This window comes from Actinosynnema sp. ALI-1.44 (genome assembly GCF_001984155.1).
Taxonomy (GTDB): Bacteria; Actinomycetota; Actinomycetes; order Mycobacteriales; family Pseudonocardiaceae; genus Kibdelosporangium.
The window spans coordinates 56,664-113,844 of record NZ_MTQO01000033.1 but is presented as its reverse complement, the minus strand read 5'-3'; the positions used below and the strand labels follow the sequence as shown (position 1 = coordinate 113,844).

General features: G+C 65.4%; 53 protein-coding genes and 4 pseudogenes (2 of these 57 only partly in view). 23 read left to right on the top strand and 34 right to left on the bottom strand.

The annotated features are described in order from the left end of the window. Positions 1-735 carry the 5' portion of a hypothetical protein gene (locus tag ALI144C_RS55345; protein WP_076986241.1) on the bottom strand. The gene continues 495 nt to the left of window position 1, outside the view, so 735 of the gene's 1,230 nt are visible here — the first part of the coding sequence; it begins with the start codon at positions 733-735; the stop codon falls past the left edge of the window. Positions 736-1,201: 466 nt separating this feature from the next. Here ALI144C_RS55345 and ALI144C_RS07310 point away from each other — a divergent pair, with 466 nt between their 5' ends. Then, on the top strand, positions 1,202-1,609 hold the full coding sequence (locus tag ALI144C_RS07310; protein WP_076986240.1) for a response regulator transcription factor: 408 nt from the start codon (positions 1,202-1,204) through the stop codon (positions 1,607-1,609). Between the two features lie 88 nt (positions 1,610-1,697). On the opposite strand, the gene ALI144C_RS07305 is transcribed toward ALI144C_RS07310, so the two are convergent. From ALI144C_RS07305 to ALI144C_RS07280, 7 genes are all read right to left on the bottom strand, one after another. Continuing rightward, on the bottom strand, positions 1,698-2,552 hold the full coding sequence (locus ALI144C_RS07305; RefSeq protein WP_269086656.1) for an AfsR/SARP family transcriptional regulator: 855 nt from the start codon (positions 2,550-2,552) through the stop codon (positions 1,698-1,700). A gap of 177 nt (positions 2,553-2,729) precedes the next feature. Then, positions 2,730-3,758, bottom strand: a complete 1,029-nt coding sequence (locus ALI144C_RS07300; RefSeq protein WP_083752813.1) for a radical SAM protein — start codon at positions 3,756-3,758, stop codon at positions 2,730-2,732. Beyond that, on the bottom strand, positions 3,755-5,668 hold the full coding sequence (locus ALI144C_RS07295) for a glycosyltransferase (protein WP_076986238.1): 1,914 nt from the start codon (positions 5,666-5,668) through the stop codon (positions 3,755-3,757). Before ALI144C_RS07295 ends, ALI144C_RS07300 begins: the two co-directional genes overlap by 4 nt. Further along, positions 5,669-6,412: a hypothetical protein gene (locus ALI144C_RS07290; RefSeq protein ID WP_076986237.1), complete on the bottom strand. Its 744-nt coding sequence runs from the start codon at positions 6,410-6,412 to the stop codon at positions 5,669-5,671. Further along, positions 6,409-7,245 carry a DUF692 domain-containing protein gene (locus tag ALI144C_RS07285; RefSeq protein WP_202818876.1) on the bottom strand — a complete coding sequence of 279 codons (837 nt, stop codon included), beginning with the start codon at positions 7,243-7,245 and terminating at the stop codon, positions 6,409-6,411. The genes ALI144C_RS07290 and ALI144C_RS07285 overlap by 4 nt, the downstream gene beginning before the upstream one ends. Next, on the bottom strand, positions 7,242-7,391 hold the full coding sequence (locus ALI144C_RS55340) for a hypothetical protein (protein WP_168211202.1): 150 nt from the start codon (positions 7,389-7,391) through the stop codon (positions 7,242-7,244). Before ALI144C_RS55340 ends, ALI144C_RS07285 begins: the two co-directional genes overlap by 4 nt. 561 nt (positions 7,392-7,952) lie before the next feature. Then, entirely contained in the window at positions 7,953-8,426 is a 474-nt protein-coding gene (locus ALI144C_RS07280) for a MarR family transcriptional regulator (protein ID WP_076986236.1), read from the bottom strand. Positions 8,427-8,568: 142 nt separating this feature from the next. Here ALI144C_RS07280 and ALI144C_RS07275 point away from each other — a divergent pair, with 142 nt between their 5' ends. Then, positions 8,569-9,171 carry an NAD(P)-dependent oxidoreductase gene (locus ALI144C_RS07275; protein WP_076986235.1) on the top strand — a complete coding sequence of 201 codons (603 nt, stop codon included), beginning with the start codon at positions 8,569-8,571 and terminating at the stop codon, positions 9,169-9,171. Between the two features lie 72 nt (positions 9,172-9,243). Next, positions 9,244-9,948, top strand: coding sequence for a VOC family protein (locus tag ALI144C_RS07270; RefSeq protein WP_076986234.1), 705 nt, complete (start codon positions 9,244-9,246; stop codon positions 9,946-9,948). Positions 9,949-10,282: 334 nt separating this feature from the next. On the opposite strand, the pseudogene ALI144C_RS58950 reads toward ALI144C_RS07270, so the two are convergent. Then, a pseudogene (locus tag ALI144C_RS58950) lies at positions 10,283-10,411 on the bottom strand (IS701 family transposase); the annotation flags it as partial. A 130-nt stretch (positions 10,412-10,541) separates the two neighbouring features. Then, entirely contained in the window at positions 10,542-14,339 is a 3,798-nt protein-coding gene (locus ALI144C_RS07260) for a S8 family peptidase (RefSeq protein ID WP_076986233.1), read from the bottom strand. Positions 14,340-14,443: 104 nt separating this feature from the next. Between ALI144C_RS07260 and ALI144C_RS07255 the strand changes: the two genes are divergently transcribed. Then, entirely contained in the window at positions 14,444-15,415 is a 972-nt protein-coding gene (locus tag ALI144C_RS07255) for a hypothetical protein (RefSeq protein WP_076986232.1), read from the top strand. Between the two features lie 422 nt (positions 15,416-15,837). Here ALI144C_RS07255 and ALI144C_RS58945 read toward each other — a convergent pair whose 3' ends face one another. Next, positions 15,838-16,260 carry a DUF2690 domain-containing protein gene (locus tag ALI144C_RS58945; RefSeq protein WP_441297541.1) on the bottom strand — a complete coding sequence of 141 codons (423 nt, stop codon included), beginning with the start codon at positions 16,258-16,260 and terminating at the stop codon, positions 15,838-15,840. A gap of 98 nt (positions 16,261-16,358) precedes the next feature. After that, positions 16,359-16,937, bottom strand: coding sequence for a hypothetical protein (locus tag ALI144C_RS07245; RefSeq protein WP_143230476.1), 579 nt, complete (start codon positions 16,935-16,937; stop codon positions 16,359-16,361). Positions 16,938-17,225: 288 nt separating this feature from the next. Here ALI144C_RS07245 and ALI144C_RS07240 point away from each other — a divergent pair, with 288 nt between their 5' ends. Further along, entirely contained in the window at positions 17,226-18,041 is an 816-nt protein-coding gene (locus tag ALI144C_RS07240; protein ID WP_237774024.1) for a hypothetical protein, read from the top strand. A gap of 356 nt (positions 18,042-18,397) precedes the next feature. Here the strand turns inward: ALI144C_RS07240 and ALI144C_RS07235 are convergent, their stop codons facing one another. Then, a complete protein-coding gene (locus tag ALI144C_RS07235) occupies positions 18,398-19,012 on the bottom strand; it encodes a TetR/AcrR family transcriptional regulator (RefSeq protein ID WP_076986229.1) in 615 nt (204 codons plus the stop codon). Positions 19,013-19,059: 47 nt separating this feature from the next. On the opposite strand from ALI144C_RS07235, the gene ALI144C_RS07230 reads away from it, so the two are divergent. Both ALI144C_RS07230 and ALI144C_RS57305 read left to right on the top strand, forming a co-directional pair. Next, positions 19,060-20,283, top strand: a complete 1,224-nt coding sequence (locus ALI144C_RS07230; RefSeq protein ID WP_168211201.1) for an amidohydrolase family protein — start codon at positions 19,060-19,062, stop codon at positions 20,281-20,283. Between the two features lie 47 nt (positions 20,284-20,330). Beyond that, a pseudogene (locus ALI144C_RS57305) lies at positions 20,331-20,447 on the top strand (23S rRNA (adenine(2503)-C(2))-methyltransferase RlmN); the annotation flags it as partial. A 20-nt stretch (positions 20,448-20,467) separates the two neighbouring features. Here the strand turns inward: ALI144C_RS57305 and ALI144C_RS56620 are convergent. The 4 genes and pseudogenes from ALI144C_RS56620 to ALI144C_RS07210 form a co-directional block, all read right to left on the bottom strand. Then, positions 20,468-21,316, bottom strand: a pseudogene (locus tag ALI144C_RS56620) (carotenoid oxygenase family protein); the annotation flags it as partial. 106 nt (positions 21,317-21,422) lie between these two features. Further along, on the bottom strand, positions 21,423-21,938 hold the full coding sequence (locus ALI144C_RS07220) for an SRPBCC family protein (RefSeq protein WP_076986226.1): 516 nt from the start codon (positions 21,936-21,938) through the stop codon (positions 21,423-21,425). 128 nt (positions 21,939-22,066) lie between these two features. Next, positions 22,067-22,984, bottom strand: a complete 918-nt coding sequence (locus tag ALI144C_RS07215) for a VOC family protein (RefSeq protein ID WP_237774023.1) — start codon at positions 22,982-22,984, stop codon at positions 22,067-22,069. Positions 22,985-22,991: 7 nt separating this feature from the next. Beyond that, a complete protein-coding gene (locus tag ALI144C_RS07210) occupies positions 22,992-23,849 on the bottom strand; it encodes a fumarylacetoacetate hydrolase family protein (RefSeq protein ID WP_076986224.1) in 858 nt (285 codons plus the stop codon). A gap of 241 nt (positions 23,850-24,090) precedes the next feature. Here ALI144C_RS07210 and ALI144C_RS07205 point away from each other — a divergent pair, with 241 nt between their 5' ends. Continuing rightward, the gene (locus ALI144C_RS07205; protein ID WP_076986223.1) at positions 24,091-24,780 is read left to right on the top strand and encodes a GntR family transcriptional regulator; all 690 of its coding nucleotides are present in this window, start codon (positions 24,091-24,093) and stop codon (positions 24,778-24,780) included. A gap of 815 nt (positions 24,781-25,595) precedes the next feature. Here ALI144C_RS07205 and ALI144C_RS58940 read toward each other — a convergent pair. From ALI144C_RS58940 to ALI144C_RS07190, 3 genes are all read right to left on the bottom strand, one after another. Beyond that, entirely contained in the window at positions 25,596-26,042 is a 447-nt protein-coding gene (locus ALI144C_RS58940; protein WP_076986222.1) for a DUF2690 domain-containing protein, read from the bottom strand. Between the two features lie 75 nt (positions 26,043-26,117). Then, positions 26,118-28,889, bottom strand: a complete 2,772-nt coding sequence (locus ALI144C_RS07195) for a hypothetical protein (RefSeq protein WP_083752810.1) — start codon at positions 28,887-28,889, stop codon at positions 26,118-26,120. A 17-nt stretch (positions 28,890-28,906) separates the two neighbouring features. Continuing rightward, positions 28,907-29,425, bottom strand: a complete 519-nt coding sequence (locus ALI144C_RS07190; RefSeq protein WP_083752809.1) for a DUF2690 domain-containing protein — start codon at positions 29,423-29,425, stop codon at positions 28,907-28,909. Positions 29,426-29,935: 510 nt separating this feature from the next. Between ALI144C_RS07190 and ALI144C_RS07185 the strand changes: the two genes are divergently transcribed. From ALI144C_RS07185 to ALI144C_RS53030, 4 genes are all read left to right on the top strand, one after another. Beyond that, positions 29,936-30,892 carry an AAA family ATPase gene (locus ALI144C_RS07185; RefSeq protein WP_237774022.1) on the top strand — a complete coding sequence of 319 codons (957 nt, stop codon included), beginning with the start codon at positions 29,936-29,938 and terminating at the stop codon, positions 30,890-30,892. A 6-nt stretch (positions 30,893-30,898) separates the two neighbouring features. Continuing rightward, positions 30,899-32,062 carry a DUF58 domain-containing protein gene (locus tag ALI144C_RS07180; RefSeq protein ID WP_143230475.1) on the top strand — a complete coding sequence of 388 codons (1,164 nt, stop codon included), beginning with the start codon at positions 30,899-30,901 and terminating at the stop codon, positions 32,060-32,062. A 26-nt stretch (positions 32,063-32,088) separates the two neighbouring features. Further along, on the top strand, positions 32,089-34,344 hold the full coding sequence (locus ALI144C_RS07175) for a transglutaminase TgpA family protein (RefSeq protein WP_168211200.1): 2,256 nt from the start codon (positions 32,089-32,091) through the stop codon (positions 34,342-34,344). Between the two features lie 179 nt (positions 34,345-34,523). Next, the gene (locus tag ALI144C_RS53030) at positions 34,524-36,995 is read left to right on the top strand and encodes an RCC1 domain-containing protein (RefSeq protein ID WP_083752824.1); all 2,472 of its coding nucleotides are present in this window, start codon (positions 34,524-34,526) and stop codon (positions 36,993-36,995) included. Positions 36,996-37,007: 12 nt separating this feature from the next. Here the strand turns inward: ALI144C_RS53030 and ALI144C_RS07165 are convergent, their stop codons facing one another. Together ALI144C_RS07165 and ALI144C_RS07160 are read right to left on the bottom strand one after the other, a co-directional pair. After that, complete coding sequence (locus tag ALI144C_RS07165; protein WP_168211199.1) at positions 37,008-38,459, bottom strand: toll/interleukin-1 receptor domain-containing protein; 1,452 nt, start codon at positions 38,457-38,459, stop codon at positions 37,008-37,010. Positions 38,460-38,647: 188 nt separating this feature from the next. Then, positions 38,648-38,945, bottom strand: a pseudogene (locus ALI144C_RS07160) (amidohydrolase family protein); the annotation flags it as partial. Between ALI144C_RS07160 and ALI144C_RS58935 the strand changes: the two are divergent. After that, a complete protein-coding gene (locus ALI144C_RS58935) occupies positions 38,880-39,218 on the top strand; it encodes a phage terminase small subunit (protein WP_441297539.1) in 339 nt (112 codons plus the stop codon). The pseudogene ALI144C_RS07160 and the gene ALI144C_RS58935 overlap by 66 nt on opposite strands. Then, positions 39,106-39,450, top strand: coding sequence for a hypothetical protein (locus ALI144C_RS07150; RefSeq protein ID WP_168211198.1), 345 nt, complete (start codon positions 39,106-39,108; stop codon positions 39,448-39,450). Before ALI144C_RS58935 ends, ALI144C_RS07150 begins: the two co-directional genes overlap by 113 nt. Before the next feature lie 10 nt (positions 39,451-39,460). Here the strand turns inward: ALI144C_RS07150 and ALI144C_RS07145 are convergent, their stop codons facing one another. Further along, positions 39,461-40,108, bottom strand: coding sequence for a TetR/AcrR family transcriptional regulator (locus tag ALI144C_RS07145; protein WP_076986213.1), 648 nt, complete (start codon positions 40,106-40,108; stop codon positions 39,461-39,463). Between the two features lie 163 nt (positions 40,109-40,271). Here ALI144C_RS07145 and ALI144C_RS07140 point away from each other — a divergent pair, with 163 nt between their 5' ends. Both ALI144C_RS07140 and ALI144C_RS07135 read left to right on the top strand, forming a co-directional pair. Beyond that, on the top strand, positions 40,272-40,670 hold the full coding sequence (locus tag ALI144C_RS07140; protein WP_076986212.1) for a RidA family protein: 399 nt from the start codon (positions 40,272-40,274) through the stop codon (positions 40,668-40,670). Further along, a complete protein-coding gene (locus ALI144C_RS07135; RefSeq protein ID WP_076986211.1) occupies positions 40,670-41,344 on the top strand; it encodes an alpha/beta hydrolase in 675 nt (224 codons plus the stop codon). Before ALI144C_RS07140 ends, ALI144C_RS07135 begins: the two co-directional genes overlap by 1 nt. Positions 41,345-41,894: 550 nt before the next feature. On the opposite strand, the gene ALI144C_RS07125 is transcribed toward ALI144C_RS07135, so the two are convergent. The 8 genes from ALI144C_RS07125 to ALI144C_RS07085 all read right to left on the bottom strand — a co-directional run bounded on the left by ALI144C_RS07125 (position 41,895) and on the right by ALI144C_RS07085 (position 48,586). Beyond that, the gene (locus tag ALI144C_RS07125; RefSeq protein ID WP_076986209.1) at positions 41,895-42,155 is read right to left on the bottom strand and encodes a hypothetical protein; all 261 of its coding nucleotides are present in this window, start codon (positions 42,153-42,155) and stop codon (positions 41,895-41,897) included. A 9-nt stretch (positions 42,156-42,164) separates the two neighbouring features. Then, on the bottom strand, positions 42,165-43,181 hold the full coding sequence (locus tag ALI144C_RS07120) for an LLM class flavin-dependent oxidoreductase (RefSeq protein WP_083752807.1): 1,017 nt from the start codon (positions 43,179-43,181) through the stop codon (positions 42,165-42,167). Continuing rightward, on the bottom strand, positions 43,121-43,333 hold the full coding sequence (locus ALI144C_RS07115; RefSeq protein WP_076986207.1) for a PAS domain S-box protein: 213 nt from the start codon (positions 43,331-43,333) through the stop codon (positions 43,121-43,123). The genes ALI144C_RS07120 and ALI144C_RS07115 overlap by 61 nt, the downstream gene beginning before the upstream one ends. Before the next feature lie 520 nt (positions 43,334-43,853). Beyond that, on the bottom strand, positions 43,854-45,611 hold the full coding sequence (gene aspS / locus ALI144C_RS07110; RefSeq protein WP_076986206.1) for an aspartate--tRNA ligase: 1,758 nt from the start codon (positions 45,609-45,611) through the stop codon (positions 43,854-43,856). 208 nt (positions 45,612-45,819) lie between these two features. Further along, complete coding sequence (locus tag ALI144C_RS53025; protein WP_168211197.1) at positions 45,820-46,149, bottom strand: 2OG-Fe(II) oxygenase; 330 nt, start codon at positions 46,147-46,149, stop codon at positions 45,820-45,822. A 287-nt stretch (positions 46,150-46,436) separates the two neighbouring features. Beyond that, entirely contained in the window at positions 46,437-47,126 is a 690-nt protein-coding gene (locus tag ALI144C_RS07100) for a hypothetical protein (protein WP_076986204.1), read from the bottom strand. Further along, positions 47,116-47,763, bottom strand: a complete 648-nt coding sequence (locus tag ALI144C_RS07095) for a hypothetical protein (RefSeq protein ID WP_076986203.1) — start codon at positions 47,761-47,763, stop codon at positions 47,116-47,118. The genes ALI144C_RS07100 and ALI144C_RS07095 overlap by 11 nt, the downstream gene beginning before the upstream one ends. Positions 47,764-48,256: 493 nt before the next feature. Next, entirely contained in the window at positions 48,257-48,586 is a 330-nt protein-coding gene (locus ALI144C_RS07085) for a hypothetical protein (RefSeq protein ID WP_076986201.1), read from the bottom strand. A gap of 281 nt (positions 48,587-48,867) precedes the next feature. On the opposite strand from ALI144C_RS07085, the gene ALI144C_RS53020 reads away from it, so the two are divergent. Then, positions 48,868-49,581 (top strand): acyl carrier protein, encoded by a 714-nt coding sequence (locus ALI144C_RS53020; protein WP_083752805.1) that lies wholly within the window; start codon positions 48,868-48,870, stop codon positions 49,579-49,581. A gap of 253 nt (positions 49,582-49,834) precedes the next feature. On the opposite strand, the gene ALI144C_RS07075 is transcribed toward ALI144C_RS53020, so the two are convergent. From ALI144C_RS07075 to ALI144C_RS07065, 3 genes are read right to left on the bottom strand one after another with little or no spacing between them, the layout of a single operon-like run. Continuing rightward, positions 49,835-50,107 (bottom strand): hypothetical protein, encoded by a 273-nt coding sequence (locus ALI144C_RS07075; protein ID WP_076986199.1) that lies wholly within the window; start codon positions 50,105-50,107, stop codon positions 49,835-49,837. Positions 50,108-50,114: 7 nt separating this feature from the next. After that, on the bottom strand, positions 50,115-51,182 hold the full coding sequence (locus tag ALI144C_RS07070) for a hypothetical protein (RefSeq protein ID WP_076986198.1): 1,068 nt from the start codon (positions 51,180-51,182) through the stop codon (positions 50,115-50,117). A 4-nt stretch (positions 51,183-51,186) separates the two neighbouring features. Continuing rightward, positions 51,187-51,555, bottom strand: coding sequence for a hypothetical protein (locus ALI144C_RS07065; RefSeq protein ID WP_076986197.1), 369 nt, complete (start codon positions 51,553-51,555; stop codon positions 51,187-51,189). 160 nt (positions 51,556-51,715) lie between these two features. Here ALI144C_RS07065 and ALI144C_RS58345 point away from each other — a divergent pair, with 160 nt between their 5' ends. The 6 genes from ALI144C_RS58345 to ALI144C_RS07040 all read left to right on the top strand — a co-directional run. Then, entirely contained in the window at positions 51,716-51,850 is a 135-nt protein-coding gene (locus ALI144C_RS58345) for a hypothetical protein (RefSeq protein WP_269086655.1), read from the top strand. Between the two features lie 757 nt (positions 51,851-52,607). Next, on the top strand, positions 52,608-52,961 hold the full coding sequence (locus ALI144C_RS07060) for a hypothetical protein (protein ID WP_076986196.1): 354 nt from the start codon (positions 52,608-52,610) through the stop codon (positions 52,959-52,961). 463 nt (positions 52,962-53,424) lie between these two features. Then, on the top strand, positions 53,425-54,051 hold the full coding sequence (locus tag ALI144C_RS07055) for a TetR/AcrR family transcriptional regulator (RefSeq protein ID WP_076986195.1): 627 nt from the start codon (positions 53,425-53,427) through the stop codon (positions 54,049-54,051). Positions 54,052-54,413: 362 nt separating this feature from the next. Continuing rightward, the gene (locus ALI144C_RS07050; protein WP_076986297.1) at positions 54,414-55,226 is read left to right on the top strand and encodes an alpha/beta fold hydrolase; all 813 of its coding nucleotides are present in this window, start codon (positions 54,414-54,416) and stop codon (positions 55,224-55,226) included. A 157-nt stretch (positions 55,227-55,383) separates the two neighbouring features. Further along, the gene (locus tag ALI144C_RS07045) at positions 55,384-57,045 is read left to right on the top strand and encodes an ABC transporter ATP-binding protein (RefSeq protein ID WP_168211195.1); all 1,662 of its coding nucleotides are present in this window, start codon (positions 55,384-55,386) and stop codon (positions 57,043-57,045) included. Next, positions 57,042-57,181 carry the 5' end (the start) of an ABC transporter ATP-binding protein gene (locus ALI144C_RS07040; protein ID WP_083752801.1) on the top strand. 1,666 nt of this gene lie beyond the right edge of the window, so the window shows 140 of its 1,806 coding nt (coding positions 1-140); the start codon lies at positions 57,042-57,044; its stop codon lies beyond the right edge, outside the window. Before ALI144C_RS07045 ends, ALI144C_RS07040 begins: the two co-directional genes overlap by 4 nt.

Sequence of the window (57,181 nt, the reverse complement as noted above, 5' to 3'; positions counted from 1 at the left end):
CGCCAGTCGTCCGGACCAGGGCAGCACCTGCGAGGGATCGTGCAGGAGCGCGGCGATCAGGGTGAGAGCGCAGAACAACACGCCGTCGGCCAGCATGCCTGCGAGGAAGGGCAGATAACGCTTCCTGCGAGGAACGCCGAGCAGACCCTGCAGGGTCGTCTCGAAGACGACGAAGTACAGGCGGGCCCCGATGCTGAGCCTGCTCGGCATGCCGAGCCGCCGACCGGCAAGTACATGGAACCCTTCGTGAATGCCCATTCCGACAGTCCCGCCGATCAGCAGGATCACCTCGATCACCAGCAGTGAGTCGGTGAAGAACAGGTTCAAGGGTTGTGGACGGACCTGCGGAACCGTGATGAGGACCCAGGCACAGCACACTGCGAGAGCGACGTAGCACGCCATTGCCGCTGGGGCGAAGAGTGCCCTGCCGAGCCAGACGAGACGTACCGGTGTGGCAGCCGGGGCCGGTTGCTCGGTGTTGTCCGGGCTGTCCCGCAGGAAGCCGAGTTCCGTGAGGGTGTCGACGAAGTCGTCCATGTCGACCGGTTCTCCCTCACGGGCCTCGTACCAGTCGGCCGCCTCGGAGATGCTCATGCCGTCACAGAGTTTGACGAGCAGTTCGCCGGCTGACTGGGGAAAGACCGCGTACGAGTCGGTGTCCGGCCGTCCGATCACGACCTCGTCGCCCTCGTCCACAACGGTGAGCCGGTGGAAGGAAAGGTGTGTCCGGGACATGGCTGCTCCACTGCTGTCTCTCCGGGAACGGCGGCACCCGTGGCGAGATCCACGGGTGCCGCCGACTTCCTTTGTGCCGGCTTGGGAAACCGATCAGAAAGCGAGCGCTCCGTAGGTATTGCACGGGCTGGTCAGGCGGACGGAGCCGGTCTTGCGAACGACGACCTTCTTCATCTTCTTCATTGCCATCCCCTTCTCGTTACCACAGGATCACCGGCGGCGCCGGGTCCGCGGGTTTCCTGGACCCGCCTGACCAATTCTCCACCTGCTGCCGACAACCGAACCAGGTCCAAGAAAACCCATTTCGCGGTTGTCTTCGGTGGTTCTCGAGCGAGCGGCCGAGGTTCCAGCGCTCGTTCCAGCGCTTGTTCCAGCCCCAACTCCAGCTCCGCTGCGACTATGAGTGGGGTCCCCGTAGCGCACGGTGTCGCGGTATCTACGGATCAACGTTCGTCGGGAGGAAGACATGTTCGACAGAGTTCTCGGTTCGGTGGAAGTCGACGCGTGCCAGCGGGTTCGACGGCAGGTGCTCGAACTGGTGCAGTCGGACGATTCCCCGCCGCCTGCCGACACTCGCGCCCCTGCGCTCACCCGGCGGGAACGGGAAGTGCTGACCTGCGTCGGGAGGGCGTACGACAACCGGGAGATCGCCGAGGAACTGGGAATCACCGTGCGCACGGTGAACCGTCACCTCGAGAACATCCGCGGCAAGCTCGGCTGTCGGCGACGGTCGGAACTCGTGCGAAAAGCTCGGCAGGTCGATCCCGAGTGGAGTCAACGTCCGGAGCCCGCACGGGACCGATCCGCCGTCGGTGACACGGGCCTGCCGACCTGGCCCATCACCGACCTGGTCCGATCAGCGCGAGCAAGGTAGACGACGATGCCTTCGAACGTGCATGTGCCCGCCTGCCCAGGATGTCTGAGGTCGTGGATGCGGCGTAGGCGGGGCACCGGACAGTAGGTCAGTCGATCCACTTCGTGTCGCCACCGGGAACACGCGGGTAGCGGGGCAGTGGCGTTCGAGGAACCGATGACGCGACGAGGTCCGCGTCGGAACTGAGGATCTGTTGGTACAGGTGATGGAGCCTGGTGCCCGGCGCAATACCCAGCTCGTCGCGCAGGTACCGGTGAGCTTCGTGGAACTCGGCCAGAGCCTCGGCTTGGCGCTCCGATCTGTACAGCGCGATCATGAGTGACCCGCGCAGCCGTTCGCGCAACGGATGCGCGGCGACCAAGGCGCGTAGCTCGGCGACCACCTCACTGCCCGCCCCGAAAGCCAGATCGATCTCGATCCGATCCTCGAGCAGACTGATCCGTCGTTCGGCGAGGAGCTCCCGGTGCGCCGCGAGAAACGGATTGGTCAGGCCGTCGCAGAAAGGCCCGCGCCACAACGACAACGCGCCGCGAATCGCCCTCGCCGCCGTTTCGAGGTCGCCGGTGGCCCTGGCTGCAGCGGCCCGCTCCACGCCACTGTCGAATTCCGCCAGGTCCAGGCTGGCGGAACGCGTGGACAGCAAGTAGCCGGCGTCGGTCCAGGTCAGCAGGCTCGGCCCGGCAGGACCGGATCGGTCCGGCTCCAGGCTCCGGCGGATCCCGGACACGTACTTCTGAACCAGGTTCACCGCGTAGGAAGGCGCCGCCGAACCCCATACCGCCTCGATGATCTGTTCCCGGCTGAGCGGTCGGCCGGCATGCATCAGAAGCACTCCCAGCACGACACGTTGCTGCGGAGGACCTATGTTGAAGTGGACGCCGTCACGTGAGGCCCGCAGGACACCAAGGAGCTCAAAGCGCAGTTTTCCGTTTGCCGGAAACAATTTTCACCCACCCCCAAACCTGAGCAGCCCATGCCATTCGAGGCTATCGGCCGACGCGGCAGGTGGTGTGGACACACCGATCGAATGCCCAGTTCGGGTCCCGAAGAGGCAGCGCGCTCGGGCGATCGGGAAACTGCCGCCAGCACGAAGAGCACGAGCGCGAGCCACCGCGAGGACTCAGTGGGGCAGATAGGCAGGCCTGCGGTCGATACGGGCACGGTCCTCGTCCGTGCCGAAGCGGTAGTCGATCCGGCGGGCGGCCGCGGCCCACGATTCCATGGTGCCTGCCGCCGACAGCGTGCGCACCACGAACGGATCGCTCCACCGTTCGACGCATCGATTCCAGAGTTCCGCGGGGTCGTCGGTGAGCAGATTGCCAATGGTTCCTTCGTAGATGGCCATGGCGCGCACCGCACCGTCCGGCTCCACCTGCATCATCGGGACTGTCCCGGCAGCCAGGGACGCGGGATCGTTGCGCAGGAAGCGGTTGTCCGTGACGGCCACCCGTACTCCCGGTGGCGCGCAGGCACGGAGACGGTCGGCGAACTCCGGACTGACCAGTTCCTCGAAATGCTCGTTCGTCAGCAGTTCGTGCTCGACGAAACCGGTGCGGCTGGCAAGTCCGGTCGGTATGGCCGCACTCATGGCAACAGACCGCAGGTTGGGAATCCCGCGCGCGAGCGTCCCGCAGATCTCCCCGAGTTGGAGGAAGTTGCTGCGCACGACGGTGACCTCGATGCCTAACCTGGCCAACGCCATGTCCAGGCCGCGTAACTCACGATAGGTGGTGTCCAGTGTGGCGAGTGCGTCCATCGCCCGGTCGAAAGCGCCCGCGCGGCCGCGGATACGATCATTGACTTCGGCTGTCGCACCGTCGATGCTGACGTTGACGCGCGTACACGTGGTGAGCAGATCGACGGCGGCAGTCCGATCGAGCAACCACCCTCCAGTGTAGACGGTTACGCCCATGCCCGCGGCCCGGAACCTGCGGACGACATCGGGCAGCGTTCGGATCAGCAGGGGTTCGCCGCCCGTGATCGCCACCGCTTTCGGCCCGAGGGAGATGAGCGCGTCGGCGACTTCGATCATCTCGCCGGGCGTCAGTTGCCGGGCCGGGCGCCGTCCGGACTCCGAATAGCAGTGGGTGCATCGAAGCGGGCACGCGTACGTGACGTCCCACACGATGCCTGTGGGGCCGCTGATCACTCTGGCTCCCCTCGTCGGCGACCGTTGGTGGTGAGCGGGCTGATGACACCGGTGGCGGCCAGCGTGTGCAGTTGGTCCCGGACCTTGGCGACCGGAAGGTTGTTCCGTCGGCCAACGACATCGCAGATCTCGGCAACTGTGCGAATCCCGTCGCACAGGTCGATGAGTTCGTGCGTGTGCCGGTTGATCCGATAGGCCCGGCCTTTGAGACTCCGGCGTTTGTGGAACATCAGCAGCACGGGCTGGTCTGGTTGCGGCGGCAACGGCAGGGTGTTGGTGATCGCGTGCTGGGCGCGCACCACATCGACTGCGAACTCTTCGAATCTCAGCCAGTTGCTCCGGACAGGCCGTGACGACGCGGTTGCGGCCTCGCCATCGACCGCGTGGTGCTGATGGGGAAACACTGGCCGACCTTCCGGTTCGGCATCGACAGCGAGCCACAGTCGGTGTTGCTCGAACCGAACGACCTCGCGCAACGTGACCGTTTCCCACGCGTCGACGCGATCGAGCACAGCCGAAGCGACCGCGATTGCCGCCTTCCCGGCCAGTCGTTGACCGCGGGCGCTCTCGGTGATCGCCAGTTCCACCTGCGCGGGTAGCTGCTGCACGGTCACCGGCATGTGGCGCCGCACCAGATCGCGCAATCTGTCGACGCTGAGGCCCGATTCGGTTCGTGTGGGGGCCGTGCGTGCCGTATCGAACAAGGCCTCGTAGGTAGCGCTGAACTCAGCGGGATCAGGACGTGGCAGCACGTCGGCGCCGCGACTCCCCAACGCAGCGGCCCTGGCCGGATCGCTGATGACGTCGTCGAGCACTGCGGCCAAGGCGTCGATGTCACGAGGATCGTCAACCACACGGGCGACGGATGCCCACGGAAGAGCAGGTTGGGTACGTGCCACAGCAGCCGACACCACGGCACACGTCCCACAGGCAAGGACCTCGTAGGGCAGTGACGGTCGATGGATCTCCACCGGGAAATCCCGTTCCAGCACGCACACAGCTGTGCAGGCCCGCAGGATCTCGGGCACTCTCCAGTGCGGCACGAACGGCAACGTCCACGTCACATCGGTCAGGCCTGCCTGATCCACCGCCCGCAGGAACGAGCCTCGCTCCCCGCCGCCGGCCACAGCGAGGAAGTTGAAGCGCACGCCACGGCGCCGTAGCCGGGCCAACGCGGCCACCAGGTCATAGGTTCCCTTTGCGGCGCCGAGTTTGCCGTAGATGCCGATGGTGGCGTTGCCAGGATCGAACGACGCCGGGGCTCGAACGAACGGCGAGCCCGACCACGCGGCGGTCATCGCGTCGAGATCGGCCACCGGACCGTTGGGGGTGAACTCGGCAGGCAGGTACACGGGTGGGAACTCGGCGATGCGTTCAGTGTCGACGCCCAGCCCGGCCAGGTCCGGGTCACCGATGACCAAGCGCGCCGCGCGCACCACCTCGCGGTACACCAACCCGAGTTCCGGGTGGTCCATCAGACGAACACGGTCACTGCCCGCGTGCTTCGTGACGTGCGGTACGCCCGTCCAGGTCGAGGCCAGGTGGGCACTGATCCCGTAGGGCTCGAAGTAGTTGGAGAACAGGACATCGGCGTCGTGGGCACGGACCGTCTCCATCGCCAACCCGGCCAGTTTCGTGACGTACGAGTCGCTGGCGGGCACCGCCGCACGAGACCCTTCGAACCTGCCGGAGGTGATCACCCGCACCTGTCCACCGTTCGGGAAGGACGCCTCCAATCGCGCCAGGTCCTGTTCGCCCAAGAAGATCCGGTAAGCGTCCTCGACCTCACCGGCGTTGGTGACCACATCCACCCGATGCCCCGACTCGGCCAACGACCGGGCCATCCAGTAGGCGTTCGCACTGACCCCACCTTGGATCGGTGGGTACTTCACCACCGCACAGACACGCATCTAACACCCCGCATCCGTCAGCCAACCTTCCTGTTGCGCCAGCCGTAGCACCGCACGCTCGACCTCACTGTCCGGCGCAAACTCCCCGCGACCCAGCCGATCCAGGACCGCGTACGCCCGCTCGCCCAATCGGAAGCAAGCCAGCGCGGAACTCTCGCTGGCACGTACCACCGCGAGCCACGTCGGGCGTGGCGTTGGTTCGGCCTGCACCCGGCCGGCGCGACGCCAGCCGTCATACAGAGTGATCACGTCAAAGGTGAAGTGGCCCAGTCGAACGTGGCCGCCAAGAAGTCTGTCCGAGCTCGTGGGCTGACCGAACTGAGCCTCCGCACGGAGTACCTCGTACTCAGCCAGGTCTGCGGCCAGCGGGACACCGGCCGGACCGCAGTCACGCAAGTAGTCCGCGAACCGCCGCGCTTCGCCGATCGGTCGTGCCCCGTGCTCGGCAGGCTCGACAGGCGGGCAGCGGCCGATGAAGTCGGCGAACAACCCCTGGTGCGACCTGGCCGGCAGGGCGCTCATCGTGGCGGGCAGCGCCCTGCGGACGAAGTCGAGGCGTTTGCCGACGATCGACCGCGCGGTCAGGTCCAGTCGCGACCTGTTGGTGCCGAGCAGCAGACCAAGTTCGTCTGCTGTCAGTGCGAATCGTGCGGCGAACCCGTCCGCGGCGTCATCCAGCATGCGTCGCGTCCCGGGGACAGTCAGCAGTTCGGCGAGTGCTCGCTGGAAGCCGTCGTCTGTCATCCGCCGCGCACCAGGTCGAACGTTTGACGCGCGCGCGTCAGGTCGGCCAGCAGCTCGTCGAACTCGTCCGGGAATTCCTGGTCCCGTTCAAGGATCACGCACCGCAACGAGGACAGCCGGTCGGCCACGTGGTCCAGCAACTGCCACACCTGTTCGGGTACGGGAGCGGAGTGGGTGTCCACCAGCGTGTCCCCGGACCACTGCCCGCCAGCCAGGTGGAGCTGAACAACGCGTTCGAGCGGAATCGCGGCAACAAACTCGACCGGGTCGAAGTGGTGGTTGACCGAGTTGACGAAGACGTTCGTCAGATCGAGCAACAGACCGCAGTCGGCCTGCTCGACGACTTCGGTGATGAACTCCGCCTCGGAGAGCTCGGCCGGGAAGTCCAGGTAGTAGGTGATGTTCTCGAGCAGGAACGGCACACCGACATGTCGTTGAACCTGAGCTGCCTTGACGGCCACAGCTGTGGCGTGCTCGCGAGTTCGGACCAACGGGGTGAGCTGACCGATCGCCAGGTCGCCTGCCCGGGTGAAGGACAGGTGGTCACTGCACCAAGGCGCGTCCATGGCCACGACCAACCGCGCGAGATCGTCAAGGTACTGAAGGTCGAGCGGTCCCGCCGTCCCGATCGACAGCTCGATTCCGTGTGGCACCACCGGGAACCGCTCGCGAAGAACACGAAGTCGCTCTCGTTGCGCCGGCGCTGCGGCGAGATACTGCTCAGAGATGACTTCCAGGCAGTCGATCGAGCCGGACCGCGCGAAAATCGCGTCGTGGAGATCCTGGCGGTAGCCCAGCCCGACACCGAGCCAGGGCTGTCCAGCACGAATCATCCACATCCACCACACGGCATCGGGTAGACGAGGCTCGCCGGAGCCGGCTCCTCCTCCGTGACGAACTCGACCCGCTCGAACAGGTACGGGTCATCAAGGGTGGTGGATGCGGGGGTCCGCTCGGTGAATTCCGCAGCTCGTGTCATACGGAGATGATTGTGCAACCGCGTCGGCGACGCATGGGATCGTGCCCCCAAAGAACACGGGAAACATTCCCGAGTCCGACTTATTGTCACAGCCCAACTCCAATGGTAGGCCATACCCGTGTAGTGGCCGTCTTCGGCCAGGAGCCAGCCCGGTGCTTGATCGTCTGTGCGACGACTGACCTGTCACGGATCTCCAAGCGACCAGAGCGGACCCGCTTTTCCCAATCCCTTGTGGACATGGCGAAGGCGTTTCGGGCTGGTCATCAACGAGTTCGTGGATCGGGACGCCGATCGCCTTGGCGAGGTGGAGCAGGACGGGGATGGTGTGCGACCGCTCGTCGCGACCTCAACGACCAGGGCCATCACGGTCAGAGCGAACAGCCCCACGATCGACGCTAAAGCGAACGTCAGCCGTTGCCGGTGCGACGTGGATCTTGCCGTGGCCGTCACCCAGTCGTTCATCAGGGCGCCTGGCGGGCGTACGAGCGCTTCGGCTGGGCGGCGGTCACCGCCGCCTCCAGTCACGCCTAGCACGGTGCACACCGACACACCGTTGCGGATCTAGCTGCCCCGGGTGTTGCGCGTGTCTCGGGTGCGTCGTATCTCGGCTGCGGCTTGGTGGAAAGCCGGGGCGGCGTGGGTGAAGTAGTCGAAGAGGATGGCCTGTTCTTCGGCGTTGTAGCGGTCGAGAACGTTGCCGATGTGGCTGCGTGCCGGTCCGACGAGGGTGTCGATGTTGAGTTTGTTGGTTGGCTTCACCAGGACGCTTCGCCGGTCGGTGGGGTGCTGAACGCGGCGGACGTGACCTCCTTTCTCCAGTCGGTCGATGAGGCGGGTCGTGGCTCCGGTGGTGAGGTTGGTTCGTTCGGCGAGTTCTCCCGGTGTGAGGGATCCGGCCATGGCCAGGATGCTCAGTGCGTACCAGTCGGTGGCGTGTAGTCCGGCAACGTCGGAGACTGCCAGGCCGTAGAGGCCGACGGCGTCGAGGTAGCGGCGGTAGGCGCCGTCGGCGTCAGGGGAGGTCTGGGGTGCCATGAGCTAAGCGACTCCACTTGATATAGTATCTGCATGGAGGCAGATACTGTGTTGATGCAGATGAACTGGTTGTGCAGCTACTGCATGAGTGTAGATGGAAGGGGACGTCGATGAGATCATCCGAGCACCTCGGGGGCGCACGATGAAAGTGCTCGTCATTGGCGCGGCGGGGCGTACGGGCACCCACGTCGTGGAGCAGGGGCTCGCCCGTAAGCATGAGATCACCGCGTTCTCGCGACGTCCCACAGCAGCCAAGTCATTCGCGGGAGCACGCGCGCTGACTGGCGACGCGACCGACGTCGCCGCGCTGCGGCAGGCGGTGCGCGGGCAGGAAGCGGTGATCTCCGCGGTGGGCTGCAGCGCGATCGCCGCGGCGCTTGTCGAAGTGATGAGCGAAGAGGGCGTGCGGCGGTTGGTCATGACCAGCAGTCGCTCCGTGGTAGCCACCCGCCCACGGCTGATGGTCGGCCTGGCGTGGATGAGGTTCCGCTGCGAGTACGCGGATCTCGCTCGCGCCGAGGGCATGCTCGAAACCAGCGCACTGGACTGGAGCATCGTGCGCGGCACCATGCTGGTGGACAAGCCCGCTGCTGGCCGTGTCCACATTGACTTCGAAGCCAACGCCTCCGGCGGTGACTGGCGGCTCACCCGAGCCGACTACGCGATGGCACTACTCGACGTCGCCGAAGACCCCCGCTACGTCCGCCGCTCACTGGGCGTGGGCGGCCCACGAAAGAACACCTGATACCGGGGCTGTCGCACCCGACACCACTGATCATCAACCAAAGAGGAGATCGCCATGTCCAAAGGTCGATTTGTGTATCACGAACTCCGGGTTCCCGACGTCGCCGCCGCGGCGATGTTCTACGGCGAACTGTTCGGATGGACCGCGGTCGACACGCCGACCGGCAAGTTGTTCCGGGCCGGTGACACCGTCATTGGCGGTGTCAGCGCGGTGAAACCGCACGTGCCGCCCCATTGGAGCGGATACGTCGCCGTTGACGACGTCACGGCCACCCTCACAGGCGCGAAGGAGCACGGCGGGATCGTGACCACGGACGACGGCGAGCCAATCGACGCACCTGGTCACGGCTTGCTCGCCCCAGTCCTGGACACCGTCAACAAGGCGGTGTTCGTGGTCACTGGTCCGCGTCCGGTGACGAACGGCCCCAAGATCGGGACCTTCGTCTGGGATCGGCTCCACACCGCCGACCCGACCGCTTCCGTCGCCTTCTACCAGAAGGTCCTGCCGTGGACGGCAATCTTGAACTCCGACGGTTCATCGGGCGGTTTCCGCCTTACCGACGGCACGATGGCCGCGGACATGGTCCCGGCCGGGCAGGACCCGTCACGATGGCTTGCCTTCGTCCTTGTCGAGGACCTCGACCGCATCCGGACCAAGGCCAACGACCTCGGCGCCCACGTCCTGGTCCGACAGGAGTCGTTCCCCGGCGATAGTGGCGACTTCTCCGTCATCGCGGATCCTCAAGGAGCCGAGATCGGCTTCTGCCAGACGTCGTAGCCGCGCCCACGCCCTGCGAGGGCGACGGCACGACTCTGAGCATGACTCACCCTCGCCGCCACCTCCCCGGTATGGAACACCTCCGGGACCTCGCCGTCGACCTGCACGCCAAAGCCCTGACCGCGGAGATCAACCGTCGTGAGACTGTGAAGCCAGCTCGGGGCTCGGTTGCGGCTGAGTACTGCAACGACAGGTCTGGCTTGTTCGTCGCCAGTTCGACCAGCGCACGACATGACCAATCGTATGGATAACAGGTGCCGTGATCCGGTTCCATAAGCGACGGATCTCGTTGGCGGATAGAGGAATCAGCGTGTGACTGCCACTGGACGTGGAGCCCCCTTTTCGCGGCGTCTCGGATGATCACCAGAAACGCCGCGGCGGCCATGGACAGTGTGATGTGCCGGTACCACGCCGCGTAGCCTCGGACTTGATAGTGGTCAAGTCTCAGAGCACCTTCTTCGTTCGCAACACCCACTCAACCCGAAATGGGATGAAAGCAGCGGGCTACCGGAAGGGCCGCCATTCATCGCTCGGCGAACGAGATCTTCGCAACCTTGTCAGGTCCCCGGAGTCCCCGGGGACCTGACAAGTGGCTACTTGGCCAGGCGGTACGCGTTGGTGATCGTCTGCGTCACCTTGTTGCCCGCCTTGTCCATCGCCTCGACCCGCAGCGACACCGTGCCGCCCGGCCGCAGGTGCGGCACCAGACCCTGCTGCCAGCCGTCCCCGATCGGGATCTGGGTGCCGCGAAGCCACGACTTGCCGCCGTCGTAGGACACCGACAGCTTCGCGCTGGTGACCTTCGTCTTGATGTCACCGACGTGGTGCGGCCGGAACTTGATCAGGCCGAGGCCCGGGGCGGCTGCCGTGTTGGTCGCGGGCAGGTTCAGGTCGTAGTCCACCGAGATCGTCGGCAGCGCCTGGCACGACTTGTCCGCCGGCACCTCTCCGGTATCGTCCCAGCACGCGAAGCCCTTGGCGGCAGTACCGGCGGCGGGTGCCGATGTGAACTCCCAGGCGGTGTCGACCTTGTAGTCCCCGCCTGGCGCGTAGCCGAGGTCCAGCCGGTAACGACCACTGTCGGCAGGCACGTCGAACCTGGTCACCGGCGCACCGCCGATCCCGGTCACGGGTTTGCCGTCCCTGCTCAGCCCGGTCTTCAGCACCGCGGTGTTCGGGATCATCGCGGTGACGTGGTTGTTGCCGTCCTGCAGCAACGGGAACACGTACACGCTGTCGCCCATCCGGGACGCCAGGTATGGCGCCGGCAAGGCAGGCATGTTGAAGAACTCGCCCTGCCCGTAGCGCATCGGCGTGGTGTACCAGTCATCCGACTGACGCGAGCCGCGTCGCAGCTCGGCCGGCCGTGCCGACATGATCTCCCACTGGCCGGCTACATCCGTTGACGTGAAACGGGTCCACGGCGTGCGGTCGGTAATCGGCCCGTAGTACTCGGCTCGTTTCGACGGGGCCATCAGCGGCTCGACGAGCATCAGCTCCGGGACGCCGCCACGCTGGAAACTGGCGGCGTACATGCCTTCCGTGGTCGCGTGATAGGTCGAGTCGACGCGCGCCAGGTGCCCGGTGTGCACGGTGTAGGTCAGGTTCGCCGGCACCTGTCCCCGTTCGACGTAAGCCAAGTGGTAGGCGTACGGGCTGATCGGGTTGCCGAGCACGTCGGCGTTGCCTTTGCCGTTCTTCAGCGCCGCCACCAGCGCCACACCCTCAGGGTGGGTGAGGTAGCCGACCGGGATCAGTTCATTGGAGTCGCCGTCGGAGCGCCGTGTGGCCCGCACCTTGTCGAACAACAGCAGGCCGGCCGCACCTGCCGCGGCTGCGCGCCGGGCCGCCTCGATGCCCGCGCCGGTCAGCATGTCGTTGGCCTGCACCAGAACCAGCTTGCCGCGTACGTCACCGGCGGCGGCGAATTCCTCGGCCGTGCCACCGCCGACGTAGACGATGCCGAGCTGGCGCCTGCCCTCGAACATCTTCAGTTTCTTCGGGGCGATCCAGTCGTGCCCGCCGCCGTAGGCCGCGAGGTAGTCCGGGTGCACGGCGACACCGTTCACCGCCACGTCGAGCTGGCTGCGGGTGACCGTGGTCGTGTACTGGAAATCGAACTTGCCGGCCGTGACCGTCGGGACCGGGTTGATGTAGAGGTTGTTGTCCCACACGCCCGCCGTGTGGTGAAACGACCAGAAGGCACCGTCGGACGTGGTGCGGTTGGCGACCCCGATGACCGCGGACTCCGTGCCCGGCTCGTCGGTCTTCACTGTCACCGGCCTGGTTGTGCTGAGGTCGAGGACCTGGTGACTCGCACCGTCGATCAACACGTCCGGCTTGACCACCATGGCGTTGGTTTCGAGCAGGCCAGGGCCTTCGTCGGTGTAGAAGTTGAGCGCGATGTAGTAGCGGCCGGTCGGCAGCCGCAACGTGCCACCCCCGTTGATGATGTAGCTCTGCAGGTCGGCGCCCTTGCGATCGACCGGGAGAATCCAGAGGATCGCGTCGCGGGGCAGCGGCTTGCCGTCGAAGCCGAGCACCGTGAAGTTCACCGTGTTGGTGACCTCGCCGTTGGAGAACCCGACCGGCGTGTGCACCTTGACCGAGCCGTCGGCCGAGACCGCGGTGACAAGCCCCTGGAAGCTGCCGCGACCTGCCTTGCCGGGAGTCAGCTGGACCGGCACTTCGGCTTGACTGCCGGCCTTCACGGTCACCGACCGTGTGCCGAGCCCGAGCGTTCCGTCTGGCGCGGCCTTACCGGTCGGGTCGGTGAGCCGGGTGGTGAGGTTGAGCGTGACGTCGGCGGTGCCGTCGTTGCGGTAGGTAAGCATGGCCGTCTGTGCCCCGGCGCCGGGTTCCAGCACGCCGAAGCCGACGGTCGCCGGGGTCGCGGTGACCGTCTCGTCGATGGCGGCCTTGACGTCCACCTGGCCGGCGCCCTGGTCGTTGACCGGCTTGCCGAGGTCCTTTGTGGACGCGATGAGCGCGGCCTTCAGGCGGTTCGCGGTCCAGTCCGGGTGCCGCTGGGCGAGTACGGCGGCCGCGCCTGCGACGTGCGGGGTGGCCATCGAGGTGCCACTGGCCGCCGTGTATTTGTCGTTGACCGGGGCACCCATCGTCGTGCCGGCGGCCCGTGCGGCGACGATGTTCACGCCGGGTGCGACGATCTCCGGCTTCACCGAGCCATCGGCCACCGGGCCGCGGCTGGAGAACGACGCGACCTGCTCCTGCTTGTCCACCGCGCCGACGGTCAGCGCCGAGGGCGAGGTGCCGGGCGAGCCGATCGTGCCGACGGCGGGGCCGGAGTTGCCTGCCGCGATCACGAACAGGGCGCCGGTGCTGGCGGTCAGGTTCGTTACCGCGTCGGACATCGGGTCGGCGCCCGACGGCGCGGGCCCGCCTAGGCTCATGCTGACGATCTTCGAGCGGCCCGCGGCCCACTCCATGCCGGCGATGATCTCCGACTCGTAGCCGACGCCGCTCCCGCTGAGGACCTTGCCGATCACCAGTTGGGTGCCGGGTGCGGCGCCCTTCTCGACACCGCCTGCGGCCGCGCCGCTGCCGGCGATCGTGGACGCGACATGCGTGCCGTGCCCGTGCCGGTCGATCGCGTCCGGCTCACTCCCGACGAAACTCGCCGACTCGGCGATCTTGCCGACGAGGTCCGGGTGCGTCGCGTCGACGCCGGTGTCGAGCACGCCGACCCGTACGCCGGTGCCGTCGAATCCGGCTGCCCACGCGGCGGGCGCCTTGATCTGCGCGACGCTCTCCGCGAGGTCGACTGAGTAGCGGCGGTCGAGCAGTAATCGCTGGGTCCCCTGACCGCGCTGCTGTGTGGACGGCGCTACGACCACGGCCTGCCAAAGCTGGGCGGCGGTCGCCTTGTCGACGTCGAGTGCGACCGCGTCGATGCTCGGCAACGCCCGCGTGGCTTTGCTGGCAGGCAGTGCATCGGTGGCGGCGACGCGGTCAGCCGAACGGGCTGCGGCCTTGCCGTCGTAGTCGACGATGACCGGCAGGCTGGTGCGCTTGGCGTCGGCGTAACCGTTGTCCACCAAATAGGTGACATTGAACAGGGTCTTGTCGACCTGACCGTTGATCACGGCCTTGGCCGCGTCACTCGGCAGGACGTGCCAGCCGTCGGGGCCGCGGTACGAGTCGTACCGCACGCCGGGCCGCGGCTTGGAGATCTGCACTGCGTTCGGCGAATAGCTGACGACATCGCCCGTCACCAGCGTCACCTGTGTGAAGAGCGCGGGAGTAGTGGTCGGTGGCGTCGCGCCTGCCGCCGGTGGAATCACCACGAGTGGCAGCGCGAGCAGCGCCGCCGTCGCCGATCCGAGCCAACGTGATCTCTTTCCGGAGCCGAACATCGTGCCGCCTTCCACCCAGGTTGTCCTCGGACCCGATCATGCGAATCTGTGAGATCCGGGTAAAGAGCGCAAGCGGGCGGTTTGCCGCCAGTGTCGGCATCCCGCCATACGATGTGTCCATGTTGGATGTGCTAGGGATCGACGCCGACGAAGAGGCGCTCTACGACCACCTGATGCGGTGGCCCGCCGGTACGCCCGACGAGTTACGGGTGGCGCTGCCCGACCTTGCCGGGCGGGTCGACGCGACGTTGGGGTCGCTGGCCGCGAAGGGCTTGGTGCGCGGCCCTGACGAGACGGGCGCGTACGCGGCGATCCCCCCTGACCTCGCCCTGCGCGGTCTCGCCGCCCAGTTCGAGCACCGGCTGGACCGGGCACGGGCCCGGATCGGGACGCTGGCCGACGTGTACGCCGCCGCGCCCCGGCCAGCGCGGGACCTGCCGGTCGAAATGGTTCCCGGCGACGAGGCCATCGGCCGGTTCCGGCTGCTCAGCATGTCCGCGAAGACCGAACTCCGGGTGTTCGAGACGCCGCCGTACTCCGACACCGGCGACGACGACCCCGAGGACTACGCGCCGTGGCCACCGGAGATGGACGGGCTGGCCAGGGGCGTGCGGGTGCGGGCGATCTACGGCCGCGCGGCGATGGAGCAGCAGACCCCGTCGCAGCTGCGGGAACCGATCCTCGCCGGTGAGGAGGCTCGGGCGATCGACGAGGTGCCGCTGCGGCTGCTGCTGGTCGACCGGGAGCTGGCGATGCTGCCGGCCCGTACCGGGCAGCCGCTGAACGAGGGGATGCTCGTCGTGCGGCAGGGCGCGCTGCTCGACGGGCTGTCGAGCCTGTTCGAGGCCGTGTGGGCGCAGGCGCTGCCGCTCACCATCTCGGCGGAGCCGGAACCGGCCAGCAACGACGAGACGCTGGTCGCGTTGCTGGCGGCGGGTCTCGGCGACCAGGCCGTGGCCCGGCATCTCGGCGTCGGGCTGCGCACGGTCCAGCGACGCATCCAGGAGCTGATGCAGTCGCTGCACGCGGCCACCCGGTTCCAGGCCGGTGTCGCCATCGGCCGGGCGGAACGACCTGTCGCCGCCGAATGAGTTGTCCCGTCGCTTCACAGGTTCAGCCTCGCTGGCGGCGTCCGCACTGCGACGGAATTGGCCTACTGGCTAGCCCGCTGCTTTCATCCCATTTCGGGTTGAGTGGGTGTTGCGAACGGAGAAGGTGCTCTGAACTGCAAGGATATGGCTTGCTGAGGGTCATGTCCGTGCGAGTTCAGGAGCACCCTTCTGGTGAGCGAGCCTACCCGTGCGGCCGGGCAATGCCGGTTCGAACACCGCTGCGGATCACATCACCGGGCCTGGGATGCGTTGCGGCAGCTACCCTTCACCTAGCAGGGCTGACGTCACCCAGCCCCTCTTTGCCGATATGACCCTGGAAGCCCTCGTCCATCAGTGCCGCGACCTTGTGACACGCTGACACACGGGGGTGCTTACGAAGCATCCCCGTGTGTCGTTAGTGCCTAATGCCAGCCTGTACACGTCCAGCTATCGCTGGAATACTGCTTGACGCACGCTCGGTACGTCTCGGACACGCCGGTCATCTTGGTGTATGCCCTGTAGTTCGGGGAACCATGCGCGTTGTGAAATGGGCCGTGCCTGATCTCCAGGCGAAATGGCCATCCCGCCGCCTTCTCCATGCGCGCCCAAGCAGCTTTGCACTTCTTTGAGTACCGGAGTTCGATCCGAGGACCACCTCCACCCGGCGTCACCTTGTCAAGGGTGCGAGCATCCCTGTCGCACTTGGTGGCGTGGGGGTTCTTGTTCGAGCAGGACTTGTCCCTGCAGTTCACCGCCGCTGATGCCTGCGACGCAGAGGCGGCGGCGTTAACCGCGGTCCGCGTTGCTTCAGCTGCGGACGCAGTGGCAAACGGAAGACCGACCATGAATGCCGCACCAACGAGCAAGGTGACTGAGGCCTTGTGCACGGTCATATCCCTGTCTATCATGCTGCGCTCCACTCCTTTGCGAATCGCCGCCTTCGTCAGCCGTTCGTCACGACGAGGAGTTTGCTCTTCCTTTGGTCGGCACTGCCGCCGTAGAACGCGCGATACCGCTTGGCGGCTTGCTTGATGTCAGCTGGCTTGAGCTTCACACACCCTTCCGAGAAGTAGTCAATCGGCCCGTCCCAGCGCTCCGATTCAACGTTCGAGTTCTGCTTGCCGTTTGGCATCATCTCGCTATGAATGAACAGCGCGCTTCGTTCAGTTCCGTTGCGACCGCACTTCTTGTTGTCGAGTTGGAACACGATGCCGTTGATGTCGCCATCAAAGCCGGTCATATAGGTGCCGCCATACGTACCGTTTGGCAGCCACCCAGCGTTCGAAGCGCACGAGTCCGTGGAGCCGTTCCCCGACCCGGCACGCCAGCGCAGTTCGAGTGTCTTGCGCGGAGGCCGGTCGCCGACCATCGTCCATTCCTGCCATGCCAACCGCGAGTTCGACGGGTTGGCCTTGTTCTTCTCGAAGACGAAGAACCCGGTGCGCTTCACGCCGGCCGCAGTAGCTTCCGGGCCGCCGGGATTCGCGGCAGCGGTCGAGCCAAACCCCACTAGCAGTGTCATAGCCAGCAGCCCAGCGCAAAGCGCACTGATGATCGCCCCGACTTTTTGTATCATTCTTGCGCCTCCATGTGTCGTCGGTTTGCGTACTTCCTAAGATCACGAACTTGCAGAGGGCGAGGCAACTACCAGCCCGGCCCCCGGGGGATGCGAAAGTGTGATCGCTAAACAGTCTGCGCAGCCCGAACCAGCAGGCGCTAGGCTTAAGTGTTCAACGGAGCCACAACGGGGACAGCAAGTCGCCTACCTGCGTTGACAGCTGTCCCCGGGGACACCGGAGGGACTGTGGCTATGCACACTTCGCGGTTCATTGACGATGATCACGCAGCTATACAACGGTGGGCAGAGGCTCTGGGAAGCATAATCGCGGCGACCGGCCGCTCGAACCGGCAGGCTGCACGTGATCTAGGATTTAGCAAAAGCGTCGTGAATCGATATATCAACGGCGAGAGAGTCACTGAAGACGCCTGGGTCCTGGCTACGAAGGCCATCGACCTCGCCCAGAAGGAAGGTCGAGAAGTACCTGTCGATCTGCAGGAGCTCGAAAGCACATACAAGAAGGCGGAAGCAGCGCATCGACGACGGCTTCGCACGAACGGGAAGCCGCCGACCGGCGAGGGTGACACCAGCGAACAAGCGGCACCCGACGTCAGGCCTAGTGACGACGAGCCGCTGGGAGATCCTCCACCGCGTCAGACATCATTCAGGCGACATAGAGTTGCTTACTCGATTGGCGCGGGCATCCTCGCTCTCGGCCTCGTTTACGGTGTGGTTTCCCATGCCGCCGACTGGTGGCCCTTTGAGCCACGGGTGTGGTACGCCAAAGTCGTTGGCACCTACTCCGCCGAACATAAGCGCCCGCTGGGTGTATTCAGATTCAGGAGCCCTGATATCCCAAAGGACACAGACCGCGTGTTTTATGACGAGGGTTCTGCCGTGCCGATCGTCTGCCAGGATCGTCGCCGTCGAGAGGTGACTGACCCGACAACCAAGCAATCATCGACGGTGTGGAACAGAACCTCGGATGGCTGGTGGATTCCCGACCTGTACACCGATCTGCCGAAGGTGCCAGGCGACACGCCGCCGCTCAGCATTCCAACCTGTTAGCCAGGGAGGATAATCGCCATGTGGGCCGAGGTTCAATGCACGTCGGCCCACCTGTCGCAGGCTTGACGAGCTCACCCTCGGCATCATCTCCGCTGCGCACCTGCAACCAGAACGCGACGCCCAGCTGCGAATCCTGGTGCGTGCGACCTCCAGCTATAGCTGACGGCTGAGGGGCGAAGAGAGCCGGACGAGATGAGGCCAAATCAGAGTGCGCCCGTCGGTCACGACCAGCGGAGTGGGGGCCACATCACGAAGTCCGAGTGGAGCCAAACCACCACCGGCGGGCGAGAGGTACGGGGATCTTGGTCAGTTCCTTGCTTCGCCTTCCGCGTCATGACGGCCCGGAGTCGCGGACGTCACTCCTTGCGCGCGAGTACCCCGTGCAGGATCGCCTGGGCGAGCGCCTCGGCTTGGTGCGCGGGCGAGAACAGGTCGGGGCAGGCCAGCCAGGTGGCGGCGACACCGTTGACCGCGGCGATGATCGCGATCGCGCCGGTCTCCGGCGGCACCACTTCACCGTGGCGGTCCACGCCGGCCGCCCTCAGCAAGGCGGCGAGCTGTTCAGCCCAGGCGTCCATGACCCGCCGCTTGTCCTTCAGCCCGACCTGAAGCTCGGGAAGCTCACTGCCCTGCATCGACATCGCAAACGTGGTGCGCAGGGCGAAGTTCTTCTCGAAGGCGGTGAAGAACGCCACGAGAAACCGGCGAATCCGCTCCTGAGGATCGGCATCGGTGTCCTCGAGGTGAGCCCAGACTGGGGCGGCCGCGGCGCCCCAGTTCTCGGCGATCGTGGCCAGGTAGAGCTCGGCCTTGTCGGTGAAGTGGTGATACACCGCGCCGCGGGTCAGGCCGGCCCGCGCCGCGATGCCGACCAGGGTGGCCGACGCGAATCCGCGTTCGGCGAATACCTCCAGCGCGGCCTCGAGCAGGGCTCGGCGTGTCTGGGCTGCCTCTTCGGCTGATCGTCGCACACCTCCATTATGGTATACATACACGTATGTATGATTACGGTTCGAGAGTGTCGATCCGCGATGTGAGGGTGTTCACCGGCGACACGGTCCTCCCCCACGCCCACGTGACCTTCGAGAACGGGCTGATCGTCACGGTCGCGACCCAGCCGTCGCCGGTCGCGGAGGACGCCGAGATCGTCGACGGCCGGGGACGGACCCTGCTGCCCGGCCTCATCGACGCCCACGCTCACGTCTTCCCGGGAAACCTGGAACAGGCAGCGGTCTTCGGGGTGACGACCGTGTTGGACCTGATGGCAGACCCAGCAGCGATCAACACCCTGCGCCGGCAAGCCGACCGCACGCCCACCATGGCCGACGTCAGAACTGCCGGCACGGCGGCGACTGTGCCCGGGGGCTACGGCTGGTACCTCGTCGAGATGGGCTACCTACCGCCGTTCCCCACCCTGACCGAACCCGCTCACGCCGAGGCGTTCATCGACGCCCGACTGTCGGAAGGCTCCGACTACATCAAGATCCTCATCGACGACGGTTCAACGACCGGAACACCCCTGCCCATGCTGGGCGAAGTCACCATGACCGCACTCGTCGATCACGCTCATGCACGTGACCGGCTCACCATTGCCCATGTCCTCAACGCCTCCGACGCCGTCAAGGCCGTCCACGCCGGTGTCGACGTGCTCGGTCACCTGTTCGTCGACCGCCCAGCCGACCCAGACCTGCCGCACCTCCTGGCCGAGCACGACACTGCGGTGATCCCCACCCTCGCCGTTCTCGACGGGCTGTTCGGCCGGCCGCACGCGTCGGAACTGCTTACCGACCACCGCATCGAGCCCTACCTCGACGACACGTCCCGACAGATGCTCAGCTTCGGCGCCATCCCCCTCAACCCCGAGGCCCGCTACAACCTCGACATACCCCATCACACCCTCAGCCTGCTCCGCGACGCCGGTGTCACCATCCTCGCCGGCAGCGACGCCTCCAACCCGGACACCGCCCACGGCGCCACCCTCCACCTCGAACTCGAACTACTCGTCCGCGCCGGTCTCACCCCCATCGAAGCCCTCGCCGCCGCCACCAGCGCACCAGCCGACCGATTCACCCTCGCCGACCGCGGCCGCATCGCACCCGGACTCCGCGCCGACCTACTCCTCGTCGACGGCGACCCCACCAGCACCATCACCAACACCCGCGACATCACCGCCATCTGGCGAAACGGCCAACGCATCGAACGGGCCCGTCAGCCTTCGCAAGCCACCCGACCGGGACTGTAACGCGAAAGGTGTTTCCGGTTTGTTGGAGGCGATCGTTCTGGGGAGGATGGGATGCGTCGCCGAAGCCGGTGGAGCGGGAGTTCGTGCGGCGGGTTAACGAGGGTGGCGTTGCCCGCACGGTGCGGGATACCGGCGCCGTCAGGGCGGTGGTGTGCTCGGGGTGAGCTGGTGACCGGGGCAGCTCGACCGTGGCGGTGGTGCTCAGGTCGTGTGCGTCGAGGACGAGTAGTTGGGATGCGTTGGCGCGCAAGTCGCTGACGATCGTCAGCAGGTAGCCGTCGTCCTCGCCGGTGGCGCCTGCGGCGGGGACGAAGACGGCTTCCCCGGCATGCCGGTCGGGCCCCGGCAGGTGCAGGTGCCGCTCGCCGGTGGTCGTGTTCAGTTTGACGATGGCGAACTCGTCGAGCCCCGATCCTGGGAAGGCCACCGAGTAACTGATCGCGGAGGGCAGGCCGGTGCGGTCGCCGTTGATGCTGGGGCCCCGCTGACCGGGGCGACCGGGTAGCCGGGCGCGCCGATCCACCACTTCCACGAGGTCGCCCAGGACGCCTGGTCGTAGGCGGGTCCTTCGAGGACGATCTTGCCGTCCGGCGTGTCGTAGGCGTTGGTGACGTGCAGCAGGGCGCGCTGGCTGACCGGGATCCAGGTCACGTACGGCGACGACTGGCAGGTCGAGGAACACGGCTTTGGTCGCGGTGATGGCGAAGTCGTGCATCAGGCTCGGGCCGCTGCCGTCGACCACCTGGCTGCGAGTGATGTGGCCCTCGGGCGAGGCGACGTAGTAGGTCAGGTGCGGCGGGAACGGCGAATAGCTGAAGAAGTGCAACTCGCCGGTCGCCGGGTCCTGCTTCGGGTGCGCGGTCATCGCCGAGGTGAGCTTGCCGTGGAAGTCGAACGGGCCGACAGTGTCGAGTTCGGGCGTGACCTCGTAGGGCAGGTTGGTCTCTTGGAGCGCGAGGAGCCGGCCGCCGTGCTCGATGATGTGGGTGCCCGCGACGCTGGCGGTGAGATCGATGCTGCCGTCTCCGCGCACGGGCCGGACCGAGGTCGGCTGCCCTGGGGCCCTGCACGATGAGCGCGTCGCCCCCGGTCTCCCTGCGCGGTAGTTGCCGCTTGCGCAAGCCGGCCAATAGCCGAGGTTATCCGGCTGTGCCCTCGACGTGTGCCTTGATCAGTTCCAGGCCGGGCTGGATTCGGGCCGGGTCTTCGACCGGGTGCGGGCCGGGCGGCTCGGCGGCCGGGATCAGCCGCTCGAACAGCCGACAGAACAGGGTCGTCCCGTCACCGAGGTCGAATGTGGTGAAGGTGGCGATCGCGTGCATCGCCGGGGCCAGGGAGCCGTCGTCGAGCACGTCCCTGCCGACCACCGTCCACAGCTTGCCGGGGACCCGCGCCACCACGGTGTAGAGCTTCGGCTTCTCGTTCAGCTCCGGCTGGATGGTTTCGAGCAGCACGTCGCCCATTTCGGCGGGGACGCCCTCCGTGCCGTGCCGCACCTCGGTACCGATGGCCATCGGCAGCCACTTCGGCAGGTTCGACCAGGTGGTCACCCAGTCGTACACCTCCTGTGCCGGACGATTGATGACGATGCGGTTTTCGACGAACCGGATGTTCAGGTTGTCCGGGATCTGGGGGACGTACAATTCCACTGACACAACTTCTCCTTTTCCGATCAGGCGCGGGATTTCCGGCGCGGGGAGTCTTTTCTCGATGTCCGGCGAAGGGTCATCTCACCGGCCGGCTGTTACCGTCCACAAGCGACAGTCTCCCGGCCAGGCCGCGGTCACCGGGAGGGAGCGTGCTGTCCGGTCATCAGCGCGGCGAGGTCGTCCGGCTCCAGGAACGACGGTGGCGGTGGCGGGCCCCAGCTGAACAGGCCCTGTACGCCCTCGAAGACCTCCGGGGTCCAGATCTCGTCCTCGGGGATGCAGTCCATGTCGGCGTAGTACTCGCTGAAGTTCCCCGCCGGATCCTTGAGGTACCAGAAGAAGTTGGATCCCGCGTGGTGCCTGCCGAGGCCCCAGACGTGCCGGTCGGGATTGCCCGCCAGCATCGCCGCGGCACCGCGTCCGACGTCGTCGATGTCGTCGACCTGCCAGGACGTGTGGTGCAGGAAGTTCACCGGCGCCGCGAGCGCCAGCACGTTGTGGTGATCGACCGAGCAGCGCATGAAGGCGCCTTTGTCCCCGATGTAGTCACTGACCTTGAAGCCGAGTCCCTCGGTGAAGAACCTCATGGTGGCTTCGAGATCGGTCGTGCCCACCACGCAGTGCCCGAGTTTCTTGGGCCGGATCGGGTCGGCGCGCAGCACTCCGGGCGCGCGGCCGAACCGCTCGATGCGGCCGGGCCCGTTGTAGGGGGTGGCCGGGACGGGCTGCTGCACGATCCTCGGCGCGATCTCGACGCGGACGGTGAAGCCCGAAACCGGCTCGATCGCGGTGACCGCGGTGCCGTCCGTGCCGCCAGCTACGCCGAGGCGGTCCAGCCGCGACGCGGTTCGCGCGACGTCGTCGACATCGTCGACCCCCACCCCGAGTTCGAGCAACTGGCGGTGAGGGGCGTGCCGGACCCGCAACTGCTCGCCGCCTTCGAGAGTGCTGAAGGCCCCGTCACCGAGGTGGGTGAGGCCGAAATCGGCGTAGTAGGCGATGGTTTCCGCGACGTTCGGGACGCCCATCGTGACCCGGGTAAGGCGGTGCATGCCCATGTCAGTCCTCCCGTGCGGCAACGAATGTCTGGCGCATCTCACCGATGCCTTCGATCCAGCTGACGAGCTGTTCACCGGGCCGCAGGAATCGTTTCGGCGTGCGGCCCATGCCCACGCCCGCGGGGGTCCCGGTGAAGATGAGGTCGCCCGGAAACAAGGTGATGGTCCGCGACAGCTCGGAAACCAGCCTGGCGACCGGGAAGATCAGCTCACGGGTGCGGCCGTCCTGCACCGTCTCGCCGTCGACCGAGCAGCCGAGCGCCAGGTCGTCCTGGTTCGCCAGTTCGTCCGGCGTGACCAGCCACGGCCCGACCGGCGCGAAGTTCGGGAACGACTTTCCCAGGCTGAACTGCGGGGCGGGACCGGCCAGTTGCGAGACGCGCTCGGAGAGGTCCTGCCCGATCGTCACCCCGGCGACGTGATCCCACGCCTCGGATTCCGCGATGTGGCTGGCGGTCCGGCCGATGACGGCGACGAGTTCCACCTCCCAGTCCACGTCGCCACCGGCCGGCAGCACGACCTCCGCGTCGGGGCCGGTCAGCGCGGAGACGAACTTGGTGAACGTCGGGGGAAGTCCGCCCGGTGCGTCGAAACCGGACTCGGCGGTGTGGGCGTCGTAGTTCAGGCCGATCGCGACGATCTGCCGCGGGGCCGGTGACGGCGAGCCCAGCTGCGCACGGGTGAAGACGACGCCGGGTCCGGCGGGCGGCTGTTCGGCCCACGCCCGGAACCCGTCCCAGTTCTCGTAGACAGACGCGAGGCCTGGGCCGAACTTGCCGCCTGACGCCGTTTCGACGTCGATTCCGGTGTCGTCGGCGGTCAGCAGCACCGCTCGTCCATCCACATTGGCCAGTCTCATGATCTTACCTTTCCGTTGACGGGAACACGCGCCACTGCACGTTCATCGCATCGCCACCAGGTCGCTGTGCGTGGCCGCCGACCGGTAGTCGGTGTAGGCGGAGAACGGTCGGGCGTCGAAGGTCGTTCGCGGGCATCGATGGCTCCTCGCGTAACTAGTGGATCTTGGGAGGATAGATTCGAAACTAACCCCGAACTTTCGAAAGTTCAAGAGGGATTCGTAAAGTGCTACGGTGTGCAGCATGACCAAGGGCGGCGGGGCGACTCGTACGGACGGCATCCACCAGGCGTTGCGCTCCGACATCCTCGCGGGTCGGCTGGTGCCGGGCGGGCGGCTCAAGTTCCCGGACCTGGCCGACCGCTACAAAGTGAGCGTCGGCGCTACCCGCGAGGCGCTGACGAGACTGGTCGCCGAAGGGCTGGTGGTGGCCAGGCCGCGTCAGGGCTACTCGGTGCGGCCGCTGTCCCATCAGGATCTGGCCGAGCTGACGCAAGCGCGGGCGGAGATCGAAGCACTGGTACTGGGGCTCTCGGTGCGGGAAGGCGACACGCGCTGGGAGGCCGATGCCGTTGCCGCGCACCACGTTCTGGAACGCACGCCCTACCGCGACCCGGCGGATTCGGACCGCCTGTCCGACGAGTGGTCGCAGGCACACGCGGCCTTCCACCACGCACTGCTGGCCGGGTGCGGTAACCAGCGGCTGCTCGACATGGCGCGGTCGTTGCGGCAGGAGGCCGAACTGTACCGGCAGTGGTCGGTGTCTTTGGGCAACGAACCCGGCCGCGACGTCGCCGCCGAGCATCGAGCGCTGCTCGACGCCGTTCTCGCGCGCGACGCTGACCACGCGCAGGAACTGCTGCGCGACCACATCGCACACACCGCCCAGCTGCTGATCAGCGGCGCGCCCGATCAATCCAACCGGGCCGAGTGAGTGGCCGAACACCGGGGCCGTGACGGAAGCGACCCCGGCGGCATATTGTCACCTCGACCGACCGGCTGCGGGGCTGGGGCGAATCCAGCCGGAATTGAATCATGTCGTGGCGATCCAGCGGACGCAGTTGGCACCCGCTGATTCCGACCACAGTCAAACAGCCTCATCTGCCGCTGAGCGGATATGATCGGTAGCTTCCGGGCTTCCTGTCACCATCGTCAGGTGAGCGCGAGGATAGATCAATACTGCGAAACCAGGACTCACAGAGAGTATGATCAGCCAATGATCGACGAACGCGGAGGGGTTCTCGGTAACCCACCATCGGAACGTGCGGTCTCGGCGGCCGGTGACCTGTTCGACGGAGTGTGTGGACTCGAATCTCTGAACTAGAAATGATCAAGGTAGAATGACTAGCGACGTGCCCGTAATCCTTGGGTGAGCGGTTACAAGCGTGTCTCATTTGGTGAGTCTCTTGTACTCGAACGTCCGCTTACAGGACTCGATCGACAGCAGAACAGGGAAGTCGCCACCTGGCACGATGTGGTCGGCACCGAAGGCTTCGCAGGCACACCGGAGAGCGGTTCGTCGAGCAGCACACCGAGTGCGTCAATAGAACGGCACGGGCGATCGCGATCCGCTGCCGCTGGCCCGCGGACAGCACCGAGCACGGCGTCGTACCCGTCGGGGCCAGCCCGGTGATGAACTCGTCGACCTCAACCGCGCGCGGTTGAGGTCGTCCCTGGTTCCGAGTTATCGAGCCGCCAGAACAACTCTCATACTTGTTGGCACCCAGGAGGTCCGTCGCCCTTTCAGCCTCATCCCACCCACTCCCCGCAGTGGGTCCCGGTATTCGACACACCACATGATCGATTGATCAAGAAGTAGGACCACATCGATGTCCACCCCCCTGAATAACTGTATCGGTTTCGTTCTATCCCGTTTCCAGTGATAGCTTCGTGTGCGCCATAAAATGACCAAGCGCTGCCACTCACATAGGTCTTACGTGTCCACATGGCGGCACACGCAGGCGAGTACCTGTGCTCGACCCGATAGCCGCGATAGATGAACTCCGAAACGGTTCGCCCGTCCCCGGCGCAACCCGTCGCCGCCGGGTCCTTATGGTTGCAGGACGAGCCGTGACATGCCGCCGTGATCTCGGCGCTGCCCTGCGGTTGGCTCGCCGTTGCGGCAGCCGGCGCAACCAGTCCTCCGAAGAAGACGGCGAGAGTGGCCAGCGATACTCGTACGTACTTGAACGCCATTGATCAATCTCCTCTTCAGTCACCGATCTTGAACAGTCCCGATCCAGGTTGAACGGTCCGGCAGACCCCCGGCTGTCACATGGCGACGAATGCCATGGCGTCGAAGGCGAGGTTCTTGCTGCCGTCGGCGTTCGTGTCCGGGACCAGGTTGCTCATCGACACCCGCGCGCCCCGGTACAGCGGGACCTCGCCCAAGACCACCCACTCGTTCTTGCCGCCGGTGTCCTGGCTGATCGTGAACGAGCGCGGGTTGTGCACGACTCCCTGTCCGTCAACGCCTGGGAAAACGACGTAGGTGACGGTCGATGTGCCGCCGTGGTCGGGCAGGTGTACCAGGATCCGGTAGCGGGTGCCGGGGAAGTCCGGCAGGTCGGGTGTCCACGTCCCGACCACTTGCCTGTGCTGGTAAAAGTACCTGCGGGGGTCGACAGTCGAGCGGACGTCGCTGTAGCTGTGGGTGAACCACATGTGCCCCATGTACGCCGCGCCGAGCTGGTGCAGGTCGACCTGGGCGTCGTAGTAGTACGGGTCGATGTTTCCGCCGAGCCGCAAGGTGAATTTGCCCATGCGGCGTTCGCCGGGACAATCGACGATGTTCACCGTCGAATCGGGAAGGTCGTCGACGACGATCGCGCCCGACCATGCTCCCCTGCATTCTGGTTGGTACTGGCGGACCATGGGTGGCTCGGCGTCCTGAGCGCCGTAGGTGACGTTCTCGGTTCCGCAGTTGAGCTGGCAGTTCGACCATGTGGTTGTGCCGTTCCACCAACAGACCGAGGTCTCCGCCGGACACGGGTTGGCAGCCGCCGGATCGCAGTGGTTCACCTGTCCGCAGAACTGTGTCCGCGGGGGGAGGTCCATGAAACCGGGCGTGCTCAGCGTCTTGACAGGAGGATAGGAACTGTTGCCGAAATAGGTGATCTGAGGTGTCTCCGCCCAGCCCATGATCTTCTCCGGATAGGACCACTCACCCGGACGAGCGGCGTCTTCATAGCTGTTTCGGAGGAACGGCGTGCGGTTGGCGGGATACCGCGGGTTGGCTGGATTGTTGTACCAGCCGACACCCCATGGGCTGCCGTCGCCGCGGTTGGGGTAAAACCCGCTGTTGTAGGTCCACACCGCGAGGAACCAGTTGACCACGTACTGGGAGTCACCGCCGTTGACCAGCATCCTCGCGTTTCCCAACTCGTTCCACTTGCTCGCCAGGATCTGCAGACCGGCCGCGATGTTCGCCGTGTAGTCGGTGGTGAGTACCGCCTGCTGGGTCGCGGTGAACCGGGTCTGGCCGACACGCATGCCGTCGGTGACTTGGGACAGGCCGTAGCCACAGTCGGCGTTGTCGTAGTTGATCAGGCCGTCACCAGCTTCGTTGCCGTAGTAGTCCCCGATCAGCGGGTTGCCGCCGTCGCCTGGCCGGGCACGCCACGTGGCCTGCCTGAAGTTGCTTTCCTGCGCCAGGATGGCGAGTTCGACCTGTGCGGGTACGGTGCCCCCGCCGTACAGCGCTGGTAGCGGGAACATGCCTTGTGGTGTGTATGCGGGCAGCCCGGTCTTGAGGTAGTTCGCTGGCCGCTGCACAGTGAGCGTGCGCTTCACAGCGCGGTCGGCCGCCCACTCGACCATCGCCGCGGTCGGTTGTAGCACTTGTCTCCTGATGTCGTTGCGTAGCACGGCGCATGTTGGAGTCGTGTAGTTACGGGCCTGCGGACCGACGACGGCGTCGAGAGGGTTCACAGCGGCACTCTTGGTCACCTCGACCTTGCCCGTCATGACGCGGCCACTGTGCGTTGCCTCCGCTGTGATGCCGACACGGCCCGCCGTGCCGACCTCCGACGGTGCGACTCCTGCCTTGACTGCGTACGCGATTTGGTCCGGCAGAACGCTCGTCGCGAGCAGATGGCCGTTGGTGGAGGCGGCACGCACTCGCTGCGAGCGAGCCAGCTTCCGCAGTCCCGGCGCCGCCTGGATGCGACTCGTTTCACCGACAATCAGCGACCGGCCACCGGACAAACCGAAGAGCTGCAACGCGTGCACGGGCGCGTCACCGAGAACCGCAAGGTGCCCATCGGAAAAACGCTGCGCCACAGCCCGTGTGCCGGAGACGGACAGCAGATCGATACCGTTGCTGGTCGCGTTGAGCGCGTATGGCTGTCCGGTCGGCTTGGCGACCTCCGCCAGCTTCCCGGCGTGGTCGACGCGGACAAGGGCACCCCCAGCGATTCCGTAGTCGCCGTCCGGTGCCGGGACAGGTGTGGTCAACTGCGCGGCGATCTTCCTCGTGGACACCACCTTGGCCTCGGCAGCGTCCACTCGGATCAGTTCGGTCTCCTGCTCGTCCGCACCGATCGACCTGGTGAGCAATGCGGTGTCGCCTGGCCCGCAGGCCGGGGAGAAGTACACCAGGGCAACGCGGCTCGTCACCATGCGCGCCGTCCCCTTGTCGATGTCGATGACCGCGGCGATGGCACCCGCGCGCATCAGCTTGGGTTTGTTGGTCGCCATCGACGGGGCGAACACGGCAACGGCGTAACGACCCGACCCGGTCACACACGTGTGACCGGTCCACAAGCCCAGGTCCAACGCGGGAATGTGCAACGTGGCCAGCGCCGACCACTGGTACGCGTCGCGTTCTCTGGCGGCGAACACGTGAAAGCCTCCGGCATCGCCGACGCCGGTCACGAGCACGTCAGTCGACCGCCGCCAATCCTTGTCGAGTACCTCGTCTGGCTGTGCGAACTTGACTTGACCGCCCGCCGGGGGTTTCGCGGGCTCGGCCGCCGACTGGACTGGTGAAACCAGGCCGCACAACGCGATCAAAGCCGTTGCCACGATGGTGCGGGGATGCATGAGTTCTCCGTTCCTGGTCAGAACCAGCGGGTGCAACTGCCTGAGAGGCCGTCGCCCGTCCCTTGTGGATCCGGGTCGCCGTGCAGGCCCGAGAAGCACCCTTTGACCGAGTCGTTCCAGCTCCACATCGCGGTGCGGTACCGCACGCCGATGTCAAGCACCTCGACCTCGTGCGCGGTGGTCGGCCCGCCGAACTGCGGTTCGCGCCAGTTGGTCAGGTACCACACGAAATGATCGTTGCCTGTCACCACGAGCTCAGCCCAGGCCGAACGGCACGTGGGAGAGTAGAAGTAGTTCAGTTCCGTATAACTGCCTTCGGCCTGGCTGGTTACCTGCTGGAGCAGCATCCGGCCGGGTTGGCAGCCCATCGGGTCGGGATCCTTGCCCGCACACCCGTCCCACGTACAGCCGACCAGTGGAGCCGGTGCGCTGAGTGACCTGTCCCGGTCCTCCGCTGCGGCGGACGCGGACGTCAACTGAATGATGATGAGCACGATGGCCGGACTTATCGCTTTGAACAGGGATCTCGTTTTCATACCTGCCTACTTCGCTGCCGTGACGATCGCTTTGGTGTCATCGAACGGTGTTCTTCCCTCGCGCCGACATCTGCACCGACGCTCGGACTGTTCGGGAGAGCCTCGTGTCAACGTCGATTCGGTTGATGCTTCCAGCGTGTGTTGGTGAGGTTGTCCGGGTACAGCGGGCGCCTGTCGCCTGATGTGGCTGCCGACAGGCGACGCCTGGTAGTTGCACGGATGACGAAGCAGACTAATTGGCATGCAGACAGGCGACAGGGAGGATCATGAAAAAACTCATACCGCTCATAGCCGCGCTCATCGTCTTGCTCACAGCATCAGTCACCGCGGCGTCGGCCAACTCGACCATAGGCCCATGGAGAAGAGCGACTGCGCGACCGCTCCGTGCGTGAAGTGCTTCCCCGGCTGAATGCCGCGCTCCGCACGCCGATCCCCTAGTTGCTCGCTTGCTACCCGCGCCCGTCGATGACAGCCTCGACATTGCCGATTCGGATGTCAGGGGGAGATGGAGTGTCCGATGCGATCATTTTCCAGCGGCAATTCGAAGCGCTGTGCGCGAACGTCGAGGACTTCATCCGCGGGAAGTCGGAGGTAGTGCGGCTGGCGCTGGTATGTCTGCTCGCCGAAGGGCACCTGTTGATCGAGGACGTTCCCGGCGTCGCGAAGACGTCACTGGCCAAGGCGATCTCACGATCGATCGCGGGCGCGGAGGTGAAGCGGATCCAGTTCACCCCTGACCTGCTGCCGTCCGATGTGACCGGCGTCCAGGTGTACGACCAGGGCCGGGCGAAATTCGAATTCCGACAAGGCCCGGTGTTCACCAACATCCTGCTGGCGGACGAGATCAACCGCGCCTCACCGAAGACCCAGTCGGCGTTGCTTGAGGTGATGGCGGAAAGACAGGTCACGGTGGACGGCCGCCCGACGCCCGTGCCGCAGCCATTTCTGTGTATCGCCACCCAGAACCCCATCGAACACCACGGCACCTACGCACTCCCGGAAGCCCAATTGGACCGGTTCATGATGCGGATCGGCATCGGCTACCCGGACGACCTGGCCGACGAAGTGAGCATCCTGGAATACGGGGTCACACGGCGACGTGCCGAGGAACTTCAATCCGTGATGGAAGTCGACGATCTACGCCAGATGATCCGGGCCGTGCGGGAGCAGCAGGTCGCGGACAGCATCCGGGAATACATCGCCGTGCTGGCGCGGGCCACCCGGACACATCCCGACGTCGAACTGGGAGTCAGCCCCCGTGGCGGTATGGCGCTGGTCGCGGCGGCACAGGCTTACGCGATGTCCGCGGGGAGATCCTTCGTGACAGCGGATGACGTCAAGGCAGTGGCCAGTCCGGTGTTGAATCACCGGTTGCTGCTCACGCCGGAGGCACGGATTCAGCAACGGACGCCCGAGTCGATCCTGGCGGATGTCACGGGAACCGCGCCGGTGCCGGTAGGACGGTGAGGTGTGGTGACCAGAAGCGGGGTAGCGATGGTGTGTGCCGCGGCCGCATTGGTGCTTGCCGGGATGTGGGCGGGTTACCCGGAACTGGTCACGCTGGGTTTCACCGCTCTGGCCTGCCTGCTGACCGCGACGGCCTGGATGCTGACCCGGCTCCGGTTGACCGCGAGCCGGGAGATCAGTCCTCGGCGCGTGTTCGAAGGCAGCGTTGCCCAGGCGGTGTTGACCGTGACCAACGCGGGCCGACGCCAGACCCCGCCGTTGCTGGTCACCGAAACCGTCAGTGGGAGCCGCACCACAGTACGGATACCGGCGCTGGCCCGTGGCCACAGCTGTACGGTGGGCTACCCGCTGCCGACGGCTCGGCGTGGCCGTCATCTGATTCCGCCGCTGGAGTTGGGCCAGTCGGATCCGCTCCGGCTGCTGCGCCGTGGCCATGCGTGTGGCGAGCCGTTGGTCATGCACGTCTACCCGCGCGTTCATCTCCTCGTCCCTGTCGTATCCGGTGGTTCTCAGGACTCGGAAGGACCAACGGCCAGCAGCGCACCGCCGGGCGGGGTGGCTTTCCACAGCTTGCGTGAGTACGTGCCCGGGGACGACTGGCGACTGATTCACTGGGGGGCGACGGCTCGCACTGGCACGGTGCTGGCTCGCCACCTGGTGGTGCCCGACGAACCGCGGCAGCTGGTCGTGCTCGACACCAGCACCGCACCGTACACCGGGGCCGCGTTCGAGGACGCGGTGCGCGTGGCCGCCTCATTCTGTGTGGCCGCTGAACGCGCGAACCTCCTCGCACAGCTGCGGGCGACCGGTGAGTCCGGAGTGGGCAGTCTGGGAACGGGACGGGAATGGCGAGGTGAGCTCACCGCCGCGCTGGAATACCTATCCGCTGTAGACAGTGGTGCGAACCGAGGCCTTGCGGTCCTTTCCGACACGGTCCGGGATGTGGTCTCCGTCGGCCAGGGCGTCGCGCTGGTGGTGGTCACCGGCCGAGTGAACGCCCAACAGGCGGAACTGCTGACCTTGCTACGTCCCCGGTTTCTTTCGGTCAGCCTGGCGCAGATCATCACGCCGGAGTCCGGCCCGACGGTCAGGCCGCGCGGTGTGCTCGCGGTCGCCGCACCGACCAGCGCGCAGTTCGCCGCATCGTGGAACCAGTTGGTGTTGCGATGACCGTGACGTCGCGAAGACTCTCGGGCATGGCGCTGGCTGAGGTAGCGCTGGTGGTGGCGGCGGCCGCGGCTGGCTGCCTGCTGTACAGCGGGTTCTTCGCCACCCTCGACTACCTGCCAGTGCTGGGTCTGGCTTGCCTCGCCGCTGGTGTGACAGCCACCGTGGCCGCCGCGCGCCGCTGGCGTACCTGGTCCACTCTGCTGCTGGCGGTTGCGGGATGTGGCCTTGTCGCCACGTACGGAGCGTTTGGCGACACCGTCGAGAACGGGCTGCCGACCGCCCAGACCGGCTCCGCGATCCTCGCCGGTTCGCGCAACGGATGGCACCGCATGATCACCGTGGCGGTGCCCGCTGACGTGTGGGGCGACCTGTTGGTGATGCCGATACTGGTGGCATGGGTGGCAGTGTTCTTGGCGGTCACGCTCACTCTTCGAACCAAGGGCATCCTGGCACCCGTGCCCCCGCCGCTGGGGGCGTTCCTGTTCGCCCTGGTGGTGGTTGGCAACCAACGTGGCGGGCACACCACCGCCACCGTGGTGTTCTTGACCGCTGCCTTGTGTCTGATCGCGGTCCGCGCTCACCGGATCAACAACAGCGACAAGGTGCGTATCGGCCGGCAACGATCCCGGCCGATACGCACCGTCATCGCCGCAGGCCTGGCGGTAGCGGTCAGCGCACTGGTCGGCATCGTCGGCGCGCACGCCCTGCCGCTGAGTTCCGGCCGGCCGCGCTTCGACCCTCGCACGCTCTACCTGCCCCCGATCACGTTCACCGACACCATCACTCCCCTTGCCCGGCTGAAACCCCAACTGACCGAGCGCCCTCCTCGCACCTTGTTCGCCGTGCGGATCGACCAGGAGGCTGCCACGCTCGTCGACCGAGTACGGACCACAGTGCTGGATGTCTTCGACGGCACCACATGGACCTCAATGGAGACCTACCACGTGGCGGGAAGCCATCTCGCCGTCGATCCTGCCCTGCACAACGCCCAGCCGGTAACGGCCCGCATTGAGCTGATGGATTTCGCCGGACCGCACCTGCCGGTCCTCGGCTGGCCGTCCCGGCTGACCGCTGCCCAGCACACAGGACAGTTCGGCTTCAACGCAACCGCGGGCGTTGTGGTCAGCACCGCGTCCGTCGTACGTGGACTGCGCTACGACCTCGCCGGTCAGATCAGCAGCCGCGACGGCGGGTTGCCACTGGCATCGCCCAGCACCATCACACCGGAACACGCATACGCCCGGACGCTGTCCGCCAATCCCCCGGTGCTGTTACCTGAATTGGCCAACCGACTCGTGGCCGCCCGTCCCACCCCGTACAGCAAACTGACAGCGCTGGAACGCTACCTGCATTCCCTTCCCTACAACCTGTCCGGGTCACCACCGGGGCATTCCTACGCTGCCATCATCCGCCTGCTCACCGGTAAGAGCACGGGGTACGCCGAACAGCACGCGACGGCGTTCACCGTGCTCGCCCGTTCATTGGGTTTCCCAGCCAGAGTCGCGGTCGGCTACCGCCTGCGCAACTTCCACGGCGGCGCATACAACGTCACGACCGCCGATGCCCACGCCTGGCCCGAGGTGCACTTCACAGGCTACGGATGGGTACCGTTCGAACCCACGGACACCAGCGACAGCAGCCCACCCCCGCCGGTGCCGCCACCCGAGATCCCCCGCGTGGTACCGCCGCAGTCCACCTCACAACCCGCTGCCCAGTCGGGAAACCCGGGACCCACCGCCTCGTCACAAGCTCCACGCGACAACCAGTCCGGTTTCGGCTGGACCGGCATCCTGCACGACTCGGTGAGCGCCCTGATCGCGGTGGCGGTGCTGATCGTGCTCACTGCCGGAGCAATCACGGCCGTGAAAGCGGGACGCCGCAGACACAGACGCCACGCTTCCGACCATGCGACATGTGTGCTTGGCGCGTGGCATGAACTGGTCGATCGTCTGACAGAACGCGGCATCGCACTGCCCGTCTCGCTGACCGCGCGGGAAGTGATCGACCACGTCCGCATGACGCTGGGCACCGCCACGCATCCGATCGCGGCCATCGCGCCACTGGTCACGACGGCTGTCTTCGCACCCGAGCACCTCGGTCAACGTGAAGCCGAACGGGCCTGGCACCTGGTGGACCAACTGCGCACCATGCTTTACCCCCGACGCGTGTCGGTCACCCGGCTCCGTGCCGCGGTGCACCCGCGTCCACTGTGGACCAGTTGGCTGGCCGAGCGTCAACGGCGACGGGCCCGGCAGAGCCTGGAAATGGGACGGTACCGATGAAGCACCGGAATCCGCGGACGCGGTACATCCGCATCCTCGCCACCCTCGCTGTCGTCGCTGTGGCCGCCACGGTGCTTCTGGCCACAGGCCACGGGCATCGCGCCTCCCACGTGCGAATGCATCCCGGTACCGCGTGGCTGGCCTCAGTCCAGACCGGGCAAGCCACACTCGTGGACGGCATGACGGGGGAGGTGGTCAGCCAGGCACAGGTCGCCGCACCAGGCAGTCCCCTGAGCATCACCCAGCATGGCACTAACGCGTATGTCCTCAACCACGCCACCGGCACACTGCAACGCATCGACGGCACCACCGAACAAATCTCCTCACCGGCATCCTTGCTCCCCGCGGCGAGCGACAATCTTGCTCTTGCCGTGGCACCCAACACGCTCTACGCGGTGGATACCCACAGCGGAACGGTCGCCGCAGCCGATCCCCACACCCTGGCACCACGGGATACACCACAACTCCTGGCCGCCCACATCGCCGCGGACGGTCTCGCCGTGGATGACCGCGATCGCCTGTGGACGATCGATCACCACACCGGCGAACTGGCCTGGCTGACCGGACGACAGCGGCGAACCCGCCCCTCAGCCACGGGGACCGGCGCCCCTCGCCTGACCGTCACGCTCCACCAGCCAGCGTTGGTCGACCCGGCCCGTGGCATCGCCGAACTCCTCGACCCGGACACCGGCACCGTCACCCGGACCGCCCAGCCGAACATCCAGCCCAGTGACACGCTGGCCGTCAGCGGCTCTCCCGATCGCTCGAGACTCCTGCTCGCGATCGGCACTCGCGGTACCTTCAACGTGTGCGCTTTCGACACCACTTCCTGCGGCACACCGGTCACCATCGGAGCGCCTGGCGATGATCTGGGTGCACCGGTCGAAGCGTCCGAGCATGCCGTCGTGCCCAACTACTCCACCGGACAAGTCACGATCATCGACCTCGCCACCACGCGCGTCGTCGCTCAACGACAGCTTTTCGACCAGCCGGGCCGGTTCGAACTTCTGACCCGCGACGGCATCGTCTTCTTCAACGACCCGAACAGCAACCGGGCCGGAGTGCTCGACCTGGCAGGCAGCGTCCGGACCATTACGAAACACAACCAACCACGCACCGACAGCGGCGTCTCCGACGTCCAGGATGGCGACGGACCGTCCCAGCCCAACCATGACTCCACCATTCCGGGATTGGCGGTTCTGACTGGCATTGAACGAAAGCCAGTATCGGAAACTCCACGACGGACGGATGGATCCACCCGGACGCCACCCGCCGAGAAGCTGCCGTCTCCCGCGCCGACCGTGTCTATTGTGGTCAAACCGCGTGGCTACGGGTACGTCGGTGACGAGTTCGAGTTGGCCCTTGTCGTCCGACCGGCAACCAGCCTCGCCGGAACCCGCTGGTGGTTCGGCGACGGGGCCGAGGCCACTGGTACTTCCGTTCGCCATCGCTGGTCCCGGCCCGGCACTTTCCGCGTCCGCGCCGCTGCCGTCCTCGCCGCAGGAGGACAACCGTCGATCACCGAGACCAGGGTGATCGTGGACCCGGCAGGTACACCCCCACGTATCACCCACCTTGACATTCAGCGCCCCACCCCCGTGGTCGGGGAAAGAGTGCGTTTCAGCGCCGACGTCACCGCAAACCCCGACACGTGGATCTGGACCATCACCAGGCCAGGTCAGGCCGTTCCTGAAACCACCAGTCACACTGCCCAGTTCCGCCACACCTTCCTCACGCCAGGCACATACACCGTCACTCTCGCCATCGCCATCGGCACCAACACCGCAAACCTCTCCCAAAACATCACCGTCACAAAAGGAGAAGTCAAAGCATGGGGAAACAAAGCCAATGGTGTGACATCGGTACCGCCGGAGGCCACCAGCGGTGTGACCGCCATCGACGCAGGCGGCAACCATAGCGTGGCACTGAAGGCGGACGGATCAGTCATCGCCTGGGGATACGAATCCGATGGTCAATCATCGGTACCGCCGGAGGCCACCAGCGGTGTAACCGCCATCGACGCAGGCGGCAACCACAGTTTGGCACTGAAGGCGGACGGATCAGTCATCGCCTGGGGGAACAACGTCTTTGGTCAGGTGTCCGTGCCACCACAGGCCGCCAGCGGCGTGACCGCCATATCCGCAGGACCCTGGCACAGTCTGGCATTGAAAGCGGACGGTTCAGTCATCGCCTGGGGAAACAACGACGAAGGCCAAGTGTCCGTGCCACCACAGGCCGCCAGCGACGTAGCCGCCATCGACGCAGGCGGCAACCACAGTTTGGCACTGAAGGCGGACGGATCAGTCATCGCCTGGGGAAACAACGACGAAGGCCAAGTGTCCGTGCCACCACAGGCCGCCAGCGGCGTAACCGCCATATCAGCCGAAGGCCCACACAGTTTGGCGTTGAAGGCGGACGGTTCCATCATTGCCTGGGGATACAACCAATACGGTCAGATATCCGTGCCGCCGCAGGCCGCCAGTGGCGTAACCGCCATCTCCGCAGGCGTCTTACACAGTTTGGCGTTGAAGGCGGACGGTTCCATCGTTGCTTGGGGAGCCGACTTCGACGGTCAGATATCCGTACCACCAGAGGCCGCCGACGGCATAACCGCCATCTCCGCCGGGGGCTCCCACAGCTTGGCATACTAGACAAGTCAAGGGTCAGGGATAACGTGCACGAACAGAATGCCGCAACTCGCACCACACCTCAGCGACCCGATCGGAGTTACCGCCGAACGCCCCATGCTGGAGGAGTGCGGAGTTCGGCGCCAATCGCACAACATTACGCTGATGCACGGCGGTGCTGCCCTTCGCCAATTGCTCAGCGAATGTTCCCAGCGAGGAGAACGGCCCTTCGTGCAACTCCAGCAGACTACGCACGTACTCGTAGTCCTCAAAGGACAATTCAAACTCGCGGTCGTGAAGAACGTTGAAAAACACCGGGTCGAGCACGTCACGTAGGTGCGCGCTCAACGCCTGACCAGGGGACGCGCCGCGCCATTTTGGCAAAGCCGCGCCATTTCGAGGATCGATCACGTGCCGCAGCGCGAGCGCTCGAATCACCGGTACCGGCCTGCCATTCGTTCCACTGGTCGTGGTCTGACAGAGCAGCCGATACACGAGATCTTCCCGAGCCGCGGCCATCCCGGCGACACCGACCGTGTAGACCAGCAGCAATGCGGGATAAGCCTCGGCCGCTACCCGTGCCTCCTGTGCGTCCGATGGTGGCGGCGTGTCCCGCCGGTTCAGTACCCGGTTCGCGATGGCGATCCAGAGATCGTCGTGTTCACGAGCGCCGGAACAGACGCCGACGGCAACCAATCGCAGCAGTGGCGCCATGTCCCGCTCGTATGAGGTGAGTCGTTCCTCCAGAGCCGCTGGGAGGTCGCTGTCCTCCATATGACGTGTGATGGCCGGATACCGGGCGTCGCCGAGCGCGTCGAGTGCCTGTGTTGCCGTGACATGGACCAAGTCGTGGACGGCGATCTGACCGGAAGAATCGGCCAGTGCCTGGCGGAGTTCCGTGACCATGCTCCGCAGTTCACCGTCAGCTCCACGAGGCCGTCGGGCGGGCGGATGCGGAACTCCCGGATCAGGCAGATGTACGCGCTCGGTCGTACGGTGTCGCGTCGGTAGGGCCGCGCCCGTGGGCGTGGCCAACGAAGGTGCGACATTGAGAAGTTCGTCCACCAACCTGGTGAGGTCGAGGTCGCCGCTTCGGTGGTGCATGCGCAGGTACTGGCAGCGGGCCACCGGAGCGAGGCAATCGGGTAGGTCTGTCTCGCGAAGCGGGCCAATACCGTCAAGTAGCACGGGAATGACGCGGATGCCGAGGCAGAACGCTTCGTTGATCTCGCGGCGCACCCAGTCGTCGGGCTTGTCCAGTCGACGAACGCCCTCGCGATCCACGGCAGTGATCCAACGAGGGCCGATCATCGCCAACAACACCTCACACCGCTGCAGGCGCGCCAATATCTCCTGCGGGAACTCTTCGCCCAACCGGATCGACTGGCTGGCATAAAAGACCTGGTCGGCGCCGAATCGGGTGCTCAACTCCCGGCTGACCAAGGCGGCTGCCCAATCCCCGTCACCAGTCCGGTAATTGACGAACAACCCAGGCACCCGTCAAACCCCTTCCCGCACTCTGCGCAGAACCAGCCTCATCACATGGCAACCAGTTCCCGTGGGGCCGCAGCACGCGACCATCGGTAGCAGTCAGCGCTGTCCAACGCTGCCGTGACCCGACACTAATGACCCAGACCATACTCAATTTACAAGGCAGTAGTCGGCTGAGCTGGGATTCACACCGAGAGGCCGGACTGCACGGCGTGACGGATTCGTGTCGGGTCTGCGAGGGTCGTGACATCGGTCAGCGGGTCGCCGTCCACGACCACTAGGTCGGCCACCGCGCCGGTGCGCAGAGTGCCGATCTCACCGGACATGCCCAGCAGGTCGGCTGCGGCGCTGGTCGCCGAGCGGATGACGTCGAGCGGGGCCCTGGATCTCAGCGCGGATGCGGAACTCCTCGTTCTGGTGGCGGTGCATGCCACCGAGCAGGTCGGTGCCGTAGACGATCCGCACGCCTGCCCGGTGTGCGCGTCCACGGTGGGACCGGTCGACGTGCCCGAGCTCGGCCTTGACGAGCCACATCCGCTGATCGTCGACTTCTACGAGTCGCTGAAGCACTCGGCGCAGTCGCAGTTCTACGAGCCGTCCGACTGGCAGTTCGCCAGGTTCACACTGCACTTCGCCGACCAGGATGACCGCCGACCAGGTCCGCGCGGAGATCCGCCAAGAATCCGGCGGACGGGACCACGAGGTGTCCGCATGGCCGCTGATGATCTCGCACGAGAACGGGGAAACGGAGGATGACAAGAGGCTGTACGTCGTAGTCAGACCGGACGGCAGCAAGGGCCAGCGCTACGAGGCGGACCTCGAAGACTTCCGCGCGAATAACCACGTCTTCACCGACACCGACAACATCTCGCTCGACAACACCTTCCCCAACTACCACCCGCCCGAGGGCGTCGCTACAGTCATTCGTCCGCCAATTAAGCACGATGCCATCTGGGGAGTCCATGGCGGGAACAAGAGGACACCGTGACGGTTGACCATCAGGGCAGCTTGGCGGTGAGCAGTCGCAGGCCCTGTTCGAAGAGTTCGGTCAGATCCGTTCCCGTCAGGTGATCTCGGGCTTCGGCGAGATGTGGGTATTCGCCGTCCCGGATCGCCTTGTGCAGGTGCTCGATGCCGGCGGGTAGGTCCGGGCCGGACTGGATCGCCGCTTGTTCCTCGAGGGTGTGGCCTGTCGCGAAGTGCAGGATCAGGAGCGCGGTCCGCATCGCCGCCGCGGCGTCGAGCCCGGTCTCCCGTAGGGCGCCGTTGAGGGCTTCGGCGAATCCCAGGGTGTTCGGTCCGATGGCGTGCGTGCCCGCGTAGACCCGAGCTCCGTCGCGATAGGACAGGAGAGCTGTGCGCAGGCTTCTTGCGAGGGCCCATACCCGTTCACGCGGTTGAGCGATTCCTTCGGCCGCGTCACGGCAGCCGCTGAGCATCGCCTCGGCCATGGCGGTCAGCAACGCCCGCTTGGTGGGGAAGTAGCCGTAGAGCGTGCCCACTTGGACTCCGACCGCGGTGGCCAGTTTGCGCATGGTGAGCCCGTCAAGGCCCACTTCGTCGAGCAGGCGGAGTGCGGCGGCGGTGACATGGGCCTGGTCGGCGGCTGGCGGCCGTCCTCGGGTGCGGGGCTGGTGCGCGGTCATGTTCGGGCGATTTTAGCAGCGTGTTTGACAGCCTCGCGGTTGCTCAGGATACTGGCGACTATTAAATGAACGTTGTTCGAGAATTCGAGGAGGCGACTGTGGACACCGATGTCGTGATCAGCGGAGCGGGCCCGGAAACGCCCGAGCGTGCGGCGGTGCGGCCATGACCGATCCCGAGTACCTGACGCCCGCGGGTCTGTTCCACGTTCCCGGGGCCTTCACCCCCGTCGTGCTCGTCCGCGGCGCCGACCTCGTCTTCCTTTCCGGACAGGTCGCCTGGGACGAGCACGGGAACCTGTGTGGAACGGACCACCTGACCCAGATGCAGCGGATCGCCCAGAACCTCGACACCGCGCTCGCGGCCGTCGGCTGCGGACGCGAGCACATCATCAAGGAAACCGTGTACGTCGTGGACCACCGCCCCCAGCTGATCGCCGGGCTCTTCTCGGCACTGCGCCAAGGGGTGTCCGCCGCTCCGGCGAGCACCCTGGTCGGGGTCGCCGCGCTGTTCGACCCCGACGTACTGGTCGAGGTCGACATCGTCGCGAAGGTGCCCGCCTGATGAGCCGTTACGTCGTGGTGCACGGATCGTGGTGCGGCGGCTGGGTGTGGGACCGGATCGCGGCACGGCTGTCCGAACAAGGACACACCGTTGTCGCACCCACGCTCACCGGCCCGGACGACGCCGCGGACCACGGCTTGCTGCGGCACATCGACGAAGTCGGCCGACTGCTCGACGACCAGGCGATCCTCGTCGGCCACAGCTACGGGGGCATGGTTGTCGCCGGTGTCGCGGACGCGCGTCCGCGACAGGTCCTCGAAGCGATCTACCTCGACGCATTCCTTCCCTCGCCCGGCGAGTCCGCGTTCGACCTGATGCCGATGATCCGACCGCTGTTCACCGACGCGGCGGTGTCCCACGACCCGGCCGGGAGGACCGTACCTCCGTTCGGGCTCGACGTCCTCGGATTCACCGACCCCTACGTGGTTTCCCGGCTGCGGCCGATCGGCATGAGCACCCACGAGGAACCACTGCCGTCGGCCGAGAACGACGACGAGCGACCACCAAGCCGCTACATCCTCTGCGGCGACCGCTCTCCCTTCGCCCCCATGGCCAACCGTGCTCGGGAGCAGGGAGCGGAGTGTACGACCATCGCGACAGACCACTTAGGACTATGGTCGGTGGCCGCCGACGTGTGCGCGGCCATCACCGGAAACGGGCGGCGGACACCATGACTGTCGACATCGAACGAGCGATCACCGAACGAGCGTGGACCGACAGCCGGTACCGGGACCTCCTGCGCACCGACATGTCCGCGCTCCGACACAGGTCGATCTGGTTGACGCGCGGTCGCGCGGATTCCCCGTCGCGCAGCGGAGGAATCAGGTAGTAGAGGGTGTCGCGCGAACTGGGCCGTCTCGGCCACAAGATCGCCGCATCGACGGTGTGGGAGATCCTGAACACAGCAGGCATCGGTCCTGCTCCGCGCCGAGCCGGGCTTACGTGGAAACAGTTGACACAACAGGCGCGCAACCTCACAGCCGATGTCAGTGGAGACCTGGATGCACTTCGATTCCCACTCCGCGACCGCGACACGAACGGGTCATCAGAACCCTCCGCAACGAAGTCTGCGACCACATTCTTATCCTCAACGAGGCACACGCCCGACAGGCCCTCGCCGAGTACCAGCGGCACTACAACCAACACCGTACTCGCCGAGGTGATCGGGTGTCGCGGGCCTCGGAAGCCTCTACTTGGCGGCATCATCGGCAGCGCGATCGCGTACTACCTCGCTCGGCGTGGGTTACGGGCGTCTGCCCGCCGTCCTGCAGCCGTGAGGATGCGGTCGAACCCGGCCGGTGTTGTGGTGGCTGGGCACAAGATCGGTGTGCATCCGGCAGCGGTGTAGGCGTCCAGGCCTTCCTCGATCCGCGGGGCGTCTCCGATCACCATGATCTCGTCGAGCAGGCGGTCGGAGATGCCACGGGCGTAGTCGGCGTGCGTGAATCCCTGGGCGGCGAAGTAGCGCTGGTAATAAGGGATCATCGCGTACGATTAAAGGTTGACCTTCGCCTGTGCGCGGTCCTCATCGGACCGAACCAGGACGACCGCGCGGATCGGGAAGTCCGCCGAGGACTTCCCGAACTCCGCACAGGCCTGCCTGACTGCTGGGACCACGGTGTCCCGCACGTAACGCGACGAGCACAACCACAGCAGCAGCCCGTCGCCGAGTTCCACCGCCAGTCTGATCATCTTCGCGCGCATTCCGGCGAGGTAGACGGGCACGTCATGCTCCAGTGGCGCGTCGTACCGGATCCGCGCGGTGAAATGCTTTCCCTCGAACTCGACGCTGCCTTCCCGCAACAACGTCCGCACGATGGTCGCGTACTCTCGCACCACACACAGCGGCGGCCCCTGGGCGCAGCCCAGCATGTAGTCATTGACGAATGGGTTGCTCAGGCCCAGCCCCAACATGAACCGACCGTCGGACAGCTCGGCCATGGTGGCGGCCAGCTGCGCGGTGGCCACCGGATGGCGCAGGTACATCGGCAAAATCGCGGTACCGACTCGGGCGCTCGGTGCGGTGTGCAGGAATTCCGCCGCCAGGATCGAGCTGTCCCGTTCCTGCGGCAGCTGTTCCAGCCACAGTTCGTTCGTCCCAGCCGCCCTGGCCACCTGGATTCGGTCTCGAACTTCCCGCAAGGGCAGGGAATTGGCCGCGACCATCGCACTGGAACTCGCCGGGCAGCCAATTTTCTTCGCCAGTTGCCGAATGTTGTAGTCAAGCCCTCGTGACGTGAGGCTGAGCCGTCTTGCTATTTCCGCGTTGGTCGCACCGAAGGCTCGCAACTCAAGGAGGCGCGCTTCCCTGTCGGTGAGGATCGGGCGATCCGCTGCGGCACGATTGCCTGTAACGGGAGACACGACCCCCAGCACCGAGGCCTCGTCACAGCTATCCGAAAGTGGCAATGTCGTCACAGCGACTTTGGTCAACGCCTCATCAACACACCTCAGGAACCCTGTCCGCCGAAGCCAACTGTCAAGGAGTCGACCAGCGCGGAATCGTCGCATATGAGAAAATCTGCCATCCGCCGACCGCGAACACCGTTGATATCGACACCAAGCAATCTGAGAAGCTCCGGATTACCTTCCAATATTCGACCTCGCCGATCTGTCACATACATGGCAATCGAAACGTCGTCGAACGTGATGGAGTACTTCATGCCAAAGCCGTACTGTCAACTCTACCTCCGCAGTGCACGGCGACACCCACAACCGCATCGCACCCGGCAGCTCGTCGTGTCGGCGATGGCTGCGAGAGACATTCCCATCTCGGTCGCGAGCAGGGCCGCCGCTGGCACGAACGGCTTCACGGCCGGCCTGCCGTACCAAACAGTGTTCGCATACACGGACGGTGTCCCACCCCGACTGCGATTGTCCGCAGCCCGAACGTCGACGAGAGTCCGAAGGCCACCTTCGGCTGTCCGCGGTCTCGTCGTGGAGGCCGCGGGCCAGCCGAGTGGAGCTGTCTCACTTCACCTGTACCACCCAGCAGACAGCGCGTTCGTCGAGTTCGGGCACCAGTTGAAAGACGCCATCAGTCACGTCCTCGCAGAACTCCCGACGAGCACCTGACGACCATCCGGCGTGCCGCAGCGCAGGCGGGTCCGTCCGCCGCGTGGCGGTAGGGATGATGGCGCTGCCGCCGTTCAGCCGCTACCGCCACGACGTCCGAACAAGTCATCAACGCTGTTGCTTGCGGATCCCGAGGTTCAGTTCTTTGAGCCGGGCGTCGTCGACGACGTTCGGCGCGCCCATCAGCAGATCCTGGGCGTTCTGGTTCAACGGAAACGCGATCGTCTCACGAATGTTGGGTTCGCCCGCGAGCAACATCACGATGCGGTCGACGCCCGGGGCGATACCGGCGTGTGGTGGCGCGCCATAGTGGAAGGCCCGGATCATTCCGCCGAACTGCTCGTCGACTTCTTCCTTGGAGTAGCCGGCGATCCTGAACGCTTCGTACATGATTTCCGGGCTGTGGTTGCGGACTGCGCCGGACGAGAGTTCGGTGCCGTTGCAGACGATGTCGTACTGCCACGCGAGGATGTCGAGCGGATTCTGGGTCCGCAGGGCCTCGAGGCCGTTCTGTGGCATCGAGAAGGGGTTGTGGCTGAAGTCGATCGTGCCGTCGTCCGCCTGTTCGTACATCGGGAAGTCGACGATCCAGCAGAACCGGAACACGTCCTCTTCGAAGCGGCCGACCCGTTTGGCTGCCTCGACTCGGACGTCGCTCATGATCTTGGCGACCTCGGACTCGCCGCCTGCGCCGAAGAAGATCGCGGTGCCGGGCTCGGCCTTGGCCTCAGCGACGAGTTGCCGGACGTCGTCGTCGGTGAGGAATTTGGCGATCGGACCGGTCAGCTTGCCACTGTCGTCGAGCCGGACCCATGCGAGGCCTTGAGCCCCTCGGTCGACCGCGAAAGCCTGCAGCTGGTCGAAGAAGGAGCGGGGCTGGCCCGAGCAGTCGGGAACGGGAAGCGCGGTGACGTGCTTCCCGGCGAAAGCACGGAACTCGCTGTCGCGGAAGATGTCGGAAACGTCCACCAGTTCGAGTGCAGCGCGCAGATCGGGCTTGTCGGTACCATAGCGGGCCATCGCATCGCGATATGTGATGCGAGGAAAGGGTGACGTCACCTCTTTACCGGGGGCGAACTCGCGGAAAAGCTCGGTCATGACCGCTTCGATGACCTGGAAGACGTCCTCCTGCTCGGCGAAGCTCATCTCGACGTCGAGCTGGTAGAACTCGCCTGGGGACCGGTCCGCCCGGCTGTCCTCGTCACGGAAGCACGGCGCGATCTGGAAGTACCGATCGAACCCGGAGACCATCAACAACTGCTTGAATTGCTGAGGCGCCTGCGGCAGTGCGTAGAACTTGCCCGGGTGCAGCCGAGAAGGTACCAGGAAGTCACGAGCGCCTTCTGGACTCGGCGCCGAAAGAATTGGCGTCTGCATGTCGACGAATCCCTGGGCCGTCATCTTCTCCCGGATGCTGCGAATCACCGCCGACCGCAACAGGATGTTGCGGTGCAATCTGCTGCGCCGCAAATCCAAGAAGCGATAGGTCAGCCGCGTTTCCTCGTTGACCTTGTCTTCCGGGAAGACGCTGAATGGCAGCGGGTCGGCCGCGCCGAGTACCTCGATCTCGGCGACCTGAACCTCGATTTCACCGGTCGGCAGCTCCGGGTTGACATTTCCCGGGTCACGGCGCAGGACCTGTCCATCCGCTCGAAGAACCGTTTCCTTGGAAAGAGAGCCCAACTCCTCGTACGCGGGCGAATCCGAACGCACGATCAGCTGGACGATCCCGGAATTGTCGCGGAGATCCAGGAACAGAACACCGCCAAGATCTCGACGGTTGTGCAGCCACCCTGACAACCGGACGTCGGATCCGACGTCCGTGACTCGAAGTTCGCCGCAAGTGTGAGACCGATAACGGTGCATCGTCCATCCAGATCATGATGTGAAGCTCGGGCCATCGCCACTGGCCAGGAGGCCGTACAGCAGCTTACCGCAGACACCCCAGGCCACTGCGGCCGCTGGAGGACATCGGCCGACATGCCTGTGCGGACGAGGAGCCGTTGTCGATTCGGTGCATCGCCGAGGCGACGCGGCGGCCCCGATTACCGGGACCGGGCAGCGTCGGGACACGTCACCTGTCGCCGGCAGGTAGGTAGAAATTGGTGACAACAGCCAGTCTCCTGCCCGCGGTGAGCGGCTCGACCGAGTGGGTCTGACGTCCATCGACCACCACCAGGTGATCCTCGGCCGGTTGTATCCGCTCAGTGGGTCGGCCATCGTCGTCATGGAGGACAAGCTCCCCGCCGACGGCACCGTCGATTTGGGCGTAGTAGACGGAAGTCACCAGCGGATGCCGACTGTCGGCGCCATCCCTGTGCGGCAGTTGAACCGGCGGATCCTCGACATTTCCTTCCATTCTTACGGGAAATACCTGCGGCACGAGCCGGTCGGGTTCGGGCAACAGTCGATCTCCTCGTAGACAACACTGGCCATCAGCGTCGCCAGGCTCACCATCTCGGGCTGTCGATGCATGGCGGAACTGGCCAATTGCCACATTCGCCCAGCGGTCGTCCGACCGAGCACATCGGACCGCTCCCATCGGGCGTGGGCGAATTGATCAAGTCGAGTACGTGTGAGCGCCTGGTTTCGCCCAGCAGATCAGTCATCTGACGAGAACAGCCATCCGAACTCCTTTTCACGGCACAGCGCGGCGTACTCGCGGCAAGCACTGAGCACCACCGCGCGACGTCAACTGTCAACCAAGAGTCGTCCGTCGCGATGTGTCACCGTCTTCCCGAGGGCCATCGCTGCGAGCAGGGCTGCGTGCTCTTTCGTCTGCGGTTCGTCTGCGCGGCCGAACGCCGCCCGCAAGGTGGTGCTGTAGACGGCGGCGCCGAATCCGCCGAGTCCGTTTCTCTCGTTGGGCGACAACGTCGCCGCTGTCCCGGCCACGCAGTCCAGGACCGTGTCGCGACCACCATCTGCGATGTTCTGCCACGCGGCACCGGACATGGCGTCGGCTCCAGTCAGCACCTGCTTCACCGCGGCACTCGGTAGGCGTGCCACCATCCCGTCCAGCGAGGTTCGAGCGACATCGAGGACATCACGCCAAGTCGCTTCGGCCGCGTCCCACAGTGCCTCGCTGACCAGTGTGAAGGAGCGCAGCGCGGTGAAGGCGGCCATCAGGCCGCTCATGGTGGACAGACGGTCCATCGCCTCGATGTGCTGTCCTCGTAGCAGGGAGTGAATCACCAAGTGGACCTGGACGAGCCTGGCTCGCGTCTGCTTGTCCGCCGTGATGATGTTGCTGTCGTCCCATGAAACCGTGACGGGCCTGCCATGGGGGTTCCACAGCGTGTACAGGGCACTTCTGGTGCCAAGCCGTTGCTCGAGGTCGACGTCCGATTCGCCGGGACGGGCCGCGTCATTACCGATCACCGATACCGCCTCCTTCCGTGGTGAGCAACCCGATTTCCGACATCCGGCGAACCATGATCGCCAGTGCCCCGTCAGCGTCTCGGGCCGCGGCCGGCCACTGCCCAGTCGTGATCAGGTCGAGCAACCGCGGGCCGCAGGGAGCAGCGAACCGAAGCCCGCGCGTGGAGCGGAGCAGCTGTTCGCGGACGACGCGACGGTCGGCGACGACGGTGCTCACCGACATGATCTCGTGGTCGGGGTGGAGCCTTGGTCGCGTGACCTCGTCCCCGCGGTGCTTGCGATGGAGGGCAGCGACGATGTCGCGGATCTGACCGCGATCGGGCCGTTGACCGGACACCGAGATGTATTCGGTGTGCACCCAGGGACGCATCCCGTTCGCGGGGGTGAAGACGACGATGCCGTACGCGATCTCGCTCATGCGGTTTCGGCGGTAGAAGTCGAGCCAAGTGGCAGCGGTCCGCTCAAGTTCGTCGGAGTCCTTGTCCGCGTTCCAACGAAGCGCGTCGTCCGACAGTCCGAATCGCACGTGGGGGAGCGCGTTGAGCTCGGCGTTGAACCTGGCGAACCCGACGGCACGCGGTGAGACGTCGACACCGAGGACGGAGTCCGAATGCATGGCGAGCTGGATCGCGTGCACTCCACACCTGTGCCGATGTCGAGACCGCGCCGGATCCGTTCACGCGGGACCAGTTGTGCGAGGATCTCGGTCGGGCCATGAGGGTTCTCCACTGCTTCGGCCGCCACCTCCGCCGCGTCCTCGTTGCGCAGGTCGCCGGCGAGCAGCAGATCGTGGAATGGAGTCACCCTGACCAGCGGGCGGAGCCGCCCTGCCGAGACAGCCACGAGGCCCGCGCCGAGCAGTGCGCGGGTCAGCGTCGGATCGTGCTTCAGCTCCGCCGCGTCCACGGTTACGCCGAGGAGCAGCAAACGCGTCAGTGTCCGAAGCGGGCCAGGCGGACTGTTGGCGGCACGGGCGAGGCTTCGCGGGTGCCCCACGGACGGCAAGGGCGCCGGTGCGGGCACCGCGAGCAGATCACGAACCGCCGATTCCTGGTACCCCACCGCAGCCAGACCAGCTCGCACGCGAGCGACGTCGTCGCCCGTCCGAGGAACCGGCTCGATCATCGTGCTCACCCCGAACTCGCGCCCGGCAACGGGTGGACGGCCTGACTGACGAGCGGTCCGGAAAGGTGGAACCAGGAAATTATCTGTCCTCTGTGGATGTCAAGGACCTCCCCCGGCCGCGGCGCCCTGGCGATGACGTTGATCGCCGCGATGCCGTACCGCTTGCCGTGCAACACTCTGCTGCGGTCCGGGACGAAGTACTCGCAGCCGGACATCACTTCCAGCCGCGCGCTCGCGAAGTCCGGGTCGTCGACCAGTTGCCGGTTGGGCACCGGTCCCTGGTGAAGCAGATGGCCTTTGGGGAAGAAGACCAGGATACCGGTGTTGATCTTCACGTATTCCGAAACTCGACGTAGGCCACATCACGAAGTCCGGCGCCCGCACACCGCTCGATGAGACTGTCGAGCCCGGACGGTATCGAACTCTCCTCGTAGGGCACGGTCAGCACTGTTGATCGACCACCTTCCCGATGCACACGCGTTGAAACTCCTCCATAGCGTTCGCAACACGGCGGAGAACTCAAAGAAAACGGCCGACGATCGGTTCAACGCGGCGCAGGAGTTTCATTCAGAGGCTGACCGAGACGGCGGGTATCGAATACCTACATTTCGACTCGATGACGCCGAGAGACGAAATTATACGCTCCGGCGAGTCGACTGAATGCCTCAACTGCACGCGAAGGTCCATCACACACCGAATCACCTACCCAGATATCCCAGAACACCTGGTCATCAAGCTGTGCCCGCGATGTTCCCCTTTCCTCGAAGGCTACCCACTCGACGAGTTCGAGGTACAACTCCACGGAAACGAGTCAATCCGAGCAGACGAGGAATTCAAGATCGATCTCATTCTCACCAACACGCAAAGCCTTGCAAAGAACGTGGCAGTCGGCGGAGCGCTACGCTTCGGAAACTTCTACGAAGCACGATTCGGCTCAACGAAGGTGGACACCGTCGATGCAGGCGGCAGCTTCACACACACTTTCACAGGCACGATACCGTCCAGCGCGCCGCCAAATGATTTACACGCATTTCAGATTTTCTGCCTCGTTGACGGACGCATCAGCATGCTGTCCAAGCCGTTGTGGCGGATTACACCCGATCTGGAAACCACTCGTGACCGGCCAGCATCCCGTGAACGCCCAGGCGAGGGCGACGAGACGGAGCAGTTGCGACGGCTGATTGGCGCCGCGGTGGCCGCTGTACTCAAAGTTCCCACCGTGTCCACCCATGCCAACTTCATCGACCTCGGAGTGACGTCGTTGTCGTTGGTGACGCTACACGCACGACTGAAACGCAACTCGGCACCGACTTCCCGATCCGCTGGCTGATCAAGCACGCGACAGTCGAAATCCAGTCCATCACGTATCCCGCCTGCGCTCCCGATCTTGATAACGTGACCTCATGGCGCACCCCAATCTCGACCAGGACAGTTTTACCTGCTCAATTCTCACGCTCCGGAATATCGTGACAATATGGCATCAATACGTACGGTTTACCGAACGCATTCCGGTGAGAAATCCGCGCCGAACTCCGCGAGTTGACCCGACGCTGCGCATGTTCGCCGAGTTTGCGAGCAGTTTCTCAGTCCAGCGCCAGGGTGGGCGATGGGGGCGCCAGTTGGAGGACGCGAGCACCAGGCGGCCCGCCCGCATAGGCTGCTCGCTTGAGGTTGTCCGACTTGTCCGCGAACCTCCTGGCGAACTTCGACAGGCCCTTGAGCAGCTTGGCGAGCTTCTTGCCGATCTTGGCCAGCAGCATGCCGAGGTCGATGAGCACGCTGCTGATGAACACGGCGATAGAGCTGCCGAGGCTGACCACGGAGGTCGCGGCCGCGATCAACGCCTGGGTGATCACCCGGTGCTCAGTTGCCCTTCATCTTCCACTCGACCAACGTCATGATGGTCTTCACCTCGGCGATGCCGAGCTCGATCATCTCGATGAGCTGCTTGACGCAGATCTCGAAGGCCTTGATGGAGTTCTTCACGAAGTCGATGTAGTCATCCACGATCGAGACCAGCTCGTCGATCAGGTCGTACCACGTCTTCGGGTTGATGGTGACCTCCCGCAATGCCTTGACGACCTTCTTCACGACGGCCCTGAACCGCACGCCGTAGTACTCCAACAGCCACAGGCCGTTGGTGATGATCGCCTCGTAGCTGATCGCCGCGAAGTCGAAGCCCTCCTTGTTGAGGTTGGCGATCTCCTTGTACATGGCGCAACTCAGGATGACCCGGTCGCGCATGTGCTGCTCGAACGCGGGCGCCCCGCCGCCCGTGCCCTCGCCGCCCTGCCACTCCGGCATGAGGATGCCCATACCGAGGTTGAGGTCCGCCTCGATGGCCTCCATCGCCTTGCCGACCTGGTCCCATGCGTCGGCGTGCCTGCGCAACGCTCCCCAGTCGCCCAGCAGGACCGGCGTCCACTCGGCGATGATGTCGTACCCGGTGACCTGCTTGATCGGATCGGTGAACTCGCCGACGAGGGCCTCGATGCGTTCGTACACGCCCTGCACCAGGTTCTCGTCCTTCGGCGGAGCCATGGCGACGTTCGCGCCCTGCGTGAACGGTCCTGCCACCGCGCCACCGCCTGCCGGTGCGCCGCCGGATTCGGCCTCACCGAGGAGGTTGCCGAACGCCGACAGACTGCTCGCGGTGGACTGGTCGATCCTGTCGTATTCGTCCGCGGTCTGCCGCAAACCGTCCACTGTGCCGGTCAGCAGCTGCCGCTGCTTGTCGAGCATCTGCGTCCAGAGGTCGACGAGCATCGACTCGTACCACTGGGCCGGTTCCAGCAGACCGCTGAACCGGTCGAAGTTGCGGCCGTGCGCGTTGCTGTAGTTCGAAACCTGCGCGACACCGTGATCGCGGTCGGCTTCGAGCTGGCGGGCGTACCCGCGCAGATACCCGCTGTTGACCCGAAAACCTGACACGTTCCTACCTGCCGTTCCGCATGCGCTGAACGTGGCCGAGCCGTTCGTCGAACAAAGCCCGGATGGCTCTCGCGTCCCGGTCGGTGGTGGTGTCCGAGAACACCTCCCGCCACGACAGTTCGCCGCTCGCCAACCTGTCCAGCCCGCCTCCGGTGCTGTGCTGCGCGGGTGTTGTGTAACCGGACACCATCCACGACTCCGGCTGCTCGTCGTCAGCCACCTGCTGGTGAGGCACCGGTTCTTCGGCCACACGCAGTCGTTCGGCCTCGGAGCGGGTCCACTCCTGGAGGTCGGCCACGGCCTTGGCCATCGCCGCCTGCCTCGTCGCGAACTCCGCTCTGAGGCGGTCGAGGTTGTGGCGTGCGTGATCCATCGTTCGTTCCCCCTGGCAAGGTCCTTCCGTCCACATCGTCGTGCGGACTTTCGACACCTTGCCGTACGGGGATTTCCTGCTGTTGTCACCTCGGCATGGCTCGTGAAAGAACCGCGTCGTTGTGTGCGTGCCGAAACCACGTCCACGCAGGTCAAGCGGCATGTCGGTGCTCACTGAGGACCCCGCTGAGACGGTCATGCCGATGTACCGCGAGGTGCTCGATCCGGTCGGGTTCAAGGGCCTGCGGCAGGGCTCGCAGGGGGTGATGCGGCGGCAAGTGATCGGTGGGTTCTGAAGCTCGTCAAACTGGCGTCCCTGACTGGTTGGAGCACACGTTCGGTGTCGAGATCCTGACCGACGCCGGCTATCAAGGACACACTCGGCCGCCTCGCCGAGCCATCGCCGCCCTCCCGCCCGGAACGACCGTCTGACCGAGCTAAGCCTGGGGCAAACGCGCCCACATGCCAACCATGCACGAGGTCGTTAGGTGGACCAAAAACTGGTTTGATGACAGTGATGTCACTTGTGGACACAGCGTCGGTGCGATCACGGCGCTGGGTAGCCACTGGTGACACCGCATCGCATCGCATCGCGTCGTGGCAGCCGCTCCAGTCCAGGTTCGGCCGAAAACCGCGCCGGAACCTGTACAGCGGCCACCGGTCGGACCATAGCGGTCACGGGCGATCTGTTCTCACCCGATAGCCGCGTAGGCGTACAGCTGGTAATCCTTTTTCACCAGGCCGTAGCCCGCAACGACGACGTCAGGTGCGATGGACACATTGGTGACCTTGTCGACCCCACTCTGAGCGTCCAGGATGACCTCGCCTCGCGGCGTCTGCGCGTAGACCAATCCATGATAAGCGGCGTGGAGTTCCGGCTGAATTCGGCCGGATGCCCGGTCAGGCAGGCTCCACAACCTCTTCCGATGATCACAACGACCAGCAGGATCTGAAGCAGGACGTCGTCCCCGCACGAGCGGGGATGGTTCCCGCAACGAACGCGAAAAAGCCCGCCAAGCACGCTAGGGATTGGTGAGGATGTCTGACCCTCAAGTGCGGATCGACCCTGCCCGCTGGGGCACAGCGATCATGGCAGTCGTGGTCGGCCTGACCTTTGTGTTCGGCTTCGGCAACGTCCTGGACCTCGCCCTGCGCGAGGCTCCGATGGTTCAGTTGCGGCCTGCGCGCCGACTGCTGGTCTTCGCCAGCCTGGTGACCTTGGCCTTGAACGTCGCCGAGCCACTCATCTCTGGCCACATTGGACGCGCTCTGTTCGACGCCGTCGGCCCACTCCTGCTGATCGGCTGGGCGGAAGTCGGCCCCGGACTGCTCCAGGCAATCCACGCCACCTCTGACCAAGCTTACAAACAGATACTGCCTGTTGCCCAGAACAGCCGTCGATGGTGAATCCGAGATCGACAGAGGTGTCGTGCCACACGGGGGCCGAAGACGACGATCTGCTGACCTTGACGCGCCACGAGGACAAACAGCACTGGGAACTCCACCGTCGCCCGATCTCCGCCGAGGCCCTCCGCAAACGTCTGCGCGTTGGTGTCGAGCGTTCACGGACACTGGTAGCCGCTGTCCGCGCCGAGCAAAGCGCTGCGCTCGGTGCGGTGGGCGAGAAATGCCTGCCGCGTCCCGACAGTAGTTCCGCACGACGATCTGCCCCGGATGACCCGACCCGATCGGCATCAGCCTCCACGCCGCGCCGTCCTCCTCGAACGCGCCGGAATCGCCTGAGACACCACCCCTCTGGACGATGTCCCCGCACCGGTCCTACACGGCGAGAGATCATGGACGAGGCTGCGTGGAGAATGAGACCGGTTCATCGCCCGTCCCAGGCGGCGCGAGCAGGAGGGACACCAGAGTGAGGCCACGCACCGAGGCACCGGAACGGCGTCGCGGCGATCTGCTGGACGCCGCCCAGCAGATCGTGCTCGGCAAAGGCATCGCCGGACTGACCGTCGACGAGGTGACCAATCGCGCCGACGTCGCCAAGGGCACCTTCTACCTGTACTTCCGCTCCAAGGAACAACTCATCGGCGCGCTACGGCAGCGGTTCGTCGACGACCTCACCACCCGCCAGCACCGCGAACTCGACGCCCTCGCCGCCAACGACTGGATGGGCCGACTGCTGCACTGGATGGAGTCCAGCATCCGCGGCTACCTCGCCCAGACGGACCTGCACGACGCCCTGTTCCTGCACACCAGCCCCGCTGACCATCCTGGGCACGGACATCTCGCGGACCCCACCACAAACCGACACGCAGCCGCCCTCGCCGAAATCCTGGACGCCGGCACCACGGCGGGCACCTTCGCCCTCGCCAACCCGCGAGCGGCAGCGGTTCTGCTGTACAACACCATGCACGGCACCGCCGACTACCTGGTCGAACAGGGCAACCACCGCAAGACCGGCAGCGCGAACGTCGACGACATGATCACGGAAACCCTGAACCTGTGCCGCCGCTACGTCCGGCCTGGCGAGCTCAGCTGAGGCCGACGCAGACGCTCGTGAAACTGAGGCAACATCACCCTCGCCGCATGCCCCCTATCACCTCGTGGTGGATGGCCTGCTCATAGAGGTAGGCCGCAGTGGCCGTGCTTCGTGTTGTGCCCGCTGACGCCCTTCTTCCTCGCACCGTCGCTGGGCGGCTGATCAGGCTCATCGGGGCCGTTCCCGTCAGTCACTTGCCAACGGTAATCATGTTCATTACTGTGACTGACGGTCAGTCACTCCACGCGGTGGCAGCGGAGTGCGCCGAGCTGTGTCGCAGCACGCAACGGCTTCCGTGACACGTCGCCATACCCATGGGCAGCGGTTCGCCCGGTAGGAGTCATACACAAGAAAGGGTGCAGATGCCTTTTGCGGAATTCGACGACGTCCGTCTGTTCTACACCGACGAAGGAGATGGCTCACCGAGCCTCGTCCTGATACACGGGCTAGGGGCGGATTCACACGACTGGAACTGGGTGATCCCCCATCTTCGGCAGAAGTACCGAGTCGTCGCCTACGATTTACGCGGCCATGGCCACTCGAGCACGGCGAACGACTACTCGCTCGACCGTCAGGCGGACGACGTCGTGCGACTGATGCGTCATCGCGACTGCGAACAATTCGTGGTCGTCGGCCATTCCGCCGGGGGGACTATCGCTACGAAAGCGGCCGTCGCCAATCCATCAGCGGTCTCGGCAGCCATCACCGTCGATCCCGCCTACGGTGCGCCGCCATGGCTCGCTGAGGCCTATGACGCGCTCTATGAACGTTGGAGCTCCGGTGCCGCCCGTAACCACGACGAGCTCATGGCGATGTACGCCGAGGTCGGCCATTCGATCGTCACCCCCGACTTCCTGTCGAGCTGGAATCTCCGACGACTGCAAGCAACTCCCATCGACGTTTTCTGGACGACATACGGCAGCCTGGCCCATGTCGACGGTTTGTTCGGCAGAGGCGCGGCGACCACGGCGTTGCTCCGCCGTCGAGCTTGTCCTGCACTGTCGTTCCACAGCCTGGCCGAACAGGGCAAATGGGAAGCGAACCATTCACAGCACCCGCTCTCACATGCCGTGGAATGGGAAGGATCAGGCCACTACCTCCACATCGAGCGACCGCGTGAACTCGTCACGGTGGCAACGAGGTGGCTGGATCAAGTATCCGACACCACTTCCTGACACCCAGAGGTGGGCAAGTCAGGCATCCGGGGATTCCCGCCCACCGCGTCACAAAGATCAACAGAATCGGGGAGGTTTGGTTGTGTGGTCGGCGATCAGGTTGTTTCTGGGCTTGTGTCCACGGGCTTGGACGGGGATAGCCGGTCTTGTCGGGCTGATGTTGCTGGTGACGGCGACGTATGTCGGTCAGGGTCTGCTGATCGCGAATCTGCTGTTCAAGGCGTTCTCGTCGGTTGATGTCGGTGGTCTGCTGGTGTCCTTGGCCGTGATCGGTGTGTTGCAGGTCAGTCGGATCGTGCTGTTCGTCGTGCGGGACTCGTGGGCGCCGCGGGTGTCGGCACGGGTGAAGGAGACGGTGCGTGAAGCGCTGACGTCGAAGCTGATGGAGATCGGGCCTGGGCAGGCGCAGCGGATGCGCACCGGCGATCTGCAGTCGACACTGGTGGACTCCGTCGAACTGCTCGACCCGCTGGTGGGTCGGTTCGTGCCGACTGTGGTGGCGTCCGGGCTGGGTTCCTGCTTCGCTTCGGTGTACGTGACAGCGGTCGACCCGGCGGTGGGCCTGGTCGTACTCGCGTGTGCCCTGCTGGCGCCGCTGTCCAAACTGGTCGGAGAACGGGCGATCAGGCGACGTGCTGACCGCTGGATGGTGTCCTACCGCGGCATGTACTCCGAGCACCTGGACGCCGTGCAGGGAATGGCGACACTCAAGGCGTTCAACGCCAGTGGCAGGCGCGGCCGGGAGATGGCCGAGGGCGGTGAGGCGTTCTGCCGGGACTCCATCCGCCTGATGGTGGCGTGGTGCGCCACATCGAGTGTCGGCGCGCTGATGGTGCCGATCGGAACGACAGCCGCGGTGGGCTTGGGTGCCTGGCACGCGGTCACCGGCTCGGTGAGCGTCGCCGGTCTGTTCACGATTCTGATGCTGACCCGCGAGACCTTCCGGCCCATGCATGAACTGGAGGCGGCCTACCACGCGGCGTACCACGCCATCCCGGCCGGACGCGCGGTCGCCGACATCCTGCGCCTGCGACCACACGTGAAGGACACGGCGACCAGGACGCCGGCATTGCGGTGCGACCCTCCTGGCCTGGAGTTCCGCGATATCCGGTTCTGCTACCCGACTCGGCGTGCGCCGGCACTGGACGGGTTCAGCCTGGTGGTCGCGCCGGGTGAGCGGGTGGCCGTCGTGGGCCGTTCCGGAGCGGGCAAGAGCACCGTGCTCGGGCTGCTGATGCGGTACTTCAACCCCGATGCGGGCCGCGTCCGTGTCGACGGCCGTGAGATAGCCGAATTTCCGCTGGTCGGTCTGCGATCACTGGTCGGCGTCGTGGCACAGGACACCTACCTGTTCCACGGCACGGTTCGAGAGAACCTGCTGCTCGCCAAGCCGGACGCCACCGACGAGGAGATCTGTCGTGCGATGAGCGCGGCACAAGCAACCGATTTCGTTTCCAGCCTGCCCCAAGGCCTGGAGACGGTCGTCGGCGAACGCGGTCTGAAACTGTCCGGCGGGCAGCGCCAACGCATCGCGATCGCCCGTGCCCTGCTCAAAGACGCCCCCGTACTGGTCCTCGACGAGCCGACTTCGAGCATCGACGCCGCCAACGAGGCGGAGATCACCCAGGCACTCAGCGAACTGACTCGCGGCCGGACAACGGTCGTCATCGCGCACCGGCTGTCCACGGTGCGCGACGCCGACCGGATCGTGGTGATGGACTCCGGCCGGGTGGTCGAGTCCGGCAGCCACGCAGATCTGTTGGCACACAACGGTCTCTACGCCGAACTGGTCGCGACCCAGACTGGAGTGCCGGTATGACCTCAACCATCCACGGACACGGAAACGGACACGGTCAGGGCGGCGCGTCGATGCCGGGCCGGTCGCTGGTCACCAGGTTGAGGAGCCTGATGCCCCTGTTGGGCGAGCACCGCCGGCTCATCACGGTGGCCTACCT

Excerpts from the sequence above, each read along its gene's own strand:
- ALI144C_RS07280 (WP_076986236.1), bottom strand. The coding sequence starts at position 8,426 with ATGGCACCCCAGACCTCCCCTGACGCCGACGGCGCCTACCGCCGCTAC.
- ALI144C_RS53020 (WP_083752805.1), top strand. The coding sequence starts at position 48,868 with ATGACGCCGAGAGACGAAATTATACGCTCCGGCGAGTCGACTGAATGC.
- ALI144C_RS07215 (WP_237774023.1), bottom strand. The coding sequence starts at position 22,984 with ATGCACCGCCTTACCCGGGTCACGATGGGCGTCCCGAACGTCGCGGAA.
- ALI144C_RS58940 (WP_076986222.1), bottom strand. The coding sequence starts at position 26,042 with ATGGCGTTCAAGTACGTACGAGTATCGCTGGCCACTCTCGCCGTCTTC.
- ALI144C_RS07295 (WP_076986238.1), bottom strand. The coding sequence starts at position 5,668 with ATGCGTGTCTGTGCGGTGGTGAAGTACCCACCGATCCAAGGTGGGGTC.
- ALI144C_RS07135 (WP_076986211.1), top strand. The coding sequence starts at position 40,670 with ATGAGCCGTTACGTCGTGGTGCACGGATCGTGGTGCGGCGGCTGGGTG.
- ALI144C_RS07045 (WP_168211195.1), top strand. The coding sequence starts at position 55,384 with ATGTTGCTGGTGACGGCGACGTATGTCGGTCAGGGTCTGCTGATCGCG.
- ALI144C_RS07310 (WP_076986240.1), top strand. The coding sequence starts at position 1,202 with ATGTTCGACAGAGTTCTCGGTTCGGTGGAAGTCGACGCGTGCCAGCGG.
- ALI144C_RS07140 (WP_076986212.1), top strand. The coding sequence starts at position 40,272 with ATGACCGATCCCGAGTACCTGACGCCCGCGGGTCTGTTCCACGTTCCC.
- ALI144C_RS58945 (WP_441297541.1), bottom strand. The coding sequence starts at position 16,260 with ATGGTCGGTCTTCCGTTTGCCACTGCGTCCGCAGCTGAAGCAACGCGG.
- ALI144C_RS07065 (WP_076986197.1), bottom strand. The coding sequence starts at position 51,555 with ATGGATCACGCACGCCACAACCTCGACCGCCTCAGAGCGGAGTTCGCG.
- ALI144C_RS58345 (WP_269086655.1), top strand. The coding sequence starts at position 51,716 with ATGTCGGTGCTCACTGAGGACCCCGCTGAGACGGTCATGCCGATGTAC.
- ALI144C_RS07125 (WP_076986209.1), bottom strand. The coding sequence starts at position 42,155 with ATGATCCCTTATTACCAGCGCTACTTCGCCGCCCAGGGATTCACGCAC.
- ALI144C_RS07290 (WP_076986237.1), bottom strand. The coding sequence starts at position 6,412 with ATGACAGACGACGGCTTCCAGCGAGCACTCGCCGAACTGCTGACTGTC.
- ALI144C_RS07175 (WP_168211200.1), top strand. The coding sequence starts at position 32,089 with ATGGCGCTGGCTGAGGTAGCGCTGGTGGTGGCGGCGGCCGCGGCTGGC.
- ALI144C_RS07255 (WP_076986232.1), top strand. The coding sequence starts at position 14,444 with ATGTTGGATGTGCTAGGGATCGACGCCGACGAAGAGGCGCTCTACGAC.
- ALI144C_RS07050 (WP_076986297.1), top strand. The coding sequence starts at position 54,414 with ATGCCTTTTGCGGAATTCGACGACGTCCGTCTGTTCTACACCGACGAA.
- ALI144C_RS07275 (WP_076986235.1), top strand. The coding sequence starts at position 8,569 with ATGAAAGTGCTCGTCATTGGCGCGGCGGGGCGTACGGGCACCCACGTC.
- ALI144C_RS07115 (WP_076986207.1), bottom strand. The coding sequence starts at position 43,333 with ATGAAGTACTCCATCACGTTCGACGACGTTTCGATTGCCATGTATGTG.
- ALI144C_RS07210 (WP_076986224.1), bottom strand. The coding sequence starts at position 23,849 with ATGAGACTGGCCAATGTGGATGGACGAGCGGTGCTGCTGACCGCCGAC.
- ALI144C_RS07120 (WP_083752807.1), bottom strand. The coding sequence starts at position 43,181 with ATGCGACGATTCCGCGCTGGTCGACTCCTTGACAGTTGGCTTCGGCGG.
- ALI144C_RS07150 (WP_168211198.1), top strand. The coding sequence starts at position 39,106 with ATGACCGCCGACCAGGTCCGCGCGGAGATCCGCCAAGAATCCGGCGGA.
- ALI144C_RS07145 (WP_076986213.1), bottom strand. The coding sequence starts at position 40,108 with ATGACCGCGCACCAGCCCCGCACCCGAGGACGGCCGCCAGCCGCCGAC.
- ALI144C_RS07205 (WP_076986223.1), top strand. The coding sequence starts at position 24,091 with ATGACCAAGGGCGGCGGGGCGACTCGTACGGACGGCATCCACCAGGCG.
- ALI144C_RS07285 (WP_202818876.1), bottom strand. The coding sequence starts at position 7,245 with ATGATTCGTGCTGGACAGCCCTGGCTCGGTGTCGGGCTGGGCTACCGC.
- aspS (WP_076986206.1), bottom strand. The coding sequence starts at position 45,611 with ATGCACCGTTATCGGTCTCACACTTGCGGCGAACTTCGAGTCACGGAC.
- ALI144C_RS07245 (WP_143230476.1), bottom strand. The coding sequence starts at position 16,937 with ATGACACTGCTAGTGGGGTTTGGCTCGACCGCTGCCGCGAATCCCGGC.
- ALI144C_RS55340 (WP_168211202.1), bottom strand. The coding sequence starts at position 7,391 with ATGACACGAGCTGCGGAATTCACCGAGCGGACCCCCGCATCCACCACC.
- ALI144C_RS07195 (WP_083752810.1), bottom strand. The coding sequence starts at position 28,889 with ATGCATCCCCGCACCATCGTGGCAACGGCTTTGATCGCGTTGTGCGGC.
- ALI144C_RS07190 (WP_083752809.1), bottom strand. The coding sequence starts at position 29,425 with ATGAAAACGAGATCCCTGTTCAAAGCGATAAGTCCGGCCATCGTGCTC.
- ALI144C_RS07240 (WP_237774024.1), top strand. The coding sequence starts at position 17,226 with ATGCACACTTCGCGGTTCATTGACGATGATCACGCAGCTATACAACGG.
- ALI144C_RS53030 (WP_083752824.1), top strand. The coding sequence starts at position 34,524 with ATGACGGGGGAGGTGGTCAGCCAGGCACAGGTCGCCGCACCAGGCAGT.